The sequence below is a fragment of the Streptomyces sp. NBC_01092 genome (assembly GCF_045039535.1).
Lineage (GTDB): Bacteria > Actinomycetota > Actinomycetes > Streptomycetales > Streptomycetaceae > Streptomyces.
The window spans coordinates 1,997,783-2,053,530 of the sequence record NZ_CP108659.1; the positions used below are offsets into that span (position 1 = coordinate 1,997,783).

The 55,748-nt window shown below is 71.4% G+C and carries 53 protein-coding genes, 1 pseudogene and 1 riboswitch (2 of these 55 running past the window's edge); of the genes and pseudogenes, 22 read left to right on the forward strand and 32 right to left on the reverse strand.

Features of this window, described 5'->3' with window-relative positions:
* Together OG254_RS08765 and OG254_RS08770 are read right to left on the reverse strand one after the other, a co-directional pair.
* Positions 1–1,283, reverse strand: the 5' portion of a protein-coding gene (locus OG254_RS08765; protein WP_405579170.1) for a hypothetical protein. Its footprint begins 244 nt before the window's first position; 1,283 of the gene's 1,527 nt are visible here — the first part of the coding sequence; it begins with the start codon at positions 1,281–1,283; the stop codon falls past the left edge of the window.
* A 152-nt stretch (positions 1,284–1,435) separates the two neighbouring features.
* The gene (locus tag OG254_RS08770) at positions 1,436–2,131 is read right to left on the reverse strand and encodes a GntR family transcriptional regulator (RefSeq protein WP_405579172.1); all 696 of its coding nucleotides are present in this window, start codon (positions 2,129–2,131) and stop codon (positions 1,436–1,438) included.
* Between the two features lie 134 nt (positions 2,132–2,265).
* Between OG254_RS08770 and OG254_RS08775 the strand changes: the two genes are divergently transcribed.
* The 5 genes from OG254_RS08775 to OG254_RS08795 are packed head-to-tail and all read left to right on the forward strand — an operon-like array spanning position 2,266 to position 6,662.
* The gene (locus tag OG254_RS08775) at positions 2,266–3,558 is read left to right on the forward strand and encodes an MFS transporter (protein WP_351196433.1); all 1,293 of its coding nucleotides are present in this window, start codon (positions 2,266–2,268) and stop codon (positions 3,556–3,558) included.
* A 29-nt stretch (positions 3,559–3,587) separates the two neighbouring features.
* The gene (locus OG254_RS08780; RefSeq protein ID WP_405594905.1) at positions 3,588–4,403 is read left to right on the forward strand and encodes a putative hydro-lyase; all 816 of its coding nucleotides are present in this window, start codon (positions 3,588–3,590) and stop codon (positions 4,401–4,403) included.
* A 20-nt stretch (positions 4,404–4,423) separates the two neighbouring features.
* Entirely contained in the window at positions 4,424–5,182 is a 759-nt protein-coding gene (locus OG254_RS08785; protein WP_405579175.1) for a LamB/YcsF family protein, read from the forward strand.
* Positions 5,179–5,796: an allophanate hydrolase subunit 1 gene (locus OG254_RS08790; RefSeq protein ID WP_405579177.1), complete on the forward strand. Its 618-nt coding sequence runs from the start codon at positions 5,179–5,181 to the stop codon at positions 5,794–5,796. The genes OG254_RS08785 and OG254_RS08790 overlap by 4 nt, the downstream gene beginning before the upstream one ends.
* Positions 5,793–6,662 carry a biotin-dependent carboxyltransferase family protein gene (locus tag OG254_RS08795; RefSeq protein WP_405579180.1) on the forward strand — a complete coding sequence of 290 codons (870 nt, stop codon included), beginning with the start codon at positions 5,793–5,795 and terminating at the stop codon, positions 6,660–6,662. The genes OG254_RS08790 and OG254_RS08795 overlap by 4 nt, the downstream gene beginning before the upstream one ends.
* Before the next feature lie 348 nt (positions 6,663–7,010).
* Here OG254_RS08795 and OG254_RS08800 read toward each other — a convergent pair.
* The 3 genes and pseudogenes from OG254_RS08800 to OG254_RS08810 all read right to left on the reverse strand — a co-directional run.
* Positions 7,011–7,841, reverse strand: a pseudogene (locus tag OG254_RS08800) (SGNH/GDSL hydrolase family protein); the annotation flags it as partial.
* Complete coding sequence (locus OG254_RS08805) at positions 7,838–8,998, reverse strand: glycosyltransferase (RefSeq protein WP_147997247.1); 1,161 nt, start codon at positions 8,996–8,998, stop codon at positions 7,838–7,840. The pseudogene OG254_RS08800 and the gene OG254_RS08805, both read right to left, overlap by 4 nt.
* Positions 8,995–10,125 carry a glycosyltransferase family 1 protein gene (locus OG254_RS08810; protein WP_351196423.1) on the reverse strand — a complete coding sequence of 377 codons (1,131 nt, stop codon included), beginning with the start codon at positions 10,123–10,125 and terminating at the stop codon, positions 8,995–8,997. Before OG254_RS08810 ends, OG254_RS08805 begins: the two co-directional genes overlap by 4 nt.
* On the opposite strand from OG254_RS08810, the gene OG254_RS08815 reads away from it, so the two are divergent.
* The gene (locus OG254_RS08815) at positions 10,027–10,245 is read left to right on the forward strand and encodes a hypothetical protein (protein ID WP_405595669.1); all 219 of its coding nucleotides are present in this window, start codon (positions 10,027–10,029) and stop codon (positions 10,243–10,245) included. The genes OG254_RS08810 and OG254_RS08815 overlap by 99 nt on opposite strands.
* Positions 10,246–10,323: 78 nt before the next feature.
* Here OG254_RS08815 and OG254_RS08820 read toward each other — a convergent pair whose 3' ends face one another.
* Complete coding sequence (locus OG254_RS08820) at positions 10,324–11,742, reverse strand: HEAT repeat domain-containing protein (RefSeq protein WP_405579182.1); 1,419 nt, start codon at positions 11,740–11,742, stop codon at positions 10,324–10,326.
* A gap of 301 nt (positions 11,743–12,043) precedes the next feature.
* Positions 12,044–12,436, reverse strand: coding sequence for an ankyrin repeat domain-containing protein (locus OG254_RS08825; protein ID WP_405579185.1), 393 nt, complete (start codon positions 12,434–12,436; stop codon positions 12,044–12,046).
* 338 nt (positions 12,437–12,774) lie between these two features.
* Here OG254_RS08825 and OG254_RS08830 point away from each other — a divergent pair, with 338 nt between their 5' ends.
* Both OG254_RS08830 and OG254_RS08835 read left to right on the forward strand, forming a co-directional pair.
* Positions 12,775–12,969 (forward strand): hypothetical protein, encoded by a 195-nt coding sequence (locus OG254_RS08830; RefSeq protein WP_004002760.1) that lies wholly within the window; start codon positions 12,775–12,777, stop codon positions 12,967–12,969.
* 40 nt (positions 12,970–13,009) lie between these two features.
* A complete protein-coding gene (locus tag OG254_RS08835; protein WP_405579188.1) occupies positions 13,010–14,644 on the forward strand; it encodes an ATP-binding protein in 1,635 nt (544 codons plus the stop codon).
* 94 nt (positions 14,645–14,738) lie between these two features.
* Here the strand turns inward: OG254_RS08835 and OG254_RS08840 are convergent, their stop codons facing one another.
* Entirely contained in the window at positions 14,739–16,238 is a 1,500-nt protein-coding gene (locus OG254_RS08840; protein WP_405579190.1) for a PLP-dependent aminotransferase family protein, read from the reverse strand.
* Between the two features lie 101 nt (positions 16,239–16,339).
* On the opposite strand from OG254_RS08840, the gene OG254_RS08845 reads away from it, so the two are divergent.
* From OG254_RS08845 to OG254_RS08860, 4 genes are all read left to right on the forward strand, one after another.
* Positions 16,340–17,020 carry a YitT family protein gene (locus OG254_RS08845; RefSeq protein ID WP_405579192.1) on the forward strand — a complete coding sequence of 227 codons (681 nt, stop codon included), beginning with the start codon at positions 16,340–16,342 and terminating at the stop codon, positions 17,018–17,020.
* Positions 17,017–17,787, forward strand: coding sequence for a glycerophosphodiester phosphodiesterase (locus OG254_RS08850; RefSeq protein ID WP_405579194.1), 771 nt, complete (start codon positions 17,017–17,019; stop codon positions 17,785–17,787). Before OG254_RS08845 ends, OG254_RS08850 begins: the two co-directional genes overlap by 4 nt.
* Positions 17,788–17,840: 53 nt before the next feature.
* Complete coding sequence (locus OG254_RS08855; protein WP_405579196.1) at positions 17,841–19,199, forward strand: MFS transporter; 1,359 nt, start codon at positions 17,841–17,843, stop codon at positions 19,197–19,199.
* Between the two features lie 279 nt (positions 19,200–19,478).
* The gene (locus OG254_RS08860) at positions 19,479–19,853 is read left to right on the forward strand and encodes an RNA polymerase-binding protein RbpA (protein WP_109379407.1); all 375 of its coding nucleotides are present in this window, start codon (positions 19,479–19,481) and stop codon (positions 19,851–19,853) included.
* 191 nt (positions 19,854–20,044) lie between these two features.
* On the opposite strand, the gene fxsA is transcribed toward OG254_RS08860, so the two are convergent.
* From fxsA to OG254_RS08880, 4 genes are all read right to left on the reverse strand, one after another.
* Entirely contained in the window at positions 20,045–20,599 is a 555-nt protein-coding gene (fxsA, locus tag OG254_RS08865) for an FxsA family membrane protein (protein WP_405579198.1), read from the reverse strand.
* Positions 20,600–20,696: 97 nt separating this feature from the next.
* On the reverse strand, positions 20,697–21,518 hold the full coding sequence (locus OG254_RS08870) for a polyprenol monophosphomannose synthase (RefSeq protein WP_405579200.1): 822 nt from the start codon (positions 21,516–21,518) through the stop codon (positions 20,697–20,699).
* A gap of 555 nt (positions 21,519–22,073) precedes the next feature.
* Positions 22,074–23,678, reverse strand: a complete 1,605-nt coding sequence (locus OG254_RS08875) for an amidohydrolase (protein WP_405579202.1) — start codon at positions 23,676–23,678, stop codon at positions 22,074–22,076.
* Between the two features lie 59 nt (positions 23,679–23,737).
* Entirely contained in the window at positions 23,738–24,178 is a 441-nt protein-coding gene (locus OG254_RS08880) for an Lrp/AsnC family transcriptional regulator (protein ID WP_405579204.1), read from the reverse strand.
* Positions 24,179–24,446: 268 nt separating this feature from the next.
* Between OG254_RS08880 and OG254_RS08885 the strand changes: the two genes are divergently transcribed.
* Entirely contained in the window at positions 24,447–24,887 is a 441-nt protein-coding gene (locus OG254_RS08885; protein ID WP_405579207.1) for a hypothetical protein, read from the forward strand.
* A 25-nt stretch (positions 24,888–24,912) separates the two neighbouring features.
* On the opposite strand, the gene OG254_RS08890 is transcribed toward OG254_RS08885, so the two are convergent.
* The 3 genes from OG254_RS08890 to OG254_RS08900 all read right to left on the reverse strand — a co-directional run bounded on the left by OG254_RS08890 (position 24,913) and on the right by OG254_RS08900 (position 28,654).
* On the reverse strand, positions 24,913–26,010 hold the full coding sequence (locus OG254_RS08890; RefSeq protein WP_405579209.1) for a phosphotransferase family protein: 1,098 nt from the start codon (positions 26,008–26,010) through the stop codon (positions 24,913–24,915).
* Positions 26,011–26,023: 13 nt separating this feature from the next.
* Entirely contained in the window at positions 26,024–27,064 is a 1,041-nt protein-coding gene (locus OG254_RS08895; protein ID WP_405594907.1) for a hypothetical protein, read from the reverse strand.
* 417 nt (positions 27,065–27,481) lie between these two features.
* Complete coding sequence (locus OG254_RS08900) at positions 27,482–28,654, reverse strand: acyl-CoA dehydrogenase (protein ID WP_405579212.1); 1,173 nt, start codon at positions 28,652–28,654, stop codon at positions 27,482–27,484.
* Between the two features lie 334 nt (positions 28,655–28,988).
* Between OG254_RS08900 and OG254_RS08905 the strand changes: the two genes are divergently transcribed.
* On the forward strand, positions 28,989–30,227 hold the full coding sequence (locus OG254_RS08905) for a glycoside hydrolase family 18 protein (protein WP_405579215.1): 1,239 nt from the start codon (positions 28,989–28,991) through the stop codon (positions 30,225–30,227).
* A 64-nt stretch (positions 30,228–30,291) separates the two neighbouring features.
* Here the strand turns inward: OG254_RS08905 and OG254_RS08910 are convergent, their stop codons facing one another.
* The 5 genes from OG254_RS08910 to OG254_RS08930 all read right to left on the reverse strand — a co-directional run bounded on the left by OG254_RS08910 (position 30,292) and on the right by OG254_RS08930 (position 35,425).
* Positions 30,292–30,951, reverse strand: a complete 660-nt coding sequence (locus OG254_RS08910) for a TetR/AcrR family transcriptional regulator (RefSeq protein ID WP_405579218.1) — start codon at positions 30,949–30,951, stop codon at positions 30,292–30,294.
* A 146-nt stretch (positions 30,952–31,097) separates the two neighbouring features.
* Positions 31,098–31,238, reverse strand: coding sequence for an SCO1431 family membrane protein (locus OG254_RS08915; RefSeq protein ID WP_405579221.1), 141 nt, complete (start codon positions 31,236–31,238; stop codon positions 31,098–31,100).
* Between the two features lie 46 nt (positions 31,239–31,284).
* Positions 31,285–32,646 (reverse strand): peptidase C39 family protein, encoded by a 1,362-nt coding sequence (locus OG254_RS08920; RefSeq protein WP_405579223.1) that lies wholly within the window; start codon positions 32,644–32,646, stop codon positions 31,285–31,287.
* Between the two features lie 246 nt (positions 32,647–32,892).
* The gene (locus OG254_RS08925) at positions 32,893–34,347 is read right to left on the reverse strand and encodes an amino acid permease (RefSeq protein WP_405579225.1); all 1,455 of its coding nucleotides are present in this window, start codon (positions 34,345–34,347) and stop codon (positions 32,893–32,895) included.
* Positions 34,348–34,471: 124 nt separating this feature from the next.
* Positions 34,472–35,425: a hypothetical protein gene (locus tag OG254_RS08930; RefSeq protein ID WP_405579228.1), complete on the reverse strand. Its 954-nt coding sequence runs from the start codon at positions 35,423–35,425 to the stop codon at positions 34,472–34,474.
* A gap of 209 nt (positions 35,426–35,634) precedes the next feature.
* Between OG254_RS08930 and OG254_RS08935 the strand changes: the two genes are divergently transcribed.
* Both OG254_RS08935 and OG254_RS08940 read left to right on the forward strand, forming a co-directional pair.
* A complete protein-coding gene (locus OG254_RS08935; RefSeq protein ID WP_405579230.1) occupies positions 35,635–36,288 on the forward strand; it encodes a uridine kinase in 654 nt (217 codons plus the stop codon).
* A 429-nt stretch (positions 36,289–36,717) separates the two neighbouring features.
* Positions 36,718–38,574, forward strand: a complete 1,857-nt coding sequence (locus OG254_RS08940) for an AAA family ATPase (protein WP_351196378.1) — start codon at positions 36,718–36,720, stop codon at positions 38,572–38,574.
* A gap of 25 nt (positions 38,575–38,599) precedes the next feature.
* On the opposite strand, the gene OG254_RS08945 is transcribed toward OG254_RS08940, so the two are convergent.
* From OG254_RS08945 to OG254_RS08985, 9 genes are all read right to left on the reverse strand, one after another.
* Complete coding sequence (locus OG254_RS08945; RefSeq protein WP_351196376.1) at positions 38,600–39,688, reverse strand: hemolysin family protein; 1,089 nt, start codon at positions 39,686–39,688, stop codon at positions 38,600–38,602.
* Positions 39,685–41,010, reverse strand: coding sequence for a hemolysin family protein (locus tag OG254_RS08950; RefSeq protein ID WP_405579234.1), 1,326 nt, complete (start codon positions 41,008–41,010; stop codon positions 39,685–39,687). Before OG254_RS08950 ends, OG254_RS08945 begins: the two co-directional genes overlap by 4 nt.
* Before the next feature lie 203 nt (positions 41,011–41,213).
* The gene (locus OG254_RS08955; protein ID WP_405579236.1) at positions 41,214–41,669 is read right to left on the reverse strand and encodes a PH domain-containing protein; all 456 of its coding nucleotides are present in this window, start codon (positions 41,667–41,669) and stop codon (positions 41,214–41,216) included.
* An 11-nt stretch (positions 41,670–41,680) separates the two neighbouring features.
* Positions 41,681–42,532 (reverse strand): ATP phosphoribosyltransferase, encoded by an 852-nt coding sequence (gene hisG / locus OG254_RS08960; protein WP_405579238.1) that lies wholly within the window; start codon positions 42,530–42,532, stop codon positions 41,681–41,683.
* Between the two features lie 50 nt (positions 42,533–42,582).
* Positions 42,583–42,855 carry a phosphoribosyl-ATP diphosphatase gene (locus tag OG254_RS08965; protein WP_048458133.1) on the reverse strand — a complete coding sequence of 91 codons (273 nt, stop codon included), beginning with the start codon at positions 42,853–42,855 and terminating at the stop codon, positions 42,583–42,585.
* 34 nt (positions 42,856–42,889) lie between these two features.
* Entirely contained in the window at positions 42,890–43,375 is a 486-nt protein-coding gene (gene ribH / locus OG254_RS08970; protein ID WP_093908860.1) for a 6,7-dimethyl-8-ribityllumazine synthase, read from the reverse strand.
* A gap of 41 nt (positions 43,376–43,416) precedes the next feature.
* Complete coding sequence (locus tag OG254_RS08975; RefSeq protein WP_405579242.1) at positions 43,417–44,766, reverse strand: bifunctional 3,4-dihydroxy-2-butanone-4-phosphate synthase/GTP cyclohydrolase II; 1,350 nt, start codon at positions 44,764–44,766, stop codon at positions 43,417–43,419.
* The gene (locus OG254_RS08980; RefSeq protein WP_405579244.1) at positions 44,763–45,404 is read right to left on the reverse strand and encodes a nicotinamide riboside transporter PnuC; all 642 of its coding nucleotides are present in this window, start codon (positions 45,402–45,404) and stop codon (positions 44,763–44,765) included. The genes OG254_RS08975 and OG254_RS08980 overlap by 4 nt, the downstream gene beginning before the upstream one ends.
* On the reverse strand, positions 45,401–46,018 hold the full coding sequence (locus tag OG254_RS08985) for a riboflavin synthase (RefSeq protein ID WP_351196363.1): 618 nt from the start codon (positions 46,016–46,018) through the stop codon (positions 45,401–45,403). Before OG254_RS08985 ends, OG254_RS08980 begins: the two co-directional genes overlap by 4 nt.
* Positions 46,019–46,165: 147 nt before the next feature.
* Positions 46,166–46,296, reverse strand: a riboswitch (FMN riboswitch).
* 363 nt (positions 46,297–46,659) lie between these two features.
* Here OG254_RS08985 and OG254_RS08990 point away from each other — a divergent pair.
* From OG254_RS08990 to OG254_RS09005, 4 genes are all read left to right on the forward strand, one after another.
* A complete protein-coding gene (locus OG254_RS08990; protein ID WP_405579246.1) occupies positions 46,660–46,959 on the forward strand; it encodes a sigma factor in 300 nt (99 codons plus the stop codon).
* 50 nt (positions 46,960–47,009) lie between these two features.
* Positions 47,010–47,576 carry a sigma factor-like helix-turn-helix DNA-binding protein gene (locus OG254_RS08995; RefSeq protein ID WP_405579249.1) on the forward strand — a complete coding sequence of 189 codons (567 nt, stop codon included), beginning with the start codon at positions 47,010–47,012 and terminating at the stop codon, positions 47,574–47,576.
* Between the two features lie 77 nt (positions 47,577–47,653).
* A complete protein-coding gene (locus tag OG254_RS09000; protein WP_405579251.1) occupies positions 47,654–48,082 on the forward strand; it encodes a DUF5959 family protein in 429 nt (142 codons plus the stop codon).
* A gap of 152 nt (positions 48,083–48,234) precedes the next feature.
* Positions 48,235–48,981: a phosphotransferase family protein gene (locus tag OG254_RS09005; RefSeq protein WP_405579253.1), complete on the forward strand. Its 747-nt coding sequence runs from the start codon at positions 48,235–48,237 to the stop codon at positions 48,979–48,981.
* Positions 48,982–49,258: 277 nt separating this feature from the next.
* Here OG254_RS09005 and OG254_RS09010 read toward each other — a convergent pair whose 3' ends face one another.
* The 3 genes from OG254_RS09010 to OG254_RS09020 all read right to left on the reverse strand — a co-directional run bounded on the left by OG254_RS09010 (position 49,259) and on the right by OG254_RS09020 (position 53,144).
* Entirely contained in the window at positions 49,259–50,461 is a 1,203-nt protein-coding gene (locus OG254_RS09010) for a hypothetical protein (protein WP_405579255.1), read from the reverse strand.
* A complete protein-coding gene (locus tag OG254_RS09015) occupies positions 50,458–51,603 on the reverse strand; it encodes a hypothetical protein (RefSeq protein ID WP_405579257.1) in 1,146 nt (381 codons plus the stop codon). The genes OG254_RS09010 and OG254_RS09015 overlap by 4 nt, the downstream gene beginning before the upstream one ends.
* 278 nt (positions 51,604–51,881) lie before the next feature.
* Positions 51,882–53,144: an ROK family transcriptional regulator gene (locus OG254_RS09020; protein WP_405579260.1), complete on the reverse strand. Its 1,263-nt coding sequence runs from the start codon at positions 53,142–53,144 to the stop codon at positions 51,882–51,884.
* Between the two features lie 180 nt (positions 53,145–53,324).
* On the opposite strand from OG254_RS09020, the gene OG254_RS09025 reads away from it, so the two are divergent.
* Positions 53,325–54,527: an MFS transporter gene (locus OG254_RS09025; RefSeq protein WP_405579263.1), complete on the forward strand. Its 1,203-nt coding sequence runs from the start codon at positions 53,325–53,327 to the stop codon at positions 54,525–54,527.
* Between the two features lie 138 nt (positions 54,528–54,665).
* Positions 54,666–55,748 carry the 5' portion of a uracil-xanthine permease family protein gene (locus OG254_RS09030; protein WP_405579267.1) on the forward strand. It continues 327 nt past the right edge of the window, so 1,083 of the gene's 1,410 nt are visible here — the first part of the coding sequence; it begins with the start codon at positions 54,666–54,668; the stop codon falls past the right edge of the window.

Genomic DNA, 55,748 nt, shown 5'->3' on the forward strand with positions numbered 1-55,748 from the left:
GACAGCCGGCGCGGCGCGTCGGCCGGCAGGTCGAGCAGGACCATCGCCGCGGCCAGCTGCTCCTCGCTGAACCGGCTGTCGTCCGGCGTCGCGATGAGGTCGGGCTCGGGCATCTCCGCGCCCAGATGCTCCCGCTCCACGGGCGGCGTCAACAGTATGTCGACGAGATCACCCACCCGGACCGACACCGGCGTACGCAGTCCCGTCCCGCGCGCGAAGAAGGCGTCCGTGACCCGGACCGCCTGCTCCAGGGGCAACGGCAGGACGGGCGCGACGAGATGCCCGTACAGGTCGATCCCCGACGTCGTCATGGGCGTGGCGAAGGCCTGCCGGTCCTGCTCGGCGCGGAACAGCGGTCCGGCCTCCAGCAGGCGGGACTGCAGCTGGGTGTGCCGTCGGATGCAGTCCTTGACGATGTCGACGAGCTCGGCCGCGCGGCGCTTGTGCTCCGGGTCCTCGGACTCGTCGCGTGCCTTGCGGATGTTCGTGAGGATCGCGTTCTCGTGGCGGTAGCGGTCGGCGACGTGGTCCAGGGCCTCGGCGATCATGTCGGGGACGGAGTTCAGCCAGTCGACCGCCCGGACGTTGCGCCGGGTCGCGTCCAGGGCGCGGCGGAGCGTCTCGGAGTACTGCACGGTGCGGTAGCGGGCCTGCTCGGCGGCCAGCTGTGCGTCGGCGAGGCGGCCGCGGTTGATCAGCACCTCCAGCTTGACCTCGGCGGCGATCTGCGCGCTGGTCACGTCGGTGTCGAGGGCGCCGACGAGGACGTTGACCGCCTCGTCGGTCGTCCGCAGGTACACCGTGCCGCCCGGCCCCGGCACCTCTTCGATCAGCTTGAAGTCGTAGTCACGGCGGACATAGCTGCCGTCCGGCGCGAACGTGCCGTACACGGCCCGGAAGCCGCGGTCCACACTGCCGACGTTGATCAGGTTCTCCAGGACCCAGCGGGCCACCCGCTCGTGCTCGGCGACGGGGCGGCGCGGGGCCTGGGCGGCAATGCGCGGGATGAGGCGGGCGACTATCTGGTCGTGGTCGGCACCTGTGTCGAAGTCCATGTTGAGCGTGACGAGGTCGATGGCGGCGAGCGCCACCTCCGCCATGCCGTACACCGAGTACTCGCCCGCGAGGTTGGCCTTGCGCGTGTCGAGGTCGTGCAGCGGCGCGGTGCAGGCGAGCGCGCGCAGCCGCCGCGCCAGCCCCTCGTCGGCGGCCGGGCCCGGAGCCGGGCGCGGCCCCGCGCTGAGCTGGGGCGGAACACGGTCCGTCGATGCAGGCGAAGTCACGGTGCACAGACTAGGTCCTGGGTCTGACATCGACCCAAACGACGGTGCTCAGCTGGTCGAGCCGGAAAACCGGGTCGCGTTTCGTGTGCGGGTCGTCCGTGGTTGCTCGCGCCCACGCGGCGGAGCCGCATGTCGATACAGCCCCGCGTCCCTTACGGGGCGCTCGACACCCGGCGTCGGTAGACCTCCACGACCCGCTCCAGCGAGTCCTCCAGATAGACCGCGAGCAGCTTCTCCGCCTCGCCCTTCTCGCCCGTCTCCAGCGCCTGCAGGATCTGCCGGTTGCGCGCGAGATAGGGCTCGTGCAGTCGCTTCGGGTCGTCCACGACGTGGAAGGCGAGCCGCAGCTCGGCGAAGACGCTGCGCATCAGTTCGTCGGTGCGGGCGCTTCCCGCGAGGGCGACCAGTTCGCGGTGGAAGTGGATGTTGGCCGTACCCACACCTTTCCAGTCACCTTCGCGGGCCGCCCCCAGCCCCTCCTCGACCGCTGCGGCGAGCGCGTCCAGGCCGTACGGCGGCTCGCCGAGACCCCTTACGACGGCGCATTCGACGAGCCCGCGCGTGCGGTAGATGTCCTCGACGTCCTCCACGGTCAGGACCCGGACGAACACCCCCCGGTTCAGCTCGTGGACGAGCAGCCGTTCATGTGTGAGCAGTCGGAACGCCTCGCGCAGCGTGTTGCGGGAGACGCCGAGCGCACCGCCGATGCTGTCCTCGGACAGTCGGGTGCCGGGTGGGAAGAAGCCCTCGGCGATACGGCTGCGGAGGATGTCCGAGACCCGCTCCGCGGTGCTGGTGCGGCCCAGCAGGGCGCGGTCCTCGGCGAGTGGGTTCAGCTGCTCTGCCATGCCGGAATTCAATCGCAGACCACAAGAACGAACCAACATGGGTATTGAGGGATCGTTGAACAATCCTCTACGGTACTGCGCACCGGCACGGCTCACTCCCCACGCACCCTCCGTCCCCTCTCTGCGAGGTGCCCATGAGCACGACCCCTCCACCGCAGGCCCTGACCCACCCCACCACTGACGAACGCGCCGCCGATGACGGCGCGTTCGCCTGGCTGCGCGCCCTGGGTCCGCGCGGCCGCCGCGCCTTCGCGGGCGCTTTCGGCGGCTATGCCCTGGATTCGTACGACTACTTCACGCTGCCGCTGAGCATGGTCGCGCTGGCGGCGTACTTCGGCCTGGACAGCGGCCAGACCGGCCTCTTCACCACCGTCACGCTCGTCGTCTCCGCGATCGGCGGCGCCCTGGCCGGAGTGCTGGCCGACCGGATCGGCCGGGTCAAGGCGCTGATGATCACGGTGATCACCTACGCGGTCTTCACCGTCGCCTGCGGCTTCGCGCCCAACTACGAGACCCTGCTGGTCTTCCGCGCCCTCCAGGGCCTCGGCTTCGGCGGCGAGTGGGCGGTCGGCGCGATCCTCGTCGCCGAGTACGCGAGCGCCAAGCACCGCGGCCGCACCCTCGGCGCGATCCAGAGCTCGTGGGCCGTCGGCTGGGCCCTGGCCGCGATCATGTACACCGTGGTCTTCTCGGTCGCCGACGACGACCTGGCCTGGCGTGTGATGTTCTGGACCGGCGCGCTGCCCGCACTGCTCGTGATCTGGATGCGGCGCCGGGTGCACGACGCCCCCGAGGCCGTGGCCGTGCGTGAACAGAGCACCGAGAAGGGCAACTTCACCGCGATCTTCAAGCCCGGCCTGCTGCGGACGACGATCTTCGCAGGGCTGCTCTCCACCGGCGTCCAGGGCGGTTACTACACCCTCGCCACCTGGGTGCCGACCTACCTGAAGACCGAGCGCGAGCTGTCGGTCGTCGGCACCGGCGGCTATCTGACGTTCCTGATCTCGGGCGCCTTCCTCGGCTATCTGACCGGCGGTTACCTCACCGACCGGCTGGGGCGCCGGCGCAACATCTGGCTGTTCGCGCTGCTGTCGGCGGTCTGCATCCTGGCGTACGCGAACATCCCGAGCGGTGCCAACACCCTGCTGCTCGTGCTCGGTTTCCCGCTCGGGTTCTGCATGTCGGCGATCTTCAGCGGCTTCGGTTCGTACCTGAGCGAGCTGTACCCGACGGCCGTGCGCGGCACGGGACAGGGCTTCACGTACAACACCGGCCGCGCGGTGGGCGCGATCTTCCCCACCACGGTCGGTTTCCTGGCCGACAGCTGGGGTGTGGGCGGCGCGCTGGTCTTCGGCGCGATCGGCTACGGCATCGCGGCGCTGGCCCTGCTCGGACTGCCGGAGACGCGCGGGAAGGAGCTGGTGTGAACAGCACCGAGAACCGGCCACCGACCCTCATGGACGACCGCCCGCTCACCCTCGTCGACGAGCACGCGCACGCGTGGAGCCCGAAAGCCGCCCGCGACCGCTTCCGGGAGGGCCTGACGGGCCCCACGGCCGGCGTCGCGGCGGGCCACACCCAGGTCAACCTGATCTCGGTGCCCGCCGACTGGGCGTACGACATGCTGCTGTTCTGCCAGCGCAACCCCAAGCCCTGCCCGGTCCTGGACGTCACGGACGCCGGTTCCTGGACGACGCCGCTCGCCGAGGGCGCCGACCTTCGGACCGACCTGCCGCGCTACCGGGTATGGCGGGACGGCGAGTTGGTGGACGAGCCCACGGACGTGCGCGCCCATTGGCGGGACGACCTGGTGTCGTTCCTGATCGGGTGCAGCTTCACCTTCGAGTGGGCGCTGGCCGAGGCGGGCGTGCCGATCCGGCACATCGAACAGGGCCGGAACGTCCCGATGTACGTGACCAGCCGTCAGTGTCGTCCGGCGGGGCGGCTGCACGGACCGATGGTGGTGTCGATGCGCCCCGTGCCGCCCCAGCACGTGAGGGCGGCGCTCCGGGAGACAGGTCTGCTCCCGGCGGTGCACGGCAGCCCGGTGCACTGCGGCGATCCTTCGGCGCTCGGCATCGCCGACCTGGGCCGCCCCGACTTCGGCGATCCGGTGGACGCCGAGCCGGACGACATCCCGATGTTCTGGGCCTGTGGGGTGACCCCGCAGGCCGCGGTGATGGCCTCGCGCCCGCCGTTCGCCATCACCCACGCGCCGGGCCAGATGTTCCTGACCGACGCCCGCGACGAGCAGTACCGCATCGTCGCCTGACCGAGGAAACGACGGGACACATGACCTCCATCGATCTCAACGCCGACCTCGGCGAGGGCTTCGGCCGCTGGCAGCTCACCGACGACGAACGCCTGCTGTCCGTCGTCACCAGCGCCAACGTGGCCTGCGGCTTCCACGCCGGGGACGCGGCCACCATGCGGCGGGTGTGCGAGCAGGCGGCCGAACGCGGGGTACGGATCGGCGCCCAGGTCTCCTACAGAGATCTGGCGGGGTTCGGGCGGCGCGCGATGGACGTGCCGCCCGGCGAGCTGGCGGCCGAAGTGGCCTACCAGATCGGCGCCCTGGAGGTCTTCGCGCGGGCGGCGGGCACGCGCGTGTCGTACGTCAAACCGCACGGCGCGCTCTACAACCGCGTCGTGCACGACGAGGAGCAGGCCGGCGCGGTCGTCGACGGCGTGCTCCTGGCGGACGACACGCTTCCCGTGCTCGGCCTGCCCGGCTCGCGGTTGCTGGAGCTGGCCGCGAAGGCCGGACTTCCGGCCGTCACGGAGGCGTTCGCGGACCGCGCGTACACCGACCGGGGCACGCTCGTGCCGCGCGGCCAGGACGGCGCCGTGGTCACCGACCCGGAGGCCGTCGTGGAGCGCTCGGTGGGCCTGGCCCGCTCGGGCGTGGTCACCGCCCGCTCCGGGGCATGGGTCGAGGTACGCGCGCGTTCCCTGTGCCTGCACGGCGACACGCCGGGCGCCGTCGAGCTGGCCCGCAGGGTGCGGGCGCGGCTGGAGGAGTCGGGTGTCCGGGTGGAGGCCTTCGTATGAGGGTGCTGCCGGTCGGCGACGACGCCCTGCTCGTCGAGGTGTCCTCGGGCGAGGAGGCCCGGGCGCTGCACACGGAGCTGCTGCGGCGCCGCGCCGAGGGCGCGCTGTCGGTCCGCGAGATCGTCCCCGCGGCCCGGACGGTCCTGCTCGACGGGCTCGCCGACCCGGCCCGCCTCGCGTCCGAGCTGACCACCTCGCCGGTGCCTCCCGCTCCCCCACGCGCGCGTGACGTCGTCGAACTCCCGGTGCGCTACGACGGCCCGGACCTGGCCGACGTCGCCGCGCACTGGGGTGTGTCCGCGCGGGAGGTGGCCCGTATCCACGCGGGCACCGAGTTCAGCGTCGCCTTCTGCGGTTTCGCCCCCGGCTTCGGCTACCTCACCGGCCTGCCGCCGCGCTACGACGTGCCGCGCCGGGCCACCCCGCGCACGGCCGTCCCCGCGGGTGCGGTGGCGCTGGCGGGCCCGTACACGGGCGTGTACCCGCGCTCCTCGCCGGGCGGCTGGCAGCTGATCGGCACCACGGACACCGTGCTGTGGGACCACACGCGGGTGCCGGCCGCGCTGTTGTCGCCGGGCACGCGCGTGCGCTTCGCCCCGGTGGGGAGCTCATGACCGACCGTGCGCTGTCCGTCGTCCGCGCCGGAGCGCTCACCACCGTGCAGGATCTCGGCCGTCCCGGACACGCCCACCTCGGCGTGCCCCGCTCGGGCGCGCTCGACGGGCCCGCGGCGGCTCTCGTCAACCGGCTCGTCGGCAACGCCCCGGAGGCGGCCGTGCTGGAGACCACGCTCAACGGCTGCACGCTGCGGCCCCGTTCGGCCGTCACCGCGGCGATCGGCGGCGCGCCCTGCCGGGTCACGGTGGACGGACGTCCGGTCGCCTGGGGCGCCCCGGTGCACGTCCCCGCCGGCGCGGTCCTGGCCGTGGGAGCGGCCGTCTCAGGTGTACGGAGCTATGTGGGCGTTTCCGGCGGCATCGCCGTCGAGCCGGTCCTCGGCAGCCGCTCCACCGACCTGCTGTCCGGGCTCGGTCCACCGCCCCTCACCGACGGCGCGGTCCTTCTCCTGGGCCGGCCGACGCAGCGGCACGTACGCGTGGACGTCGCCCCGCAGCCGGCACCCCCCGCCGAACTCGTCCTGCGCGTGACGCCCGGCCCGCGCGACGACTGGTTCACGCCAGGGGCCCTGCGCGCCTTCACCTCCCGCGTGTACCGCGTCTCCCCGTCGAGCAATCGCATCGGGCTGCGCACCGAGGGCCCGGCCCTGGAACGGGCGCTCACCCGCGAACTCCCCAGCGAGGGCGTGGTCCTGGGCTCGGTCCAGGTACCGCCCGACGGCCGGCCGGTCGTGTTCCTCGCCGACCACCCGACGACGGGCGGCTACCCGGTGATCGCCGTCGTCCGCGCGGCCGACCTCCCGGCCGCCGCACAGGCGGTACCGGGCACGCCGGTCCGCTTCGTGGCCGTACGTCGCCGCTGACGCCCGCCACAACCCGCCACGCGCACGCGCTCCCCGCCACATCCCGCCACGCGCACGTGCGCCCCGCCACAACCCGTCACGCACGCGTGCGCCACGGCACTCCCGCCACGCACGCGTGCTCTACGCCGCCTCCGGTGCCGGCTCCTGGACCGGGCGCTGTCCCGGCACAGGCACCGACAACCCCTCCGGCAGCAACAGGTGCTCCGGCACGGACCGGTGCTCGGGGACCAGCCGATGTCCGGCCACCGGCCGATGCTCCGGCGGCGCCGACACATGCCCGGACGCCGACACATGCCCGGGCAGCACCACCGAATCGGGCGCCGCCCGATGCCCGGCCGCCCCCACGCCCTCCGGCATCGCCAACGCGGCCAGCGCCATGGAGACCGCCTGTGCCGCTCGCCGGTCGAGCCGGTCGCTGGTGCCCTTTGCTCGGTGCCGCATCTCGACGGTGGCGAGGCGCACCAGCTGGGGCAGCAGGTCGTTGCACCGCCGGATCACCCAGGCGGTACCCGCGGTGGCCAGCCACAGCAGGCTCGCCGACTTGGTGGGCGGCGCGAACTCGGGCTCGGGCGAGGGCGCCGTGTGCGTCGCGATGCCCCGGTGCGCCAGCATCGCGTGGAAACGCAGGGCGATCTGCCGGTGCCCGCGCTCCCCGGGATGCAGCCGGTCCGCGCTCCACATCGCACGGTCCATGATCCAGGGGTCGTCGACCGCGTGCAGATGCACGGCGCCGTACCGCTCGGACAGCGTGTGAACGACCGTGTTGACGGCCCGCTGCCGCCGGGCCAGCGGATGGCCCAGGACCGCCGGCAGTCCCAGCATCGTGCCCGGGTCGGGCAGGCAGGCCGTGAGGACGGCCGTGCCCTGGCGGGTGAACGACGCGTAGACCTTGTCGAGGCGTTCGGCGATCTTCTCGATGTCGAAGGTGCTGCGCAGTGTGTCGTTGACACCCACGAGGACGGACGCGACGTCGGGCCGCAGGTCCAGAGCGGCGGGCAGCTGGGTCTCCAGCACGTCCCGCGTCTGCGCCCCGCTCACCGCGAGGTTGGTGAACTCGGCGGACGGTTCGGACAGCCCGCCGGCGAGCAGCGCGGCCCAGCCGCGCCACCCGTTCCCCACGCGGTCGCCCACCCCCTCGCTCAGGGAGTCCCCGAGGGCGACGTAACGGAGCGATCTCATGCCGCGCCCTCCGCACGCACGAAGGGACGAGCCGGCAGAGCGGCGTCGTGCGCGGTGAGGAAGGCGTCCACCGCCGTGCCCCAGCCGAAGCACTCCGCACGCGCGCGTGCCGCCTCCCGGCGCTCACGCTCCGGACGGTCGAGGATCATCTCCACGGCGTCCGCGAAGGCGTCCCCGTTGTCCGCCGCGGTGGCACCGGCGGAACCGATCACCTCCGGCAGCGCGGAGGACGCGCTCGCCACCACGGGCGTGCCGCAGGCCATGGCCTCCAGTGCGGCGAGCCCGAACGTCTCGGCGGGCCCGGGAGCCAGGGCGACGTCGGCGGAGGCCTGGAGCGCGCCGAGCAGGCTGCGGTCGGCGACGTGCCCGAGGAAGGTCACCGGCAGGTCGCGCTCCTGGGCCCGCTTCTCCAGCCCCGCGCGCAGCGGGCCGTTCCCTGCCACCACGAGCACGGCGCGCACTCCACGCCGGCGCAGCGACTCCAGGGCGTCCAGCGCGGTGCCGGGCCGCTTCTCCACGGAGAGCCGGGAGCACATCACCAGCAGCGTTTCGTCGGCCCGCGCGTGGGTGGCGCGCAGGGCGGCGTCGCGCATGGTGGGACGGCGGTTCATCAGGTCGACGCCCAGCGGTGCCCGTACGACGTTGCGGGCGCCGATCCGCACGAACTCGCGCTCGGCGAACTCCGTGGTGCACACGACCCTGGAGTAGGTGTGTGCCGTACGGAGGTTGAGGGCGTCGGCGGCGCGCCGGGACAGGTTCTCCGACAGGCCCCAGGTGCGCAGTACGCCGTCGGCGGTCTCGTGGGAGACCATCACGGCGGGGACGCGGGCACGACGGGCCCACTTGCCGGTCCAGCGCAGCGTGGTGCGGTCGGAGACCTCCAGGCGGTCGGGGGCGAGCTCCTCCAGGAGGGACGCGACCCGGCGCTTGTCGATGAGCACGCGGTAGCCGCCGGTGCCGGGCAGCATCGGGCCGGGCAGGGTGATCACACGGCCCTGCTCGGTCTCGCAGTCGCTGTACCGCTCACCCGGCACGATCAGGACGGGATCGTGGCCCGCCAGTTTGAAGCCCTTGCCCAGCTCGCGCAGCGCGGTGCGCAGCCCCCCGGAGGCGGGCGCGACGAAGTTCGCGAGCCGGACGATCCGCAGGCCGGTCATGCCGCCACCACCGTCCGGCGCGCGGCGACGACGTCCTTGTAGTGCCCGATCAGCTGGTCGCCGATGGCCGCCCAGGTGCGGCCGTCGACGGTGGCGTGTCCGGCGGCACCGTACGCGGCCCGCAGCGCCGGGTCGGCGACCAGGGACTGCACGGCGTCGCGTACGGCGTCGGCGTCCCGCGGCGGCACCAGCAGGCCGGTGCGTCCGTGGTCGACCAGGTCGAGCGGACCGCCCGCGGCGGGCGCGACGACCGGCACACCGCTGGCCATGGCCTCCTGCACGGTCTGGCAGAAGGTCTCGAACGGGCCCGTGTGGGCGAAGATGTCGAACGAGGCGAAGATCCGGGCGAGGTCGTCCCCGCCGCGGCGGCCGAGGAAGACCGCTCCGGGCAGCGCCTCGGCGAGCGCGGGCTGGCTCGGCCCGTCGCCGACGATGACGACCTTCACGCCCGCCAGGCGGCACACGCCGGAGAGCAGCTCGATGTGCTTCTCCGGGGCGAGGCGCCCGACGTAGCCGACGATGACCTCGCCGTTCGGGGCGAGTTCGCGGCGCAGCTTCTCGTCGCGGAGCTCGGGGCGGAAGCGGGCGGTGTCCACGCCGCGTGCCCACAGCTTGAGCCGGGGCACCCCGTGGGCCTGCAGGTCGTTCATGGACGCGCTGGACGGGACGAGAGTGAGGTCGGCGGCGGAGTGGACGGACCGTATGCGCCGCCAGGCCGCGGCCTCGCCGGCACCCATGTAGGTGCGGGCGTATCCGGCCAGGTCGGTCTGGTAGACGGCGACGGCGGGGATACCGAGCCGGGCGGCGGCGGCCATGCCGCGCACGCCGAGGACGAAGGGGCTGGCCAGGTGCACGATGTCGGGCTGGTGCTGGATCAGCGCGGCGGCGAGGCGCCGGCTGGGGAGCGCGACCCGGACCTGGGGATAGCCGGGGAGCGGGAGGGAGGGGACATGGACGACGGGGCAGGGCGCCATGGAGGCGGCTGCCTTGTTCCCGGGAGCGGGAGCCGGTGCGACGACGAGGGGCGCGTGACCGCGATCGACGAGGTGTCGGGCGGTCTGGAGCGCGCAGTGGGCCACGCCGTTCACATCGGGGGGAAAGGATTCGGTCACGATGACGACACGCATACCCGTGTTGTCGCCGTGCTGGACGTGGCCGCGTCAAAGTGGATCTTTCCGAACGACAAACGTCCCATGAGCGTTCCGCTGCGCACCCGGGCGGGTCAGGTCGCGTCCATGCGCGCCTGACCCGCTGGTCATCCCGTGTTCACCCGGCGGGCGGATCTCCGCGAGTTTCACAGGGTGAACACATGTCCCGGGCGCCGGTCAGCCGGTGGTCGTGTCGGGTCCGATGCGGCTGCGTACGGCCGTCTGGACCTCGGCCTCCTCGGCCGGATCGGCGGCGAGCCGGCGCAGTCGCTCGACGACGCGCGCGTCCCCGGTCTCGGCGTGCCGGGCGGCGATCTCGCGGGTGGTCTCCTCGCAGTCCCAGAGGCACTCGACGGCGAATCCGGACGGGAAGGAGGGATCGGTGGCGGCGAGCGCACGGGCGGTGCGTCCGCGCAGGTGGGAGGAGGCGGTCTCGCGGTAGATGTGGCGCAGCACGGGGGCGGCGCAGGCGATGCCGAGCCGTCCGGTGCCGTCGACGAGGGTCCACAGGGTCGGGGCGTCGGGGCCCTCGCCCCGTACGGCCTCCCGCAGCGCGGCGAGGACGAGGTCCTTGTCCCCGGCGGCGCCCCGGCAGGCGAGCATGCGTCCGGCGGCGGCGCCCAGCGGATCGGGCCGTCGGGCCCAGCCGCGCGCACGGTCGACGGCGGCGACGCTGCGCATCCGCTCGAAGGCGTCCACAGCGGCCTCCACGACGGCCGACGAGCCGGTGACGACGGCCGCTTCGATCAGGTCGAGGGCCTCCGGGTCGTTGCTGTCGGCGAGGTAACGCAAGGCAGTACAGCGGGCTCCGTCGATGCCGTCCTTGGCGGCGGCGACGATCTCCGGCCGGTCCTCGGGGCCCGCGACGGCCATGAGGCACCGTGCGGCGGGCACATGGAGCGCGACACCGCGCTCGATGCCCTGTTGAGCCCACTCGAAGACCGCCTGCACGCTCCACCCCGGACGGGGCCCGGTAGGTCGCATCTGCCGCTGCCAGCGGTCGAAACAGCCGGCCTCCTGAGCGGCACGCACACGCGTGGCGATCGATTCGCGCGGATCATCGGCCCACAGCCGCCATGGCCGTGGCTCAAAAGCATCGCGTACGGCGACGGCCAGCTCGGCCTCGCCCTCGGGATCGCTGGAGAAGCGCGCGAGCACGGGCGCGGCGAGGGCGCGCAGCCCGGTGTCGTCGTCCCTGAGCGCGAGTTCGTCCAGCGCCCAGGCCCAGTTGGAGCCCGTGGCGGCGTACCTGCGCAGCAGTGCGAGGGCGTCCCGCCTGCCGTAGGAGGCGAGGTGGCCGAGGACGGCGAGGGTCAGCCCGGTGCGTGACTCCTCGGTGTCGAGGGCGTCCTCGACGTCGAAGAGGTGAGCCTCGATCTCGTCCAGCTCGCCGTTCAGATCGAGGTAGAGACGGGCGTAGTACAGGGAGCGGTTCTCCACCTGCCAGTCGTGGCGGGGGTCCCGCAGCACGCAGTGGTTCAGCGCCGCGAGCGCCTCGGCCCGCGGGGCGGTGAGCGCGTGCAGTGTGCCGTCGCCGCGGCCCCGCTGGAGCAGGCCGAGCAGCGTACCGCTGGGCGCTATGACCGGTTCGAACATGGGAAACAGCCTCACATCAAGCGTCGACGCAACCGGGGTTCTTGCTTCACCTGGCCGCGTGACAACACGTCGGGGCGCCCGCCGTTTCCTGCTTGCTGTAGACCATCTTCCTCTGCCTCTCGTAGGTGGCCCATGCGGACCGGATCACGGCCCGCGCGGTGCGGCAACACCTGCCCAGCCATCGCGTCCGTGAATCACGACGTCATGATGACTCGGCACTTCCATCTGCCGCGACCGAAATTTCGGCGGCCCTGTACCGCCTCCCCCGTTTTCTGTGTTTTCGCTGGTCGGAGCGTTCGGCTCAGTGAGCGCCGAACAGTTCGAGCAGTTTCGTCTTGGCGAACATGCGGGCGGTGTCGATGGCCGAGGGAGTGCCCGCGGCCGGGTCGGCGCCGCCTTCCAGAAGAGCCTTGATCACTTCCGTCTCACCCTTGAAGACCGCGCCGGCGAGTGGCGTCTGGCCTCGGTCGTTGACACGGCTGGCCTCGGCGCCCCGGGCGAGCAGGGCGCGCACCGCTTCGGCATGGCCGTGATAGGCGGCGAGCATCACCAGGGAGTCGCCGCGGTCGTTGGTGAGGTTGGCCGGAACGCCCGCGTCGACGTACTCCACAAGCGCCTCGGTCTGCCCCTGCCGGGCCAGATCGAAGATCTTGGTCGCCAGCTCCACGACCTCGGGGTCGGGGGCATCAGTCATCGGCCGGACCGCCTCTCACTACGAACACGGGGACTGCTGGGTACTGCCGGGCACTGCTGGTTCCTGCGGGGAGCAAGGGTACGGCCGGCGAGCGGTGCTCGGCCGTACGAGTGATTCGCCAGCGTACTGGCTAGCGCGGCACATGACCCGATACGCCCGAGGCAAAGATCATCGCAGACACAGCCGGACACGACACCCAAGCTCATCCGGTCAAGGACACTCCGCCACCTGGGGGAAATTTGCTGAATTTCACCCAGTTGCACCTTTTATCGTATGGATACATCCTGTGAGCCTGGAAGTACTCATGGTGACTGTCCCCACAATCCAGGAGCACTCACATGATCCTCTCCATCTCAGGCGTCGTTCTGCTCGGCATCGTCGTCTTCATCTTCTTCCGCAAGGACGGGCTGAAGGCGTCGCACGCCCTGATCTCGGCCCTGTTCGGCTTCTATCTGGCAAGCACGGCCATCGCCCCGAGCATCAAGGCCGGCGGCGAGAGTCTCGCGAGCCTCCTGGGCGGCATCCAGTTCTGACGCCGCTCCACCCGCCCGTACGCACCTGTAGGAGACAGCAGTGGCCCGCCGCCCCCTCCCCCGCATCCTGAGCACAGGCAGCGCGCAGATCGCCCGAAGCCGGGACATGGCCCGGGCACAGATCGCCCGAAGCCGGGAGCTGGCCCGGACGGCGAGCGACAGCGCCTCTGACGTCCTCCATCCACTGATCACGATCACCCGTGGTCTGCGCCGGCTGGCCTCGGCCGGGCGGCGCAGATGGGCCGAGACCCCCAAGGACAAGCGCGGTCCGCTGCTGTTCCTGGTGGCCTCGGTGATCCTGGTCGTGGCGCTCGTTCCGTACGGGCCGCTGCTCGCCGTCATCACCCTGATGGCGGCGGCAGCCTGGCAGGGCCGGGACCGGGGTCCGTCGACTCCCGAGGGCCCCGACGAGTCCCAGCTGGAGCGGCTGAGGGCGCTGTACGAGGCGCTGGTCCCGTACTTCTCCGCGGCCGAGGACCCGGCACCGCTGTACACCCACGGCGGCGAGTGGCAGAAGGCCTTCCCCGAGTACGACTTCGACGGCACGGGCCGGGTCAGCCGGCTCCTCGTCCGCTACCCCGCCTACTTCACCGACGGCGAGGCGCAGGCCCGCGCGCGGATCGAGCACCTGCTGACGACGAAGTCCGGCCGCGGCCGCGAGTACCACTTCGACTGGGACGAGGAGGGCAACGAGCTCATGGTCAGCGTCCTCGCTCCGCTGCCCACGGACATCGCCGCCCAGCGCTTCGTCACGGCCCCCGGCGAGACGGTCCTCGGCTTCACCGACCCGAGCCGGACGCAGCGCACGCTGCCCCTCACCCATGGTGTGGAGCAGCGCGACGTACCCCCGGTCGTCTGGCGCACCGGCATCCGCTCCACCGAGCCGCACCTGCTGGTCATGGGCCAGCCGGGCACCGGCACCTCGACCCTGATGCGCTCCATCGCGCTCCAGGCCCTCCAGTACGGCGACGTCGTCATCGTCGAGGGCGGCAGCACCGGCGAGTACGCCTGCCTGACCGGACGGGACGGCGTCCTGGCCGTCGAGTGCGGGCTGGCCGGGGCGATCGCCAGCATGGAGTGGGCGGCGACCGAGACGGAGCGGCGCCTGATCGCCGTGAACCGGGCCCGGCAGGCCGGCAACCCGCCGCCGGACGACACCAAGCGCCCGCTGTGGCTCCTGTTGGACCGCCCGACCGCGTTCTCCCACCTCGCCTCGACGGACGGCCGCCGGGACCCGCAATCGCTGCTCCAGGTGCCCCTCCGGCACGGCCGCGCGGCGAACGTCACGGTGGTCGTGGCCGAGCAGTGGGACGCCATGGACGCGCTGTCCGACGCGGTACGGCAGCACACACGCGCGCGTGTCGTGCTCGGCGCCGCGACGGCCCAGCAACTGGAGTCGGCCCTGGGCGCCCCTCCGCACACCACGCCGGTCGCCGACGTGCCGCCCGGCCGGGGCTACGCCCGCCTCGGCACCGGCGCCGTCCACCGCCTTCAGGTCCCGGCGACTCCGGACCCCTACGACGACGCGACGAGCGACGCCCACCGCCAGGCCGTACTGGAGCTACTGCCGGAGCGGACGACGCCGGTGGAGGTGGAGGCGCTGCCGAAGATGGCGAAGCCGCAGCAGCAGCCTGAGCCGGTACCGGCCGAGGCCGTCGTGGCCGAGACCTCATAGCACCCGTCGGAATAGCACCCGTCGGACCTCACAGCGCCGTTCGCAGCCCGCGCGGTCCGAGTGCCGTCCCGCAGGCCGGCGCCCCCGACGTCGTTCACGCCACGAACGGCCTCGCCGCGTCGCCACTCCCGGAAACCCCGCTCTCCACCAGCCGAGCCGCCGCGGCCAGCCGCACCGCGGCCTCCTCCGCCACGGCGCCCCCCACGGTGAACGGCAGCCGCACATACCCCTCGAAGGCCCCGTCCACCCCGAAGCGAGGCCCGGACGGCACCCGAACCCCCACCCGCTCCCCCGCTTCCGCGAGCCGCGAGCCCGACAGGCCGCCCGTGCGCACCCACAGCGTGAGCCCGCCCTGCGGCACCTCGAACTCCCACTCGGGCAGCTCCCGTCGGACGGCCGCCACGAGCGCGTCCCGGTTCTCGCGAGCCTGCGCACGCCGCAGCTCCACCGCCTGCTCCCAACCTCCCGTGCCGAACAGCCAGTTCACGGCCAGCTGCTCCAGCACGGGCGTGCCCAGGTCGGCGTAGGCGCGCGCCGCCACCAGACTGCGGATCACGTCGGGAGCCGCCCGCACCCAGCCGATCCGCATCCCCGCCCAGAAGGCCTTGCTGGCCGAGCCGACGGTGATCACGGTCGACCCGGCGGGGTCGAAGGCGCAGACGGTCCGCGGCATGTCCAGGTCCGGGTCGAGCCACAGCTCGCTCATCGTCTCGTCGGCGACCAGTACCGTCCCCGCCGACCGTGCCGCGTCGACCAGCTTGCGCCGCTGGTCCTCGTCGGCCAGCGCCCCGGTCGGGTTGTGGAAGTCGGCGACGACATAGGCGAGCCGGGGCGCGGCCTCCCGCAGCACCTGCCGCCAGCGGTCCACGTCCCAGCCGGCCAGCCCCCCGGCCATGGCGACGGGCACGAGCCGGGCGCCCGCCTCCCGCATCAGCTGGAGGATGTTGGCGTACGACGGCGACTCGACGGCGATCCGCTCCCCGCGCCCCGCGAACAGATGGCAGATCGCGTCCATGGCGCCCATCGCCCCGGTCGTCACCATGATCTGCTCGGGCATGGTCGGAATCCCGCGCTGCGTGTACCGGTCGGCGATCATCGACCGCAGCGCGGGCAGCCCGGCCGGATAGTCGCCGTGGGTGTGGGCGTACGGCGGCAGCTCCTCCAGGGCGCCCTGGACGGCACGGGTCAGCCACGGCTCGGGCGCGGGCAGCGCCGCGGTGCCCAGGTCGATGACCGAGCCGAGCGCCTCGGGCGGCAGCGGCTCAAGCCCGCGCGCGGGCAGGGGGTTCCCGGCCGGTACGGCGGTCCAGCTGCCGGCTCCCCGCCGCGACTCCAGGAACCCCTCACTGCGCAAGGCCTCGTAGGCCGCGGCCACCGTCGTACGGCTCACGGACAGCGACAGGGCCAGTTCCCGCTCGGCGGGCAGCCGCGCGGCGACCGGGACGCGGCCCTCCAGGACGAGCAGCCGGATGCCGTCGGCCAGCGCCCGGTACGCGGGCGGGCGTTTGCTGCCGGGCCCGGCGGGGCGATCCTGCTGAGAGGTGAGGAGCCGGGCGAGTTGCGCGGCCCCCACCGCGGAAGTCCACTGCGCCATGATTTCCAGTCCACCTTCTCCGAATTGGCCATGGATGGCATGGCAACCCAAGCCACAGGGTGTCATGCATCAGGCCACTACCACCACAGGGGGGGCACGTTTTGTCCACGCAGGGACGTCTCACACAGCGGCTCACGCAGGGGCATCTCCTACGACGGCTGGCACAGCTCTACCTCGGGCTCGCGCTGTACGGCGTGAGCTCGGCACTGCTCGTCGAGGCAGGCCTGGGCCTGGAGCCCTGGAACGTGCTGCACCAGGGCCTCGCCGAGCTCACCGGCCTCACGATCGGCGTCGTCTCGATCATCATCGGCGCGGCGGTGCTGCTCCTGTGGATCCCGTTGCGCCAGCGCCCGGGTCTCGGCACCGTCTCCAACGTCTTCGTGGTCGGCATCGCCCTGGACGGCGCCCTCGCCCTGCTCCCCGAGGCGCACTCCCTGGCCGTGCGGATCCCGCTGCTCGTGGCGGGAATCGTGCTCAACGGCGCGGCGACCGGCCTGTACATCGCCGCTCGCTTCGGCCCCGGGCCCCGGGACGGCCTGATGACCGGCCTGCACCAGCGCACCGGCCGCTCGATCCGCCTGATGCGTACGGCCGTCGAGATCGCGGTCGTGGCGACCGGCTTCGCCCTGGGCGGCACCGTCGGCGTGGGCACCCTCCTGTACGCGGTGTCGATCGGCCCGCTCGCCCAGCTCTTCCTGCGCGTGTTCGCCGTTCCCCCGGCATCGGACGGAAGCACGGTCGTTGCCACCGGGCAACCCCGGCGCGCGATACTGCGTCCGTGAGCACCACGCGGATACGCCACCCCTACCTCGACCACCCCGGCCCCATCCCCTTCGCCCACCGGGGCGGGGCGGCGGACGGCCTGGAGAACACCGCGCTGCAGTTCCGGCGGGCGGTCGAAACGGGCTACCGGTACATCGAGACCGACGTCCACACCACCCGCGACGGCAAGCTCGTCGCCTTCCACGACTCGACCCTGGACCGGGTGACGGACGGAGCGGGCCGGATCGCCGACCTGCCCTGGGACGACGTACGGCAGGCGCGCGTGGCCGGCAAGGAGCCGGTGCCCCTCTTCGAGGAGCTCCTGGAGACCTTCCCCGAGGTGCGCTGGAACGTCGACCTCAAGGCGGAGCCGGCCCTGCACCCGTTCCTGGAGCTGATCGAGCGTACGAACGCCTGGGACCGCATCTGCGTCGGCTCCTTCTCCGAGGCCCGTGTCATCCGCGCCCAGCGCCTGGCCGGCCCGCGTCTTGCGACGTCGTACGGCACCCGGGGCGTCCTCAACCTGCGGCTGCGCTCCTGGGGAGTGCCGGCCGCGCTGCGCCGTTCGGCGGTCGCCGCCCAGGTGCCCGAGGTCCAGTCCGGCATCCATGTGGTGGACCAGCGCTTCGTACGGGCCGCCCACGCGCGCGGGCTCCAGGTGCACGTGTGGACCATCAATGATCCCGATGCGATGCACCGGCTCCTGGACCTGGGCGTCGATGGCATCATGACCGATCACATCGACACGTTGCGCAAGGTCATGGAGGACCGGGGCGTCTGGGTCTGACCCGGTCTCCGGCGCCGCCCTCGCGCGGGATCACGGGGAAGCGAGGGCACGGGGTGGGGACCGATACCGTGCGAACCGACGCGGCCGACGAGGCCGCGGGACGGCGGCGCGAGCAGCGCGGCTGGTACTTCTACGACTGGGCGTGCTCCGTCTACTCGACGAGCGTGCTCACCGTGTTCCTGGGCCCGTATCTGACATCGGTCGCCGAGGAGGCTGCGGACGCGGACGGATTCGTCCACCCCTTGGGCATCCCGGTGCGTGCGGGCTCGTTCTTCGCGTACTCGGTGTCCCTGTCGGTCATCGTGGCCGTCCTGGTGATGCCCCTGGTGGGCGCCGCCGCCGACCGCACCGGCCGTAAGAAGCCCCTGCTCGCGATCGCCGCCTATGTGGGAGCGACCGCCACCACGGCCATGTTCTTCCTGGGCGGCGAGCGCTATCTGCTCGGTGGCGTCCTGCTGATCGTGGCCAACGCGGCCCAGTCGGTCGCGATGATGCTCTACAACTCCTACCTTCCGCAGATCGCCCCGCCCGAGGAGCGCGACGCGGTCTCCTCCCGGGGCTGGGCCTTCGGCTACGCGTCGGGCTCGCTGATGCTGATCGTGAACCTGGTCCTGTACCTGGCGCACGACTCCTTCGGCGTCTCGGAGAGCACCGCTGTGCGCATCTGTCTGGCGTCGGCGGGCCTGTGGTGGGGTGCGTTCGCGATCATCCCGCTCCGGCGGCTGCGCGACCGCCGGTCCACCGGCGAGCGGACCGGGAAGACGCCGGGCGCGATGGGCTTCAGGCAGCTCGCGGCGACCATCCGCGACATGCGCCGCCACCCGCTGACGCTCGCCTTCCTGCTCGCCTACCTGATCTACAACGACGGCATCCAGACTGTGATCTCCCAGGCGTCGATCTACGGCTCCGAGGAACTGGGCCTCGGGCAGTCCACGCTGATCGGCGCCGTGCTGCTGGTCCAGGTGCTGGCGGTGGCGGGCGCGCTGGGGATGGGGCGGCTGGCCCGGATCTACGGCGCCAAGCGGACGATCCTCGGCTCGCTGATCGCATGGACGGTGACGCTGGCGGCAGGGTACTTCCTGCCGGCCGGGGCGCCGGTCTGGTTCTTCGTGCTCGCGTCCGGCATCGGGCTGGTCCTGGGCGGCAGCCAGGCCCTGTCCCGGTCCCTGTTCTCGCACCTCGTCCCTCCGGGGAAGGAGGCGGAGTACTTCTCGGCGTACGAGCTCAGCGACCGCGGTATGAGCTGGCTGGGGCCCCTGCTGTTCGGGCTCACCTACCAGCTGACCGGAAGCTATCGGGACGCGATCATCTCCCTGGTGGCCTTCTTCATCATCGGATTCGCCCTGCTCGCGAGGGTTCCGGTGCGCCGGGCGATCAGCGACGCGGGGAACCCGGTGCCGACAACGATTTAGCGTTCCGAGTGAAAGGGCGGTAGTGTACGCGTTTGGCCTGCCAGGCGTACCGTTACTGCGCGTCAAAGATGCCGAAACGCTGGGTTACATCTGCTAGCAGATGTGACAAACCGGGCGCCGGTGGGTACGACATTGGTCAGCAAGGCTGAGGCTACAAACGGCGACACACGACCCGGAACGTGACACGGAACGGGAATCTTTACCGCCGACCGGACGTTGACCGGATGACGACGACAGCGACACCTGTCCTGTGGGCGACAAGCCCGGGAGGCACGATTCATGAGTGAGCGAGCTCTTCGCGGCACGCGCCTCGTGGTGACCAGCTACGAGACGGACCGCGGCATCGACTTGGCCCCGCGCCAGGCCGTGGAGTACGCATGCGAGAAGGGGCACCGGTTCGAGATGCCCTTCTCGGTCGAGGCGGAGATTCCGCCGGAGTGGGAGTGCAAGGTCTGCGGGGCCCAGGCACTCCTCGTGGACGGCGATGGCCCAGAAGAAAAGAAGGGCAAGCCCGCGCGTACACATTGGGACATGCTGATGGAGCGGCGTACCCGCGAGGAACTCGAAGAGGTCCTCGAGGAACGTCTTGCGGTACTGCGCTCCGGGGCGATGAACATCGCAGTTCACCCCCGGGACAGCCGCAAGTCCGCATAGTCCCAGCGCGGCTTGGGTGCACTTACCAGGTAACGCGTACAACCGCGGGCGCCGTACGTCATCACGACGTACGGCGCCCGCGGTTTCGTGTGCCCGGATCCGGGCGGGACCCGACCCGGCACTCGGCGTTTCCGGGCGGGACCCGGCACCCGGCGTTCGTGTGCGGGGCTCGGCCCGGCACGGAAGCGGGCTCAGCCCATCAGCGGCGGCCGCGGCTCCTGCGGTGCGTCCCCCGGCTCGTCCCGGATGACCTCACCCTGCACGACCTTGCCGTCGGGGCGGTGAATCCGAGCCTGCTGAAAGGCGTCGCCGAGCGAACCGGAGCCCGCCTCGCGGAGCTTGCGGTCGAAGGTCCGCTCGGCGTACCCGCTCAGGGCCTTCTGGACCGGCGGGATCAGCAGGAGCAGGCCCACCGCGTCCGAGATCAGGCCCGGCAGCATGATCAGCAGGCCGCCCAGCATCATCAGACCGTTGCCGCCGCCGCTCGACGGGGTGCCGCCGCGCTGCATCGCCTCGTTCAGCGCCTGGAAGGCCCGCCGGCCCGCTCGCTTGATCACCACGGAGCCGAGCACGAGACCGGCGAGAAGCAGCAGGAACACCGTGAGCCCGCCCACCGCGTCCGCGACGACGGTCAGCAGCCAGATCTCCAGCACCAGCCACGCGGCGATGCCCAGCGGCAGGAAGGTACGCAGCCGGGAACGCCGGGGTCGGGCGGGATACGTCGGGGTCGGTGCACCACTCGTCATGCGTCCAGTGTGCCTGGGCCCGGCTCAGAGCGGGATAAGCGGCCGGCCGACGCCTGAACCGCGCACGGGGGTCGGCGCCCGCCGTGCGGTCCCGGAGCTACTTCTGGGGCGGCGGCTGCGACGGTGAGGACTGCTTGGAGCGGCCCAGCAGCTTGCCCACCCGCTCCTGCGCCCCCCAGGTCGTGACCCGCCACAGCGCCTCGACCAGGATGTCGCGGCTCATCTTCGAGTCACCGAGCTCCCGCTCGACGAAGGTGATCGGCACCTCGACGACGTGGTAGCCGGCCTTGACCGCGCGGCGGGCGAGGTCGACCTGGAAGCAGTAGCCCTGGGAGGCGACGTCGTCGAGGCCGAGGCCCTCCAGGGTCTCGCGGCGGAAGGCGCGGTAGCCGCCGGTGATGTCGCGCAGGGGGAGGTCCAGGGCGACGCGCGAGTACAGGCTGCCGCCGCGGGAGATGAACTCCCGGGACTTGGGCCAGTTCACGACCCGGCCGCCGGGCACCCAGCGGGAGCCGAGGACGAGGTCGGCGCCCTTGAGGGCGGTCAGCAGGCGGGGCAGTTCCTCGGGCTGGTGGGAGCCGTCGGCGTCCATCTCGATCAGGACGCCGTAGTCGTGCTCGATGCCCCAGCGGAAGCCCGCGAGGTAGGCCGCGCCGAGGCCCTCCTTGCCCTTGCGGTGCAGGACCTGGACATGGTCGTCATCGGCGGCCAATTCGTCCGCGAGCTTGCCGGTGCCGTCGGGGCTGTTGTCGTCGGCCACCAGCACGTGGGCGTCCGGCACCGCCTTGCGGACCCGGCCGACGATGCTCTTGATGTTCTCCGCCTCGTTGTAGGTCGGAATGATCACCAACGCCGTGCCGAGCGGCCCGAACCGCCTCCCGCGGTCCTGTGCCCCGAGGGTCCCGTCGCCGTCGTTCACTGCTGCCCCTTCACTTCCGTACGCAGACGTCCACCATAGTGGGCGCGGCCTGCGCTGACGTGACAGCACGTTCGTATGCCGGTGTCGATTCCACAAGAGCGAAGCACGTGCAGGTTTTGCGTGACCGTACGCCGGCGCGGTCCTGCTGCGGATGGGGGCCCGGCGCCCTTCGGGCCGACCTGGGACCCGCTGGCTGCGGATCGACCGAAAGCCGTTGTCTACTGAGCGCCCGGGCCCCACCCGGGTCACACCTCCCCGACCGGCCGGAAAGTTCCGTCGTCGCCGCGCGAGCGCTGAGCCTGGCTCCCAGTGGCGGTGCCCGGTGCGGCACACCGTCCCTGACCCAGCGGCGTTGCGACGGGTTCCCGGAAGTTCCGCGGTTGTCCGGTCGGGCGTCCGGTGGTGGACTCGGCCGAACCTACCGGCCTCGGGCCTCCGCCTGTCAACAGCCGTTTGACCTGCGGTTTTTCTCCGCTTTCGCTGGTCAACGCAGAGGATGCGCAGGTCGCGCGACGGGGCGGCGCGCGATGATCGGGTTCGCGCCACCCCGGGAGATCACTCGCCCGGCCGTACGAAGACCGTTCGTCCGCCCACCACCGTGCGCAGGCAGACCGGCAGCTCGCGGCCCGGGGTCAGATCGGGCAGGCCGGGGGTGCCGGAGCGCGGGTCGGTGGACCAGCGCGCGACCCGGTCGTCGGGTGCCTGGACCACCAGCTCGTCGGTGCGCCACACGGCGTAGTCGGCGGGTGCGCCCGGCACGAGGACGCCCGCGTCGTCGCGCCCGATCGCCCGCCAGCCGCCGCGCGTGTGCGCCGTGAACGCGGCGCGCACCGACACCCGGTGCTCGGGCGTGTGGTGGAAGGCCGCCGCGCGGACGGTGCCCCAGGGGTCGAGGGGGGTGACCGGGCTGTCGGAGCCGAAGGCGAGCGGGACTCCCGCGCGCAGCAGGGCCGCGAAGGGGTTCAGTGAGCGGGCGCGTTCGGCGCCGAGGCGCGTCACGTACATCCCCTCCTCGCCGCCCCACAGCGCGTCGAAGGCGGGCTGCACGGAGGCGGTCAGGCCCAGCTCGGCGAAGGCCGCGACGGTGTCGGGGGAGAGCATCTCGGCGTGCTCGACCCGGTGCCGGGCGGCGCGGACCCGGGCGAGGCCGACCTTCTCGGCGGCGGCGCGCACGCCCTCCACGACGGCGGTCACGGCGGCGTCGCCGATCGCGTGGAAGCCCGCCTGGAGGCCGGCCTCGGTGCAGGCGGCGACATGGGCGGCGACGGCGCCCGCGTCCAGGTAGGCGGTGCCGGTGTGGGCGGCGTCGGCGTACGGCTGGTGCAGACAGGCGGTGTGCGAGCCCAGGGCGCCGTCGACGAAGAGGTCACCGGCCGCGCCGAGCGCGCCGAGCTCACGCGCCTTCGTCACGTCCTGCTCGGCCCAGTAACCGACGACCCGTGGCCCGGCCTCCTCGGCGGCGAGCCGGAGCAGCCCGGTGAAGTCGTCCTCGGAGGAGATGTCCGGCCCGCCGCACTCATGGACGGTGCCGATCCCGAGGGAGGCGGCGTGCGCCAGGGCGGCCCGCTGGCCCTCGACACGCTGGGCCGGGGTGATGGAGGCCAGCGCGGTCGCGCGCACCGCGTGGTGGGCGCCGGCGACGAGCGGGGCGTCCACGGCGCCGAGGTCGCCCGGCGTCATGTCGAGCAGGGCCGTGGTGACGACCGCCGAGTGGACGTCGATCCGGGACAGGTACAGCGGGCGGCCACCGGTGGCCTCGTCCAGCTCGGCGCGCGTCGGCGGGCGGCCGCCGGGCCAGCGGGAGGCGTCCCAGCCGTGCCCGAGCAGGACGCGGTCGTCCGGCCGGGCGGCGGCGAAGTCCCGTACGAGGGCGAGGGCCGTCTCCAGGGACGGGGCGCCGGACAGGTCGAGGCCGGCCAGGGCGAGGCCCGTGGCGGTGGTGTGCACATGGGCGTCGGTGAACGCGGGGGTGACCAGGGCACCGTCCAGATCGACGACCTCGTCCACACCGTCCGCGAAGGCGTCGGCGGCCCCCTCGGACCCGACCCAGGCGACCTGGCCGCGCTCCACGACCATCGCGGTGGCGAAGGGGTCGGCGGGGCTGTGGACTTCGCCCCGGCGCAGGAGGACGGTCTTCGGCTGGGCGGTGGACTCACTCATGGGGAACAGTCTCGCGCCTCCCCCGGGCGCCTCCCGACGGGGGTCCGCCGCGGTGGCGCTCAGACCTTGGGCGGCCGTGCCTCGTACGGTGTGGACAGCACCACCGTCGTCCGGGTGGAGACCCCCGCCAGCGAACGCACCCGGGCCAGCAGTTCCTCGAGTTCGTGCGGCGTGGCCACGCGCACCTTGAGGATGTAGTTCTCGTCACCGGCCACGCTGTGGCAGGCCTCGATCTCGGGCACGTCGGCGAGCCGGTCCGCGATGTCGTCGGGGGCGCTGGGGTCGAACGGTTTCACCGAGATGAAGGCCGTCATGGGCAGCCCCACGGACTCCGGATCGACGACCGCGGCATAGCCGCGGATGACGCCGCGCTGTTCCAGCCGGCGCACCCGCTGGTGCACGGCCGACGTGGACAGGCCGGTGGCCTTGCCCAGGTCGGTGTAACTCATCCGCCCGTCCTTGACGAGCAGCTGCACGATTTGTCGGTCCAGCTCCTCCATGGCGCAAGAACCTACAGTGCTGCTGATCTCATCGGATACCTCAGCAGCCCAGGTCATGCCCGGTTTGTGATGTGGCCGGCCGCCGGCTGTGTGCCGCCTGAGGGACAAACCGGCCGCCACGGGCACCTGCGAGCGGCATGTGACGAAGGCCACAGCCCCCGAACAGGCTCCGTGATGTACCCGTGATTAATGCCGAGGACAGGCGGGAAGTGCTTGCTGTGGTCGAGGCCGCAGTGCCGTCACGGCCCAGCCCGAGGGGGAGAATCCCATGCAGAGTCTTAAGCGCCCTGGTCGTACCACGCCCAAGCGGCCGCAACTGGTCGTCGAGCCCGCTCCGGAGGGCGTCGAACCCGACGCCCTGGAGGACGACGACGAACTCGACGCGTACGACACCTTCGAGATGTACCGGGTGATCTGCCCGGACTGCGCGCAGCCCATCGCCCTGCTGGCGGACGAGGAGGTCCTGCCGGAGCACGCGCTGTGCGCCTCGCCGTGGAACCCGTTCGGGCTCACGGTCTGCGCCGGTACGGGTCGCAGGGCCGCCGAGGCCCGCTCCGCCGACGAGTCGACGGAGCCCCAGGAGCAGGACACCGCCCTGCTGTTGACGCTCCCTCAGGGGCTCGACTGGCGGACCCAGCCCTTCTCGCACGTCGGCGGCCCGGGCTCACGCCCCATCAGGGTCCCGGTCATGCGGCGCGAGGCCGCCTGAGCTCAGGCCGCCCTTCGCGCGTCGCTCAATTCCAGTAGCTGCCCTGCACCATGGCTCGCAGGCTGCCGTGGTGCAGGATCAGTGTGTCCGGGTCCGCCGGTACGGCCACTTCGCCGAAGTGCGCCTGACGGTAGGCGATCCGGAGCATGACGACGGCGTGCCGCAGGGCGGCGTAGAGCGTGTAGAAGTCCATGTCGCGCGGGGTGTGCCCGGTGAGGTCGGCATAGCGGGCCTCGACGCGGTCGCGGCGGAGGAACTCCGGTAGTCCGCGCTGTCCGAAGGCGACCGTGAGGTCCTGGAAGAAGCGGTGCAGATAGACGGTCCAGCCCAGGTCGACCTCGCGCGGGGCCAGTGCCGCCATCTCCCAGTCCAGGACGGCCGCGGGGGCGAAGCCGTCGTAGACGATGTTTCCGATGCGTGCGTCGCCCCAGTTGAGCACGGGTGTGCCCGGATCGCGCGGCCAGAGGTCCTCCAGGCGGTCGAACGCGTCCTCGATCAGCGGTGAGCGGGCGAGTCCGTCAACCACCCATTCGTAGTACGCGCGTTGGGCCGTGACGTGCCGCCGCAGGGCGTCCCCCGCACCGGGCAGGGCGAGGAACTCGGCCTGCGGCGACGGAACTTGGTCGTGCAGCCGGGCAAGCAGCGCGATCGTCGCCGCCTCCAGCCGCTCGCGTTCCTCGTCGCTCGCCGCGTGCAGCCAGTTGCCCTCGTAGGTGTACGGCATGACATCCGGCGGCACGCGCCCCTCGACGCGCTCCATGACGAAGAAGGGCGCGCCCAGCGGACCGGGGTCCTCCTCCAGCCACAGCACCTTCGGCACGGGCAGATCCGTGTGCTCGGCCACGACACGCATGGTCCGGTACTGGCGCGGCATGTCGTACACCGGGAAGACGGTGTAGGCCGCCGGGTCGGCCGCGAGCCGCAACGCGCAGGCGCGCACCGGCTGTTCGGGGTGTTCGATGTCGAAGAGCAGGGTCTCGCTGGACAGGCCGTTCGACTCGGGGACGGTGACGCCGACCGCCTGCGCGCCGGGCAGCCTGGTGCGCAGCCAGGCGGTGAGGCGGCGGGTGATCTCCTGCGGGTCCCGGGTGCTGGTGCGCGGGCGCGGTGCCGTGGCTGCCATGACGCAAAACCCCCTAGGGTGCGACCGACTTGAAGTCCGCGAAGCCGCTCGGGTCGTGTCGCCCGAACGAGCCGTGCTCGAAGATGCCGTGGCCGATCCGCCCGTCCAGCCGGAAGCGCGCGGCGTGGTCGGTGACGCCGTACGCGGCCAGGGGGTGGGCCTCGGTGAGGTCGTAGGTGCGCCGGTCGGTCCAGCCGCGCCCGCGCCAGGTGCCGTGCTGCCAGTCGTCGGCGGGCGGGTAACCGGCGCCGACGGCGAGCGGGGAGGAGGTGAGGATCTCCACCTCCAGTTCCTGCGGCTTGCGGACGTCTCCGAGGTGGATGAGGGCGCGTTCGGGGTGGCGGGTGCCGGGGCGGTAGGTGATCTCGGCCTGGGGCCAGCCGAGTTGGCGGTCGCGCCGGCCCGGGTGGACCAGCGTCGCCTCGTTCAGCGAGCGGTGTCCGTCCGCGTCCTCCTGGACGATCACCATCAGGAACCGGTCCTCGAAACGGACCGGGCACCATATCCAGTGGAAGCCCTCGGTCGGATGCTCCTGGGCGACACGTCCGCCCTCCTCCCCCGGAATGGGGCGCACGCCCCAGCTGCGGTCCCTGGTGCCGGTCCACTCGGCGGCGGTGACCCGGAACTCCTCTCCGGCGGCGCGGATCACGCCCGTCACGCTCCCCGCCTGCACGAAGCGACGCCCTTCGAGGGTGAGCCGGTCGCCGCGGCGCTGGACGTGATGGGGTTCCCACAGGGCCGGGAACTCCGCGGTCCAGGAGAGGTCGTACGAGAGGGTGTCGTCGTCGCACACGAGGCGCAGCCGGCGCAGCGGCTCCTCCACCTCGATCCTCAGCGGCCCGACGGCGAGCCGCATCCGGTCGTCGCCGAGCGCGTCGGAGGCACGTACGGCGTGCAGGGTGTCCCCCACCCGCAGGGTCGCGTACGCGTCGATCACCCCGACGTTCGGATACACCCCGAGACCGAGGATGAGCAGTGCACGCCCCCGGTGGTCGAGCACGTGGAAGATGCAGCGGTCGTAGGCGTTCCGGTCGCTGGTCGCGACGTGCTTCATGGACAGGGGGACCTGGTGCACCGGGTACTCGTCGAGCGGTACCGGGCGGTCGTCGTCGGCCACGGCAAACCTCCCTGGACGCGGGCTGGGCTGACGGTACGTCAGACAGCCTCGGGTGACCAGAGTGGGAGCCGGACAAGGGTGAACTCACGCCCGAATCCGACGGGCGGTGACTTGTCCACCCACCTCCGCGTTGCCCTGATATGCCCCACACCTACCACGGGACCGGGCCCCAGCACCGCGTCTTCGTCCCCCGGCCCGCAGGAACGCTTCAGCCGCCGGCGCCCCCGCAGCCGCCGGATCCGCCGATCTACCGCGATCTGATGCGCATGTGGGCCGACCGCGGCCGCACCCTGCCCGGGCACCACGACCCGGAGTGGATCCGGCTCGCGGCGCCGCAGGTCAGGCACGGCCAGTTCAGCGGCCCTCGGGACCAGCTAGGTGACGGGCGATGACCATCCGCTGAATCTGGTTCGTGCCCTCGACGATCTGCAGGACCTTGGCCTCGCGCATGTAGCGCTCGGCCGGGAAGTCCGCGGTGTAGCCGTACCCGCCGAGGATCTGGACGGCGTCGGTGGTGACCTTCATCGCCGTGTCGGTGCAGTGCAGCTTGGCCATCGCCGCCTGCTTGGCGAAGGGCCGGCCGGCGTCGCGCAGCCGTGCCGCCGCCAGATACAGCGCGCGGCCCGCCTCGATCTGGGTCGCCATGTCGGCGAGCATGAAGCGCAGGCCCTGGAAATCGGCGATCGGCTTACCGAACTGCCGGCGCTCGGTCGCGTACTCGACCGCCTCGTCGAGCGCCGCCTGGGCGACGCCGATCGCGCAGGCCGCGATGCCGAGCCGGCCGGAGTCGAGCGCGGACAGGGCGATGGCGAAGCCCTGGCCCTCGTCGCCGAGGCGCCGCTCGTCGCCGACCCGGACGCCGTCGAAGTGGACCTGAGCCGTGGGCGACCCCTTCATGCCCATCTTCTTCTCGGGCACCGCCGCACTCAGACCGGCCGCGTCACCGGGCACGAGGAAGGCGCTGATCCCGCGTGGACCGTCCTCGCCGGTACGGGCCATGACGGTGTAGAAGTCGGCGATGCCGCCGTGCGTGATCCAGGCCTTGGTCCCGTTGATCACCCACCCGTCGCCCTCGCGCACCGCCTTCGTACGCAGCGAGGCCGCGTCCGAACCGGACGACGGCTCGGAGAGGCAGTACGCGCCGAGGAGCCCGCCGCCGAGCATCGCGGGGAGGTGCTCGACCTGCTGCTGCTTGCTGCCGTAGGTGGCCAGGGCATAGGAGGCCAGGGTGTGCACGCTGACCCCGAGGCCCACGGTGAGGCGGACCGCGGCGAGCTCTTCGAGGACCTGGAGGTAGACCTCGTAGGGCTGGTCGCCGCCGCCGTACTCGGAGTCGTACGGCAGGCCCAGCAGTCCGGACTCGGAGAGCAGGGTGAAGACCTCGCGCGGGAAGCGCCCCGCGTCCTCCTCCTCGGCCGCCTTCGGGGCGATCTCGCGCTGCGCGATGTCGCGGACGAGCGAGATCAGATCCCGGGCCTCGTCCGTGGGCAGTTGACGGTCCACCGGCTGCGGGGCGCGGTCGGGCATGTCGACGATCCTCCCTGTCGGGCACGTCGGCGGACGTACGCCTTGGGTGGGGCGGCTCCGCCGGGTCTCACTGGTGCCGGGCCGATGCTCGCATTCCCGGGTCTCGGAAGCTGCTGACCAGCGGCTGTGCGCTGTGAGTATGCCCGATCGGCGGCATCGAGTCACCAGTTAACGACCGCTCACTCAAAGAAGTGTCCAGCAAGTTATCCGCGACCCCGAAATTGGTCCGAACCATTGACGTACTGGTCTAGTCCTCCTACGGTGACGGATCAACGCATCAGCGCGTTCATGCCAATCGGAGCATGCTCCCCTCTCCCCCACGAGGAGACACCCGATGCACATCTCGCACCGCCCCCGCAACGGCTTCCGGGCGCTCGTGTCCGCCGCCTGTGCGGCCGTCCTCGGCGCCGGACTGCTCGCCGGCGCGGGCACCGCAACCGCCGAACCCGCCTCCTCCCCGAAGCTGGCCGCCGGCTCCAAGGTCGTCGGCTACTTCACCGAATGGGGGACCTACGACCGCAAGTACTACGTCAAGAACATCGAGACCTCGGGCTCGGCGGCCAAGCTGACCCACATCAACTACGCCTTCGGCAATGTCACCGGCGGCAAGTGCGCGATCGGCGACTCGTACGCCGCGACCGAGCGCACCTACACCGCCGCCGAGTCGGTGGACGGCGTCGCCGACACCTGGGACCAGCCGCTGCGCGGCACCTTCAACCAGCTGCGTGAGCTCAAGAAGAAGCACCCGGGCCTGAAGGTGCTGTGGTCCTTCGGCGGCTGGACCTGGTCGACCGGCTTCGGCGAAGCCGCGCGCAACCCGGCCGCGTTCGCCCAGTCCTGCTACGACCTGGTCGAGAACTCCAAGTGGGCGGATGTCTTCGACGGCATCGACATCGACTGGGAGTACCCGAACGCCTGCGGCGCCACCTGTGACACCAGCGGCCGTGAGGCCTTCAAGAACCTGATGTCGGCGGTGCGCGCCAAGTTCGGCTCCGGCAACCTGGTCACCGCGGCGATCACGGCCGACGCCACCAGCGGCGGCAAGATCGACGCGGCGAACTACGCGGGTGCGGCACAGTACGTCGACTGGTACAACCCGATGACGTACGACTTCTTCGGAGCCTGGGACGCGACCGGTCCGACGGCTCCGCACTCGGCGCTGAACTCCTACTCCGGCATCCCGAAGGCGGACTTCCACAGCTCGGCGACCATCGCCAAGCTCAAGGGCCTCGGCATCCCGTCGTCCAAACTGCTGCTCGGCATCGGCTTCTACGGCCGCGGCTGGACCGGCGTCACCCAGGCGGCGCCCGGCGGTACGGCGACCGGTGCGGCAGCCGGCACCTACGAGGCGGGCATCGAGGACTACAAGGTGCTCAAGACCAAGTGCCCGTCGACCGGGACGGTGGGCGGCACCGCGTACGCCAAGTGCGGGACCAACTGGTGGAGTTACGACACCCCCGCCACCATCGGCACGAAGATGGCGTACAAGAACCAGCAGTCGCTGGGCGGGACCTTCTTCTGGGAACTGAGCGGGGACACGGCGAACGGTGAGCTGATCAAGGCGATCAACTAGCCGGTCCCACGGGGGGCTTGGGGCGGAGGACCACGAGACCTCCGCCCCATGCGCACGCCCTGGGTCAGTCGTCCCGGCGGGCCGGCTCCGGGGCCCGGTAGGAGGGGTCGAGCTCCTCGATGGAACGCATGGCGCCGCCGAGCATCTTCACCAGCAGCTCGCGCATGGTGTCCCGGGGCAGCTCGGGGCGGTCTATCCAGTCGAGGGTGGCACCCTCCACGCTGCACACCCAGGCGAGCAGGCCCATGTGGGCCAGCGGGGCGATGTCGCTGCGGCCGTACGCCCCCTCGGCGAGGGTCGCGACGATCGCCTCGCGCACGCCGTCCCGGATGGCGTGCACCTCGGTGTCGAAGCCGACGCCGCCGCTGACGATGGTGCGGTAGGCGGCCTGGTTGTGCTCGGCGTAGCGCAGATAGCTGTCGATGGTGCGGTGGACCCGGTCCACCTCATCCAGTTCGATGCCGCTCGCCGCATAGGTGACCAGGTCGGCGACGGAGTCCTGGATGATCGCCAGGTAGTAGCCGCGCTTGGACTGGAAGTAGTAGTAGATGAGCCCCTTGGCGACATGGGCCTGGCGTGCGATGTCGTCCATGGAAAGCGCGTCGTACGACGTGTCGGCGAACAGCTTGCGCCCAATGGCGATGAGTTCGGCACGGCGCGCCACCGAACGTTCGGTGCCGCGCGCCCGGGGACGGGCCGCGTCGCGCTGTTGACTAATATTCAATTTAGACCCTGTTGTTCAACGGGGGGCGGGACATCCGCAGTATGTCAGACCTTCACCAGCCACCTGTTCGAGTCTGATCGGCTCTGACGGACCCGTCGACAACAGGGTCGGGATATGTCCGCACAAGGGCTTACGTGTGGGTCAGCTCACAGCAGACCGAGCTGCGTGACGAGCATCGCGACCACCACGACGAGGGTCCAGCCCATGGCGTGCTCGAAGATCTTCGGGCCGTCTTCCTTGGGGCCTCCGGTGCGGACCCGGTCGGCCATGGATGAGTGCGCGGTCATATGCCCACCTTGCCATCGGAGACGGCTTTTGCGGCGGAGACCTTGCTCACAGGACTCCCACGGCCGCGAGCGCGGCGCGCTGGCGCGGGGTCGGGCAGGCCGGGAAGTAGAGGTAGCAGATGCCGCCGGTGCCGGAGACCACCTTGCCGGTGGCGTTGTACCTCTTGGTCCGCAGCCAGATGTTCTCCCACTCGCGCCGCTTGTAGACCCGCCGCACCGCGTCGTTGCTCGATGAGTTCGGGTCGTTGGCGATCACGTCGCCGTCGGCGGTGAAGCCGATGACCGTCATCAGATGCCCGGCGGTGCCGTACCCCGCCCCGGTCAGCTCCTCCTTGAGGAAGGACTGGGACGTTATGGCCGGGATGCCGGCCGCGATCAGCGTCTCCAGGTCGGTGAGCGAGCCGAGCCGGGTGACGACACCCTGCATGTCCTCGAAGGTGGCCGCGTAGGCGGCGTTGAACGGCCAGTTCCCGCAGCCCTCGTACTGGTAGTCGAAGCAGAACCGGGCCGCGTGGCAGACCTGCGGGTCGGCGAACGCCGGGTCGACCCAGGCCAGCTGCTCCGGGGTGAGGCGGCTGCCCCAGTACTCGACGATCATCTGCGAGGAGGTGGGGCTGCACCAGGCCTCGCCGCCGTTGTCGTACTCGGGGTACTGGCCGACGTGGGTCTCCTGCGAGTAGCGCGGGACGGTCAGCTCCTGGGCGAGGCCGGGAGTGGAGGCCGGGACGGTGAAGCGGTCGGGGACGTCGGAGCCCATCGCGCCGGCCCGCCAGACCATGGGGGTGATCCCCGTGCCGGGCGTGCGGTACAGCGTCAGCCGCAGCCGGTACGCGGTCAGGCGCAGCCCGGTCGCCGGGTCGTCGATCGCGAACGTGTCCGTCCAGACGCTGCTCCTGCCGTCGCTCTGGTCGTCGACCGAGGTCCGCCGGATGTCCTGGTCACCGGCCGCCCAGCGGCCCAGGACGTACCAAGGGGTGGCGGCGCCGTCGGAGTACGTCCCCTCGAGTTCGATCTGGAGCCAGGTGCCGTCGGGAGTGTGCGCGTTCCAGGACGCGATCGCCTCGGTGGCGGGCACGCGGAGCCGGTGGACCGGGGAGGTCCAGGTCGCGTACTCCCAGCGCGCGGTCCGCCCGGTGTGGGGGTCCGTGTAGTCGATGGCGCCCGCGGGCGCGGCGATCACGATGCCGGGGCGGTGGCCCGCGACGGCTCGGGTGCCGTCGGCGGTCCCGCCCCGCCAGTCCGTGAACGTGGTCCAGGCACGGTTGTCGACCGTGGGGGCGACGGCCTCGCCAGGGGGCACGGGGTCGGCGGGGCTGTCGGCGGCGGCCGGGCCCGCGCCACCGGCGACGGCTGCGGCGACCGCGGCGGCGAGGACGGTTCTGCGGGACGGCTCTTCGGCTCTGCTCATGGGCGAATGACCCCCAGGTGTCCGAGTCGGGCGGATCCTGTGCACGGCTGTCCGCCAACTATGAACGCAAGGGGCAGCCTCTGCCAGCACTTCGGTCCCTGGCGTGGCTACGAATATTGGTGTCGACCACTGGCATCGACGGGAGGGGCCCGAGCACGCCAACCACCGTACGGACAGGGCGAGATGAAGGGATCGGCCCCGGTGCACACCGCCGTGACGGCATGCGCCGGGGCCGATGACGGGTCGTCAGACCAGATCCATCGCCGCGACCTCGTCGGGCCGGCCGTAGCTGACCGGGCCGTGGAAGCGGCGGCGGGCGGTGGTGAACCACCACACCGTGGCCACGGCCAGGACCACGCCCAGGGCGACCGGCGCGTAATTGAAGGAGTCGGCGGTGACCGGTGACGCCTGCGGCAGCATGAACAGGACACTGCTGAGCAGGATCCAGGTCACCGCGACGATCCCGACCGGCCGTCCCCAGCGGCCCAGATGCCAGGGCCCCGGCTGGAACTCGTCGCCGAGCCGCAGCCTCAGCAGGATCGGAACGGCGTAGGCGAGGAAGAGCCCGACGACGTTCACGCTGACGATGGCCGTGAACGCCGTGTGCGACCACCAGCCGGGTACCACCAGCGTCAGCGAGCAGCCGACCGCCAGCCACACCGCCTTGACGGGGGTGCGGGTGCGCGGCGACACCGAGTGCCACAAGCGCGAACCCGGCATCGCACCGTCCCGGGAGAAGGCGAAGATCTGCCGGGTGTTGCTGGTGAGATTGGCCAGGCCGCAGAAGAGCATCGCGCCGATCACGATCAGCAGCAGCGCCTTCGCCGTGCCCACTCCGAGCCCGTCGATGAGGATCTGCACGGGCGGTGCGTCGGCGCCCGCCACCCGGTCGTAGTCACGAATGCTGTAGACCAATGCGAGCATCAGCAGCAGTCCCGCGATTGCCGAGTAAGCGATCGCCCGCGTGATCCCCCGCGGGGCGTTGACCGTCGCCCGGACCGTTTCCTCGGACATGTGGAAGCTGCCGTCGAAGCCGGTGAAGGTCCAGCTGGTGACCAGCAGTCCGAGCATCCCTCCGTAAAGGCCGCTAGTGAAACCGGTGTTGTTCGCGAAATGCGTGACATACGAGGCCGACTGATGGTGATCGGGAATGACGGTCAGTGCGGTCACGATGACCACGAGTCCACTGAGCAGCCACCAGACGGAGATCCTGTTCAGTACGGCGACCAGCTGAACGGTGTAGGTGTTGGCGAGCCCCTGCAGGACGATGACCAGCGCCGTGATCAGCACCGTCCGGTGCCCGGTCGGCTCGTACGAGGGCCACTGGAGGGCGATGAAGGCCTGGATGAAGGTGGCCGCCGCGTACCCGGTGGCGGCTGTGCCACCCACCTGGCCCACGAAGTTCAGCCAGCCGGTGTACCAGGACCAGGCGCCCTTGTGGCGTTTGGCGAGTTTCCCGGCGGAGAAATACAGCGCGCCGCTCGTCGGATAGGCAGAGGCGACTTCCGCCATCGCTGCTCCCACGAAGAGCACCATGACGGAGACGCCGATCCAGCCGAAGACGAGAACGCTCGGGCCACCCGCGTTCAGACCGAAACCGAAGCCCGAGAAAATACCCGAGATGATGTTGATGATGGTGAAAGAGATGGCGAAATTGTCGAACGCCTGAAAGCGACGCGTGAGTTTTCTCGGATAACCCATCGCATGCAGTGTGGCGTCGTCGTCCAGTGCGGTCGGATCCACTCCCCCGCGTGCTCGGGCACGCGGTGCGGATATCCGGTGTGACACGGGCCGGACCTTTCTCTCGGTGGGGGGTTGCGGCACGTCAGGCGCCCGGCACCGGCAGCCCGCAGGCGCGGCGCGCCCGGGACAGCTGCTCGGCCGGGTCACCGAAGACGGACCAGGGCATGCGCGAGGCGAAGGGCCCCATCGCCGTGAACACGGCGCGGGCCTGCGCCTCGCACCCGCCCATGACCAGGGCATGCGCGAGGTAGGCCAGGTCGAGGACGGGAGTGAAGGGGTAGCCGGCCACCGCGGGCAGCCAGTTCTGGTGGATGTCCAGGGCGGTGGAGCGCCACTGCGGCTGCTCCCAGACGCGGTCGGCGAGCAATTGGGTGGGGTCGTAGCACTCGACCAGGGCGACGAGCGGGAGCAGGCGCAGCGGCGAGTCGGCGGGCGCCCGCTGGCCGAGGAAGGCGGCGACGTCCCAGGCGCCGGTCACCGAGCCGCCGTACCGGGGGAAGAAGGAGGCCAGAAATCGGTGGTGGGCCTCGCGGTGCCAGGGGTCGAGCGACAGGACGTGCGCGAACAGGCGCCACGGCCCGGGCGGTGCGGTGAGCAGCCCGCGCGGCGCCTGGTCGCGCAGCCGGTGCAGCCGGGCCATGGCCAGCTTCGCCACCCAGGGCGTGGGATCGCCGGGGTCCGCGGTCGTGGCCCGCTCGCAGGCGGCCAGCGCTATCCGCTCCAGCGCGTCGGTGCGCGGGTCACGGTCGTCGGCCGCGCGCAGCGCCCGCAGCACGGCGACCCGCGCCCACATCAGGGCGGCCTCCAGGCCGGGCTCCTCCGTCAGCCAGCGCTCGACGAGGTCGGAGTCGGCGGCCTCCGAGGCGAGTACGAGGGAGCGGTGGGCACGCAGCGGGAAGTCACCGCGGGTTTCGGCCAGGGCGTCGCGGGCGCTCAGATATCGCCCCGCCCGTACGTCGACGCATACGCTGGCCAGCACGCGGTCGTCGGCCGCCGGATGCCACACATACTGCCCTTCGAATAACCCCGCGGCCATGTGTCCCAGCCCATCCCCGTTACGTCACCTCACAGTTGTGCCTCTGGCACCTTACTCAGCGTGGGCCTCAACCGGAACGCGGATTCCACCCTGGTGGCCGGACTTTTTCGGCGGCATTGCGGACATCCGCCGGCTAGTTCAAAGCGACACCTTTTCTCATCCCGCCGCAGCATCCGCTTTCACCCACTACTAGAATGTTCCAACGAAATATGCCCACCCCCGCCGCACATTCAGGAAAAACGATTCACGACCTCGCCACGCGGCTGCGCCGCCTCCCCCCGTCCTGCGGCCCGGTCCGCCTCATCGGCGTCGACGGGCACGCCGGCTCCGGAAAGTCCACGTTCGCCGGGCAGTTGGCGCGGGAGCTGGACGACGCCCCGGTGCTGCACCTCGACGACATCGCCAGCCACGACGAGTTGTTCGAGTGGACCGAGCGGCTGCAGGCCCAGGTGATCTCGCCCCTCGCGCACGGCCGGACCGCCCACTACACCCCCTACGACTGGCGGGCCCGCCACTTCGGACCGCCGCTCGCGCTCCCGCCCGCCCCGGTGATCGTCGTCGAGGGCGTCGGCGCCGGCCGCCGAGCGCTGCGCCCGTATCTCGCCCGGCTGCTGTGGATGGAGCTGGCGCACGAGGAGTCGTGGACGCGGGGTCGCTCGCGGGACGGGGAGGAACAGCGGGAGTTCTGGGACGGGTGGGTCAGGGCGGAGCTCAGACACTTCGCCGACGACCCTTCGCGGCCGTTCGCCGACCTTCTGGTTCGGCAGTGCGGCAAGGGATATGAGGTGGTTCCTGGGCCTGCTGGGACTGCTGGACCGGACCAGGTCATCACAGACGGTGACGACCCATCGGCAGTGTGCTGAACTTGTGAAGAGCCGCCCCGGACAAGTTCCCGGAGTGCTTCAACTCGGCTTGACCCGGGGGCCGTACAGGACTTACGTTCTGAATGTGCGGTCATTCGAGACCGCCCGAAGACGCGAAGCCCCCGGTTGTTCCCCCGTGATCGGGGGCTTCGTTCTGCCCGGACTTCTCTTTTCGGGCGCCGAGAGGCGTGATTCGCTCACCCTCGGTCACCAATCGTGATTCCCCCGATCTGCTCCCACCTCGCCAAACGGCCGGTGCGGCACCCTGGGGCGGGCCATGCCCTCGCAGGTACGATGCCCTCGGTGCGACCTTCGTACGGCTGCTCTGCGCACCGTTGCAACTCCGGTCCGCGGTACGGCGGTTCGATCAAGGCGGCCGCCGGGCGCGCGGCCGGCCAACCGACGGGGGCACGGTTTGTGGGGGACGGGATGGACTTCGGCACGCAGGGCCCCGAGGCCCCGGCCGACCTCGCCTGGCTGCGAGGTGTGGATGCCTACACGATGGGGGCGTATCCGCAGGCGGAGGAGGAGTTCCGCACCGCGGTGAGGATCGATCCCGGGATGGCCGACGGCTGGCTCGGGCTGCACGCGCTGCGCGTCGACACGACGACCGCGCTGCTGCGGATGTACCGGCACCGGGACCGCTTCGGGGAACAGCGCGCCCGACATCGGCGCACGCTCAACTCCTGGTACTGGCTTGGCTGGTGGGTGCAGCCGGTCCTGGAGAGCCCCCGGGACCTGCTGCTGGCGCACGCCTCGCACTGGCTCGACGGCCGGCACGTCCCGGAGCTGGACCGGGCGCTCGCCGGGCTCCCGCCCGTGGACACCGACCACCAGGTCCGCTTCCTGCACGCCTGCCGCGCCTATCTGGTCAAGGACTGGGATCAGCTCGTCCGGCACACCGACCCGCTGCTCGACGATCCGATGCTCGGCATCGAGGCCGGCCTGTTCGGCGGCATGGCGCGGGTGCGGCTCGAGATGTACGGGCAGGCCGAGCCGCTGTTGTCGGCCGCGCTGATGCGGTGCCGCAGCGAGCAGCCGCAGCGCAAGGAGCTGCGCTACTGGCTGGCCCGGGCACACGAGGGCACGGGCCGCTCCGCTGCCGCCCTCCCGCTCTACCGGGCCGTGCACCGCGTCGACCCCGCCTTCATGGACACCTCGGCCCGGCTCGCGGCCATCGCCGAGGGCGACGGCTACGACGACCCCACCGACCTCGCGGCGATCACGCTCACCGGGTTCGGACAGGACATGGCCGACGGGCTCGACCCGCTCTTCGGTACCGAGGGCCGGGACCTGAAGCTGTCGGACCCCGACCTGCCACCGACGGGCCCGATTCCGTCGGTGGTGGATCCGGCGGTGCGCGAGAAGACGGCCGTGTCGTCGCAGCCGCTGCCCGCCGGGCCGACCGACCCCGCGTTACTCGAGGAGGCGCTCGCCGAGCTCGAGCGCATGGTGGGGCTTGAGCCCGTCAAGCGCCAGGTCAAGGCGCTGTCCGCCCAGCTGAACATGGCCCGGCTGCGCACCGGGCAGGGGCTGCCGGTGCAGCCGCCGAAACGGCACTTCGTCTTCTCCGGCCCCTCGGGCACCGGCAAGACCACGGTCGCCCGCATCCTGGGCCGCGTCTTCTACGCCCTCGGCCTGCTGGGCGGCGACCATCTCGTGGAGGCCCAGCGGGCCGATCTGGTCGGCGAGTATCTGGGCCAGACAGCCGTGAAGGCCAATGAGCTCATCGACTCCGCGCTCGGCGGGGTCCTGTTCGTGGACGAGGCGTACTCCCTGTCCAACACCGGCTACGGCAAGGGCGACGCCTACGGCGACGAGGCCCTGCAGGTCCTGCTGAAGCGGGCGGAGGACAACCGCGACCACCTGGTCGTGATCCTGGCCGGCTACCCCGAGGGCATGGACCGGCTGCTGGCCGCGAACCCCGGACTGTCGTCACGCTTCACGACCCGGGTCGACTTCCCCTCGTACCGCCCCCTGGAACTCACCTCGATCGGTGAGGTCCTCGCCGCGGAGAACGGCGACGCGTGGGACGAGGAGGCGCTGGAGGAGCTGCGGTCGATCGCCGGGCATGTGGTCGATCAGGGGTGGATCGACGAGCTGGGCAACGGGCGGTTCCTGCGGACGCTGTACGAGAAGAGCTGTGCGTACCGGGATCTGCGGTTGACGACCTACCCGGGTGCGCTGACGCGGGACGAGCTGTCGACGCTGCGGCTGCCGGATCTGATGCAGGCCTACGGCGAAGTGCTGTCGGGACGGGGCCCGCAGGATCCGTCGGCCATGTGACGGATCCCGCGGCCCGACTGCCCGGTCAGCCTGCCAGTGCCTGTTCCGGCTCCCCGCTGCTCACCCGCGGCGCCGTGACCCGCACCTCGGGCAGCTCCCGATGCGCCGGGTCCCGTACCTCGCCCACCAGGAGCTCCAGTACGTCCTCCAGCGCGACGAGGCCGAGGACCTTGCCGGAGGCGTCGGCCACCTGGGCGAGGTGGGTGGCGGCGCGGCGCATGACCGTCAGGGCGTCGTCCAGCGGCAGTTCCGAGCGCAGGGTCGTCATCGGATGCCACACCTGCTGCGGCACCGCACGCTCGGACTCCTCCAGGTCCAGTACGTCCTTCACGTGCAGATAGCCCATGAAGGCGCCGTTCTCCGCCGCGACCGGGAAGCGGGAGTACCCGGTGCGGGCAGTGAGCGCGACGATCTGGCCCGGGGTGACCGAGGGGCTGACGGTGACGAGGGACTCGCGCCCGAGGAGAACGTCCGTCACCGGGCGCGAGCCCAGTTCCAGCGCGTCCTCCAGACGCTCCTGCTCCTCGGGGTCGAGCAGGCCCGCCTGGCCGGAGTCCTCCACCAGCCGGTTGAGCTGCTCGCTGGTGAACACCGCCTCGACCTCGTCCTTCGGCTCGACGCGGAACAGCCGCAGGATGGCGTGGGCGACCGCGCCGAGCGCCACGGTGATCGGCTTGCAGAAGCGGGCGAACCAGACCAGGCCCGGGCTGAGCCAGAGCGCGACCTTCTCCGGCGCGGCCATCGCCAGGTTCTTCGGCAGCATCTCGCCGATGACCAGGTGGAAGAAGACCACCGCGGCGAGGGCGATGACGTAGGTGAGCGGGTGGATCAGGCCGTGCGGCATGTGGATCCACTCGAACACCGGCGTCAGCAGATGCGCCACGGTCGGCTCGGCGACCGCGCCGAGCGTCAGGGAGCAGACGGTGATGCCGAACTGGGCCGCCGCCATCATCTGCGGCAGCCGCTCCAGGCCGTACAGCACCTGCCGTGCGCGCGCGGTGCCCAGTGGTTCGATCTGGCTGCGGCGGACCGAGACGAGGGCGAACTCGGCGCCCACGAAGAATCCGTTGGCGAGCACGAGAAGCGCGGCGAAGACGAGTTGGAGGACGCTCATCGGGCGACCTCCACCATGGCGCCGGTCCGGACCAGCCGGACGCGCTCGGCGCGGTAGTGGCCGACCCGGCGCACCGACAGCCGCCAGCCCGGCAGTTCCGCCTTGTCGCCGACGGCCGGGATACGCCCGAGCAGGTCGGCGACCAGTCCGGCGACGGTCTCGTACGGCCCCTCGGGCACGTCGAGGCCTATGCGCTGGAGGATGTCGACCCGGCAGCTGCCGTCGGCGTCCCAGGCGGGGCGGCCGTCCTCCGGCGGGGCTGCGGCGAGTTCGGGCAGGTCCTGCCCGTCGTGCTCGTCGCGGACCTCGCCGACGATCTCCTCGACGATGTCCTCCAGCGTGACCACGCCTGCCGTGCCGCCGTACTCGTCGACGACGACGGCGATGGGCTGCTCGCTGCGCAGCTGGGCCAGCAGCGGCTGGACCGGCAGGGTCTCGGGGACGAGCAGCGCCGGGCGGGCGATACGGCCGACCGCGGTGCGCAGCCGGTCACCCGAACGGATCGCCAGGGCGTCCTTCAGATGGACCATGCCGACGATTTCGTCGATCCGCTCCCGGTAGACCGGGAAGCGGGACAGCCCGGTGGCGCGGGTGAGGTTGACCACGTCCTCGGCGGTCGCCGACGACTGCAGCGCGCTGACCTTCACGCGCGGGGTCATGACGTGCTGCGCGGTGAGCTCGGCGAGCGCCAGGGTCCGTACGAAGAGGTCCGCCGTGTCCTGTTCCAGGGCGCCGGCCTGGGCGGAGTGCCGGGCCAGGGAGACGAGTTCGCCGGGGGTGCGGGCCGAGGCCAGCTCCTCGGCGGGCTCGATGCCCAGCGCGCGCACGAGACGGTTGGCGACGGAGTTCAGCGCGGCGATCACCGGGCGGAACAGTCGCGCGAAGACGTGCTGCGGGCCGGCGACGAAGCGCGCGACCTGCATCGGCCGGGACACCGCCCAGTTCTTGGGCACGAGCTCGCCGATCACCATCTGCACGGCCGAGGCCATCAGCATGCCGACGACCACGGACACGCCGGACACCGCGCCCTCGGGGATACCGATCGCGGTGAAGGGCCCGCCCAGCAGCTCGGCGAGCGCCGGTTCGGCCAGCATGCCGACGACGAGGGACGTGATGGTGATGCCGAGCTGGGTGCCGGAGAGCTGGAACGACAGTTCCTTGAGCGACTCGACGACCCGGTGGGCCCTTCGGTCGCCCTCCGCGGCGGCCTTCTCGGCGTCCGTCGCCTCGACCGTGACCAGGCCGAACTCGGCGGCCACGAAGAAGCCGTTGGCGAGGATCAGGAGGAACGCGGCTGCCAGGAGCAGCAAGGGGGTGCTCATGATGCGGCCGCCCCGGTATGTCGGGAGGGGGCGGCGCCGGTACTACAGGACGATCCGTCCATCGCTGGAGGGAATCACTCCTCGGGTCGCAGGGGGGCCTCTGAGGACCGGTGGGAACATCAGTGGCGGAGGCGCCACGAAAACGCCTCCGCCAACAGATTAATCAAGACATCGCGATTTACGTCAGGGTGAACGCCGCCGAGTCAGTCCTCATGGTCCTCGGGCTCCCTGATGGAACGGGCCTCCGCGAGCGCCCGAAGGGTGCGTGCATCGGCGATGGCACGCTGCTTGGCGATGCCCGGCTGGATGCCGAGAGCAGGCAGGCTGGTGCCGTCGCTGAGGTTGAGGAACACCCAGGGGTCGCCCGGGCGGAGGTTCACCTGAAGGATCTCGGCCCAGTCGAGGCGGCGCCTGGTGGTGATGTTCACCACGGTGACGCCGGACTCGTCGGCGACGACCTTCACGCGCGCCAGCATCGCCAGCACGCCGAACATGAGCGCGCCGGTGAAGATGAAGCTGAGGCGCTCGCCGGGACCGAGCTTCTCCAGCAGCAGCGCGACGGCCGTGATGACGACGAAGATCGCGGCGCCGGCGGTGAGCAGGACGGCCCGGGTGCGGCCCGGCCGGAACGTGACGGGAAGAGCAGGCAGTTCGGACATCGGTGTGCTCACTACAGGCGGCAGGCGTGGATGGCCGTGGTCAGGATGGCCCGGGCGCCGATGTCGTACAGGTCGTCCATGATGCGCTGGGCTTCCTTGGAGGGGACCATCGCGCGGACGGCGACCCAGCCCTCGTTGTGCAGCGGCGACACGGTCGGCGACTCCAGGCCCGGAGTGAGGGCGACGGCCTTCTCCAGCTGCTCGACGCGGCAGTCGTAGTCCATCATCACGTAGGTCCGGGCGACCAGGACGCCCTGGAGGCGGCGCAGGAACTGCTGGACCTTGACCTCGTCGGCGTCCGCGCCGACGCGGCGGATGACGACGGCCTCGGACTTCATGATCGGCTCGCCGACGACCTCCAGACCGGCGTTGCGCAGCGAGGTGCCGGTCTCGACGACGTCCGCGATGACCTGGGCGACACCGAGCTGGATGGCGGTCTCGACGGCGCCGTCGAGGTGGACGACGGAGGCGTCGATGCCGTTGTCCGCGAGGTGCTTGGCGACGATGCCCTCGTAGGAGGTGGCGACCGTCTTGCCCTTCAGGTCCGCCAGGTCCTCGCCGACGGTGCCCGGCTTGGTGGCGAAGCGGAAGGTGGAGCGGGCGAAGCCGAGCGGCAGGATCTCCTCAGCGTCGGCGTCCGAGTCGATCAGCAGGTCACGGCCGGTGATGCCGATGTCGAGCTGGCCGGAGGCGACGTAGATGGCGATGTCGCGGGGGCGCAGGTAGAAGAACTCGACGTCGTTCTCGGGGTCGACGATCCGCAGTTCCTTGGACTCGCGCCGCTGCTGGTAACCGGCCTCATGCAGCATGTCCGCCGCAGGGCCGGACAGGGAACCCTTGTTGGGGACGGCGATGCGCAGCATGAGGTCGGCTTCCTTCGTTCGCTCTTACGGTGTGCTGGGTTGCTGGTGCTTCAGAGGTGGGCGTACACGTCGTCCAGGGAGATGCCGCGGGCGACCATCATCACCTGGACGTGGTACAGCAGCTGCGAGATCTCCTCGGCAGCCGCTTCCTTGCCCTCGTACTCGGCGGCCATCCAGACCTCGGCGGCCTCCTCGACGACCTTCTTGCCGATGGCGTGGACGCCCTTCTCGACGAGTTCGGCAGTGCGGGAAGTGGCGGGATCGCCGTGGGCGGCCTTGTGCTGGAGCTCGGTGAAGAGCTCCTCGAAAGTCTTCTTGGACATGGTGACGCTCAGCCTATGCCACATACGGCTTTCGTCAGCGCCAGGGTTCAGATACTGAGCGGAGGGTCGCCGCCGTGGCCACCGCGGCCGTCACCGCCTCGTGCCCCTTGTCCTCGTTGGAGCCCTCGATGCCCGCCCGGTCCAGGGCCTGCTCCTCGGTGTCGCAGGTCAGCACGCCGAAGCCGATCGGGACGCCGGTCTCGACCGAGACCTGGGTCAGGCCCTGGGTCACGCCCTGGCACACGAACTCGAAGTGGGGGGTGCCGCCGCGGATGACGACGCCGAGGGCCACGATCGCGTCGTAGCCGCGGCCCGCGAGGACCTTGGCGACGACCGGGAGCTCCCAGCTGCCGGGGACCCTGAGCAGGGTCGGCTCGTCGATCCCCAGGTCGTGCAGGGCGCGCAACGCGCCGTCCACCAGTCCGTCCATCACCTTCTCGTGCCACTGTGCCGCGATGACCGCGACCCGCAGGTCGCCCACATTGCGTACGGACAGCTCCGGTGCGCCCTTGCCGCTCACGTTCCTGACTCTCCTCGGTGTGCTCTTGCTGGGGTGTGCTCTTACTGGTTGGTGCAGGTGGACAGGGCGGGCTCGGGGGCCGCGTCCAGCCAGGGCAGATCGTGTCCCATCCGGTCCCGCTTGGTGCGCAGGTACGTCAGGTTGTGCTCGCCCGCCTGCACGGGCATCGGCTCGCGCTCGGTGACCTCGATGCCGTGGCCGCGCAGCGCGTCGGTCTTGTCGGGGTTGTTGGTCAGCAGCCGGACGCTGCGCACGCCGAGGTCGGCCAGGATCCGCGCGCCGACGCCGTAGTCGCGGGCGTCTGCGGGCAGGCCGAGTTCGAGGTTGGCGTCGAGTGTGTCGCGGCCGCGCTCCTGGAGTTCGTAGGCGCGCAGCTTGGACATCAGACCGATGCCCCGGCCCTCGTGTCCGCGCAGGTAGACGACGACTCCACGGCCCTCGGCCTGGATGCGCTCCAGGGCGGACTCCAGCTGGGGGCCGCAGTCGCAGCGCAGGGAGTGGAAGACGTCGCCGGTGAGGCACTCGGAGTGGACACGGACGACGACGTCCTCGCCGTCGCCGATCTCACCGTGCACGAGGGCGACATGCTCGACGCCGTCGACGGTGGAGCGGTAGCCGTACGCCGTGAAGGTGCCGTGGGCGGTGGGGAGATGGACCTCGGCCTCGCGGCGGACGGTGGACTCGGCCGCCAGCGGCCGCCGCTCGACCGGAGCGGGCTCCTGCTGGGGGCGCTCGGCGTCGCGGAGGTAGGTGATCAGGTCCTCGATGGAGATGATCGTCAGGCCGTGCTTGCGGGCGAACGGGATCAGCTCGGGCAGGCGCAGCATCTCGCCGTCCTCGCCGGCGATCTCGACGATGGCGCCGGCCGGGCGCAGGCCCGCGAGCCGGGCGAGGTCGACGGCGGCCTCGGTGTGGCCGTTACGCACGAGGACGCCGCCGGGCCTGGCGCGCAGCGGGAAGATGTGGCCGGGGCGGACGAGGTCCGACGGCTGCGCCTTGCCGCTCGCGAGGAGCTGGAGCGTGGTCGAGCGGTCGGAGGCCGAGATGCCGGTGGTCACGCCGTGGGCGCCCGAGGCGTCGACGGAGACCGTGAACGCGGTCTTCATCGACTCGGTGTTGTCCGCGACCATCTGCGGCAGCCCGAGCCGGTCCAGCTCCTCCGGCTCCATGGGCGCGCAGATCAGACCGCGGCACTCGCTCATCATGAAGGCGACGATCTCGGGGGTCGCGTGCTCGGCGGCGATGACGAGGTCGCCCTCGTTCTCCCGGTCCTCGTCGTCGACGACCACGATCGGGCGGCCGGCCGCGATGTCGGCGATGGCCTGCTCGACGGGGTCGAGCGACCAGTCCGCGCTGTTGTCCGTGCTGTACAGAACGGGTGCCGTGGTCATGCCGGCGCTCCTTCCAGGACGGGCCGCGCGTCCTCGCGGGAGCGCAGCCACCAGTCGCGCATGCCCCACAGGACGAGTGCGCCGTAGATGACGTAGACGAAGCCGGAGAAGGCGTAGCCGTTGGCGAAGTTCAGGGGGACGCCGACCAGGTCGACGAGCAGCCAGGCGAACCAGAACTCGACCATGCCGCGTGCCTGGGCGTACATGGCGACGATGGTGCCGACGAAGATGTAGGCGTCGGGCCAGGGGTCCCAGGACAGGGTCGGGTACGCCTTGAAGAGCAGCGCCACCGCGACGGTGCCGGCGGCGGCCGCGGCGGCCATCGCGCCGCGCTCGCGCCAGGTGGCGAACCGGACGCTGATGTGGCCGTCCTGGCTCTGCCCCTTGCCGCGCTGCCACTGCCACCAGCCGTACAGGGCGACGACCATGACGACCGCCTGCTTGCCCGCGCTGCCGGTCAGATGGCCGAAGAACGCCCCGAACAGGATCAGGCCGGCCAGGAACTGCACGGGCCAGGTCCATATGGAGCGCCGCCAGCCGAGGGCGAGGGCGGCGAGGCCGAAGAGGTTGCCGATCATGTCCGACCAGAGGATGTGCTGGCCGAACAGGACGAAGGCCTCGTAGTTCAGCGAGTTCACCGGCCCGCCGCCCCTTCGGAGGAGAGCCGGTCGCCCAGCATCCGCTCGACGTACTTGGCGATGACGTCGACCTCGAGGTTGACCGGGTCGCCGGGCTGCTTGAGGCCGAGCGTGGTCAGGGCGAGGGTGGTGGGGATGAGGCTGACGGTGAAGTAGTCGGGCCCGGCATCGACGACGGTGAGGCTGATGCCGTCGACGGTGATGGAGCCCTTCTCGACGACGTACCTGGTCAGGTCCGCGGGGAGGGAGATCTTCACGATCTCCCAGTTCTCGGAGGGCTTGCGCTCCAGTACCTCGCCGGTTCCGTCGACGTGGCCCTGCACGATGTGCCCGCCGAGGCGCGCGCCCACGGCGGTGGGGCGCTCCAGGTTGACGCGGGATCCGACGGTGAGGGCGCCCAGGCTGGAGCGGTTCAGGCTCTCGGCCATGACGTCGGCGGTGAACTCGTCGCCCTCGTGGTCGACGACCGTGAGGCACACGCCGTTGACGGCGATCGAGTCGCCGTGCTTTGCGCCGTCGGTGACGACGGGGCCGCGCAGTCGGAAGCGACAGGCGTCGTCAAGGGTCTCGACAGCGGTGATCTCGCCCAGCTCTTCGACGATTCCGGTGAACACTTCCCGGGTCCTCCTGCCACATCGGGGCACGGACTCCGGGGCTGTCGACGGACGACAGAATGAACGAGCAGGGACACCGAGGGCGACGCCGGACAGGGCTCGCCCCAAGGACGAACCGGTACGGCGGCGCGCACGAATGCCCGCCCGCCGCGCACTGCCTCCCATCCGGACTTTAACCGTCGGTCCAGGAATTTCACCTGGTCAACCGGCCGCTGGAGGCGACCGGGTCGCGGACTGTAACCGCCGGTTCGGACTTTCACCGACCCCGGAGTGCGCTGCTTCTGGTACAGAGCCAGTGTGCCACGCCCGATCGGTGTCCATACGGGCGGACGATGTGGGGTGGCTCACAAGCTCTGTCACTGGACTTCCCCGGCGGTTCGCGATGCTCCCAACTCCCTTGCGGCGAAACGGCCTTGGAATTGGTCCATACCTATTGACGCTGTGGTCTAGTCCTCTCTAGGGTGCGGGAACCCCTTCGTCCACTCGGGCCTCTTCCCGTGGAGCCACCTGTGACCGGGGTGTACGGCAGGACCTGGGAACTGCCGAGCCCCGCACAGACGGCCCGGCGGCGGTGACGACGGCCCTTGCCCGCCGCCGGGTCTCCCAACTCGCGCCCTCGGCGGCTCTGGCAGGGTGAGGGCATGACGACCGCCACCGCCGAGGTCGAGGCACACCGCGCACGGCTGTTCGGTCTGGCGTATCGCATGCTCGGCTCCGCGGAGGAGGCCGAGGACACCGTCCAGGACGCCTACCTGCGCTTCGACGGCGCCGGCCGGGACACCATCGAGTATCCGGCGGCCTGGCTCGCGAAGGTCGTCACCAACCTGTGCCTCAACCGGCTGACCTCGGCGCGGGCCCGGCGCGAGCGGTACGTCGGGCCCTGGCTGCCGGAACCGGTGGTCACCTCGGACGGCACGCTGGGGCCTCCCCCACTGCCTTAAGGGCGTGGGAGGTACCCCCAGAGTCCGCCGAACAGCGGGACGCCGTGTCCATGGCGATGCTGGTGCTGCTGGAGCGGCTGACCCCGACCGAGCGGGCCGTGTACGTGCTGAGGGAGGCGTTCGCCTACGGCCACCGGGAGATCGCCGAGGCGCTGGATCTGACCGAGGCGAACTGCCGTCAGGTCTACCGGCGGGCGGTGCGGCGGGTCGAGGAGCGGCGGGCGCGGTTCGAGTCGTCTCCCGAGCGGCAGGAAGAGCTGGTCAGGTCGTTCCTCACGGCGGCCCGCGACGGCGACCTCGGCGGGCTGGAGAAGCTGCTGGCGGCCGACGTCGTCTGGTCGAGTGACGGTGGCGGCAAGGTCACGGCGGCCCGGCGGCCGATCGAGGGCCGGGACAAGGTGTTCCGCTTCCTGGCTGGTGCGTCGCGGACGTTCCTGTCCGGCGTGGACCTCACGGCCGTCGAGATCAACGGTTCGACCGCGGTGGCCGCCTGGGCGGGCGACACGCTCACGTCCGTGGTGGCCTTCGAGCTGCGGGACGGGCTGGTCACGCACGCGTGGGCCGTGGTCAACCCGGACAAGCTGGAGTTCGTGGGGCGGCAGCTGGCGCGGGCTTAGAACCCCTGACAAAAGGGGTGGCGGATGCCTCCCGGCGTGGCGACGATCTCTCGGTATTCGCCGATGAAGGGGAAACCATGGGCGACATCGCTCCGAGGGAGCTCATCTCCCTCGCCGATGACGAGGGGAACAGCGTCACCGTCCACGTCCTGGGGCGCAACCCCACGTGGGCTGCCGGGCTCGATGCCGAGATTGTCGTCGGGACGCCCTTCGTGTCCGGCCGCCGTTACCTGGCGCTGTCCGTTTCGAAGCTGGAGAGCTGGTCCGACGCGCTGAACAGGCTGGACGCCGGCGAGGATGTCGCCTGGATGGAGATGAGCAGGGGGGCGTCCATCGTCATCCAACTCACTGGCGAGCGTGACTGTCCGGAAGTGGTCGTAGAGGACGAGTCAGGATCCATGGTCACCGTGCGCGTGCCGATCGCCCTGCCAAACGACTGGATCGCCGACCACCGACAGCGTCTGCACCAGTTGATGAAGCACTGGGTTCCGATGCTCTCCGCGTAGGGAGACAAGGCGCCGCCAGCAGATGAGCGCACATCGTTGGGGTTCTTAGGACTCCTGACAAAAGTGGTGGGCTTGACCTGGTGAGAGGTCGGTGTCGTCGCACGCGACAAACCCGGCGACGTCGGCGATCATCCCCGGGATACTGGTCGCCCATGGATGAGGTCAAAGTCGTCGTCGCCCATTCCGAGCGCGCGACTCTGCGCGTCGGTGACGTGTTCTTGAAGGTGGACGCCGATCAGGCGCGCATCGACGTCGAGGTCGAGGCGATGTCCCTCGCGCCGGTCCCGACCCCGGAGGTCCTGTGGCGCAAGCCGCCCGCGCTCGCGATCGCCGCACTCCCGGGGACGACGCTTGGGCGCCTCGGCGGGCCGTCGACCGGGTCGCCGGCGGCGTGGGCCGCGGCGGGCGCCGCCATCCGGAAGCTGCACGAAGCGCCCCTGCCGCCCCGGCCCGGCCGGGCCGGCCGGAGCATCGTCGCGCTGACGGCGGAACTCGACGACGAGTGCCAGTTGCTCGTGACGAACGGCCTCCTGCCCGCTGACCTGGTCACCCGCAACCGCCAGGTCGCCGAGGCCGCGCTCCGGCCGTGGACACCGGCGTTCACACACGGCGACCTGCAGATCGCGCACGTCTTCGTCGACGGCGACGAGGTCACCGGCATCATCGACTGGTCCGAGGCGGGCCAGGGTGATGCCCTGTACGACCTCGCCACCTTCACGCTCGGACACGAGGAGCACCTCGACGACGTCGTCGCCGGCTATGGCACCGACATCGACCTCGACGTGATCCACGCGTGGTGGTCGTTGCGAAGCCTGCTGGCAGTTCGCTGGCTGATCGAGCACGGCTTCGACCCGTTCGCGCCGGGCTGTGAGGTCGACGTGCTGAGATCCCGGATGTGAGGCTGCGCGGGCCGGTGCCGCGCCGGGCGAGGCGCGGGGTGATCTGGAACCGGCGGACCTTGTCCCGGTAGACCTCGCGGTCATAGCCGCGGTCGGCGGCCAGATACCCGGGGCGGCGCAGTGGCCGGCTGCGCTTACCGCGGTTCGGCGGGACCGCCTGGATCAGCGGCCCGCCCTTCAGCGCATCCCGGTATTCAGCACGAACAGGATCCCGCACAGCAGCCGGCAGAAGCCTCCTTCTGTCAGGAGTCGTTGCGGCACGGCGGCCGGGCGGGAGTCAGCGGCTCCCGCCCGGTCGTGGCAGTGTCAGCTTCAACGGGCCGCAGCCGAGGCGGGCGGCCTCGGCCTCGACGTAGCGGGGGAAGAGGGTGCGCAGGTCCGCGCCCATCCCGCCCTCGTTGGCCTGTACGAGGAACACCGTCGGGCCCGCCTGGCAACGAGCCCGGAAGACGCCGAGGTTGGGGCCCAGGCCGCCGTATCCGGTGGCGGAGCGCACCCGTTCGCCCTCGTCCAGCGTCATCCCCATGAAGATCGCGGCCAGCCGCGGGTCCTCCACGGTCATCAGGCGCTGCTCCCACTGCGAGCCGGTGATGCCCCGGTCGCAGGTGCGCACCGGGCCGTGCCCGTCGGTGATCATGGGGTACTTGTCCGGCTTACCCTTCTTGCGCAGGGTCAGCCCCTTGATGCCGCAGAGCGCGTCCGGCTTCTCCGTGCGGGTGTAGCGGGCGGCCTCCGGCAGGCGTTCGACCGGGTCGGCGATCGTGCCGGCGCAGCCCAGGTCCGCGCTGACCTTGTTGACGAGCTTCACGACCATGCGGGCCATCCCGTCCCGCTCCTTGGTACGCGGCTCCATGTCGCTGATCCAGCTGCCCAGGGCGATGTCCACGACGGTCGGCCCGTCCAAGTCGCCGGGGCGGCCCAGGCAGCCGTCCGGGATGGCGAGCCAGGCGCGGTTGTCCGAGGCCATGCCCAGGAGGCCGCCGCCGAGCGGGGTGAGTCGGGCGGAGAGGAACTCATCAGCCCACTTGCCGTCGTCGCCGGCCCGGTCGTCGAGGCGGTGGACCCGGGCGGTGAACGCCCATTCGTCGCCGTCGCTGTTCGTCAACTGGCAGCTGCCGGTGGGGCCGTCCATGGAGCGCGCACCGTGCAGAACGGGCGCCTCGACCGCCTTGACGTTCTCCGGCTCGCGGAACGTCGTGGCGAGGTCATCGCGGGACAGCGCGCCCCAGCACACCTCGTCCGGCGCGAACGGCCCGGCCTGCGTCTGCCAGGCCGTGCCGCCGACGCCGAGCAGCATCCCGGCGAGACCTGCGGCCATCAGCGGCCGGACCCTGCCGCGCAGCAGTTTGCGCCAGTGCCAACGCTGGCGCCGTCGGCGCCACCGCTCCCGGCGCAGGCGCCGATACCGCTCGCTGAGCAGCTCCCGATCGGCGGGCAGGGGCTGGTCGTAGCGGTTCGGCTCGTCCTGCGTGCTGCTCATCGGACGGCTCCCTCGGGGGCGATGGGGGCGCAGCCCAGGCGGGCGGCGGCCGCGTTGGCGAAGGCGGCGAGGTGGCCGGGATCGGTGGAGGCGCCCATCAGGAAGGTTGTGGGCCGGCCGGCACAGTCGGCTCTTACGATCGCATGCTTGTCGCCGATGGTGCCCGTGCCGCGCCAGCCGCGGGCCGCGGGGCCTTCACCCGCGATGCCGTCGAACACCGCGGCCAGCCGGGGGTGCGCGACCATCGCCACGTCCAGGTACGGCACGCCGCTCCGATCGCCACGGACGCTGCACGTCTGCAGGTCGCGGGTGACCGCGCCGGTCTGGTCCTCGATGTCGTCCGTGTCGAGGTGCAGGCCGCGGATGCCGCAGACGTCGTCAGAGTCGCTGAAGAGGCGCTCCTGCCTGCCCGGCAGGTCGTAGAGCGGCGAGCTGACCTTCAGCGGCTCGTCCGGCGCGCAACCGGCCGCCGCCATCCCACGGTTGGCCGCCGCGACGAGCAGCACCGCGGCCTCCCGGGCGCCGCCCAGATCGGGCGGATCGTTCTGGGTGTACGAGGGGCCGCTGGTGTACGTGCCGGACGCTTCCATGGTGACGACGGTCGGCCGGCCGTCCTGCGTATCGCAGGACTTCGGGAGCACCAACAGGCCACCGCGCCCGTTCACCGTGCCCGGCAGGCCGTCCGGGAGCGGGACCATGTCGCCGCCCAGGAAACCGTCCTGGACCATGGCGAGCCGGGCCTCCGCGGCCTTGGGGACCGCGCCGTACTCGACGGTCACCTGCTGGTCGGTGGTGACCTTGTCGCCGTCGTAACTGCTCTTGTAGTCGCTGGCGATGGCGACCTCGCACCTGCCGGTCGGGCGCTCGCGGGTGGGCGCCGTCTCCTTGCCGGTGCGTGAGCCGTCGTCATCGTCGCCGAAAGCCTCGTCGCCGAGGAAGTCCGGGCCGCTGTCCTGCTCCCATGCGCCCCAGCAGTAGCGGTCCTTCGGCCACGGCCAGGTGTCCGCCGCCCACGTGCCGAGCCCGGTGCCCGCAAGGGCGAGCACCAGCGCGGATATCAGCAACAACCGGCCGCGCCTGCTGTGCGGCAGCGCCCGGCGCAGCCGACCGGGCGCCGCGGGCGCCTCGTCTGTCTCACTCACCCCGTGATCCCCCTCCGGCGCAGGAAGGGGTCGCGAATCGGTCCCCCACGTGCGCCGTTCCCGTAACCACACACTCACCCGCGGGCACACCAAACAGCGCATGTCCTGCACGTCGGAGTGGGCGCCTGCGGATCTTGACCAGCAGTGTATTCATCTGTTGACAGCGGCAAAGGCGGCGCCCGCTCGGACATGACGCCTCGTCAATCCCTCCGACCACATCCTCAGGAGAACTCGGAAGGAGAACTCGGAGTGGTTCAGCCGAAGGGGAGGCACCCCGGTCAGCGGTCCGGTGGGGCGAAGAGTTCGTCCTGTGCCGCGTCGCGCGCGGTGAGCAGTGCTCCGCGCAGGACGGCGCCGCCGCCCAGGCCGCTGGGGCGTACCACGGTCGCGAGGGGCGACATCTGGCGGATCCGCTTCTCCACCCGCGCGGCGAGCGCCTCTCCCCCGGCCTGTCCGACCTCCCCGCCGAGGACCACACAGCCGGGGTCGAGGACGGCGACGACGGAGGCGACGCCGATGGCGAGGCGGTCGGCGAGGGCGTCGAGGAAGCGGTCGGCCGAGGCGGCGTCGCCGAGGCCGGCCGTCGGTCCGTCGTGCCCCGAACGGCCGTCCCCGGCCTCCGCGTTGCCGACCCGGGCCGCCAGCGTCACGGCCTCCCTCACCACCCCCGCGGCGTGCGGCTCGGGCGCGGACGGGTCCTCGACGGTCAGCCCGTACTCCCCGGCCAGGCTCACGATCGCCGCCGACCCCGCGAGCGAGTGGAACCCTCCCTCGCAGTCCACCGCCGACGGCAGCCCCGTCGTCCCCGGCACCGGCAGGAACCCGATCTCGCCCGTGCCGCCGGAGGCCCCGCGCCGCAACGCCCCGTCGAGGACGACCGCCGCGCCGGTGCCATGGCCGAGCCACAGCAGGACGAAGGTGTCCCGGTCGGCGGCCACCCCGTCGCGCTGTTCGGCGAGGGCGGCGAGGTTGGTCTCGTTCTCGACGCTGACGCGGGCCTCGGGGAGCCGTTCCTGGAGGGTCGCCACCAGCCGGCGGTGCCATTCGGGCAGGCCGGAGGAGTCACGCAGCTCGCCGCTCGCCGGGTCGATCAGGCCAGGGGCGCCTATGCCCACGGTGTGCAGCCGGTCCGCGCCGGCCTCCTTCACGACCCGCTCCACCAGCGCCACCGCCTGCTCCACGGCGGGCCCCGTCCCGGTGTCGCCGCCGATCGGCACCGACGCGTCGGCGAGCACGGTCCCGACCAGGTCGGACACGACCACCGAGACGCCTTCGGTGCGGACATCGAGGGCCGCCAGATGGGCGCGGCCGGCGACGATGCCGTACAGCTTGGCGTTCGGGCCGCGCCGCTGCTCGCCGGCCTCGCCGACGACCGATATCAGGCCTGCGTCGGTGAGGCGCTCGACGAGGTCGGCGACGGTCGGCCGGGACAGTCCGGTCAGCTGCTTCAGCTGCATGGCCGTCAACGAGCCCTCCCGCTGGAGCAGTCGGAGGGCGAGCCGGTCGTTGATGGCCCGGGCGGTGCTCGGGGATGCGGGCATGCCGGGATCCTTCCAGATCGCGAACCGTGCGGCGGACGGCAGACAGCCGGCGGCGGTGAGCCGCCGAGCACGGCGGCTTCGAGCGGCCGGTATCTCACCTATCTATCAGGCAGGGTTCCTGATAGTTTACGCCCGAACCGAGCACAAGCGAAGACCGGGAGGGGTCACACAATGGGTGGGATGGTCTACGACCTGCGCGAAGTGAGGCGCGCCCGGTACGCCGTGGCCGCCGTCTTCGCCGTGCACGGCGCCGTCACCGGCTCGTTCGCGACGCGCGTGCCGTGGATCCAGGACCATGCGGACGTCAGCGCCGGCCAGCTCGGCATCGCCCTCGCCTTCCCCGCGCTCGGCGCCTCCGTCGCGATGCCGCTGGCGGGCAGCATCACCCACCGCTTCGGCGCGCGGAACGCCCTGCGCGGGCTGATCGCCCTGTGGACACTCGCCCTCACCCTGCCCGCCCTCGCCCCCAACCTGCTGACCCTGTGTCTGGCGCTGTTCGTCTACGGCGCCACGGCGGGCATGTCGGACGTGGCGATGAACGCGCTCGGCGTCGAGGTGGAGACCCGGCTCGGCCGGTCGATCATGTCGGGCCTGCACGGCATGTGGAGCGCGGGCGCCCTGGTCGGCTCGGCCGCCGGCACGCTCGCGGCGCACCTGGGCTCGGACGCCCGCCTGCACCACGCGTTCGCGGCGGCGACCCTCACCCTCCTCGGTGTGGCGGCCTGTCAGTGGGTGCTCGACCTCCAGCCCGCCGAGGACGAGGAGCCGCCGCCCCGGTTCGCGCTGCCGCCCAAGTCGGCGCTGCTCATCGGCGCGGTCGGGTTCTGCGCGGTCTTCGCGGAGGGCGCGAGCCTGGACTGGTCGGCGGTCTATCTGCGGGACCAGCTCGGCACCTCGGCGGGGCTCGCGGCGGCGTGCACGACCGGTTTCACGCTCACCATGGCTCTCGCGCGGATCGCCGGCGACAAGGTGGTGGACCGCTACGGCTCCGTGCGCACGGTCCGGTTCGGCGGTGTCCTCGCCACCCTGGGCGGACTGCTCATCGTCGTGTCGGACCTGCCGGCCGTGGCGATGGCCGGGTTCGCGCTGCTGGGTCTGGGCATAGCGGTGGTCGTGCCGCTGTGCTTCGCGGCGGCGGGCCGCAACGGGCCGAACCCCTCGCTGGCCATCGCGGGCGTCGCGACGATCACCTACACCTCGGGCCTCATCGCCCCGAGCGCGATCGGCGGGATCGCTCAGGCCACCAGCCTGATGGTGTCCTTCTGCCTGGTCACCGTGTTGTCGTCCGGGCTCATCCTGTTCGCGCGGGTCCTGCGCGCCGGCGACCGCGAGCGCCCGAAGGTCAGCCGGCCGGACGCGGCGGTTCCCGACCCGCGGCCCTGAAGCCCTCGCTCCACGGCGCCGACCGCGAAGCGCCCCGGCGGACGCTCAGCATCCCTGATCGGCCCTGGTCGGCGCCGCCTTGGGTGTCCCTGACAATGGTCCGGACACCCACCCGCACGACGAAAGCGAAACCGCACCATGGATCTCGGCGTCCGCTGGAAACTGCACGGCGACGGACGCACCCCGGCGCCCGGAGCGGTGGTCCGGCCCGACGAACGGCTCTCCTGGCCCCGCACTGTCGGGCTCGGCGCCCAGCATGTGGTGGCGATGTTCGGCGCCTCGTTCGTGGCGCCGGTCCTGATGGGGCTCGACCCCAACCTGGCGATCATGATGTCGGGCGTCGCGACGGTCATCTTCCTGCTGGCCACGCGCGGGCGGGTGCCCAGCTATCTCGGCTGCTCGCTCTCCTTCGTCGGCGTCGCCGCGGTCATCCGGGCCGACGGCGGTTCGAGCGCCACCGTGACCGGCGCGGTCCTCGTCGTGGGCGCCGTGCTGTTCCTGGTGGGGCTCGCCGTACAGCGCTTCGGGGCGCGCATCATCCACGCCACGATGCCGCCGATCGTCACCGGCGCGGTGGTCATGCTCATCGGCTTCAACCTCGCCCCGGTGACGGCGTCGACGTACTGGCCGCAGGACCAGTGGACGGCCCTGCTGGTGATGCTGTTCACCGGTCTGGCGGTGGTCTGTCTGCGCGGATTCTGGTCCCGGATCGCGATCTTCCTGGGCCTGCTCCTCGGCTACGGCATCTCCTGGGCCTTCGACCGCATCTTCGGCCGGATCCACTCGGTCGACGCGAGCGGCAAGCTCACCGACCACTGGCGGCTCGACCTCTCCGGCGTCGGCAAGGCCGACTGGATCGGTCTGCCGGATCTGCACGGCCCGTCCTTCCAGTGGTCGGCGATCCTGGTGGCGCTGCCCGTCGTGATCGCCCTGGTCGCCGAGAACGCCGGGCACGTCAAGGCGGTCGGTGAGATGACCGGCGACAACCTGGACGACAAGCTGGGCACCGCGATCTCCGCGGACGGCGCCGCCTCGGTACTCTCCACGGCGGTGGGCGGCCCGCCCAACACCACGTACTCCGAGAACATCGGCGTGATGGCGGCGACCCGCGTCTACTCCACCGCCGCCTACTGGGCCGCCGCCGGCTTCGCGCTGCTCTTCGGCATCTGCCCCAAGTTCGGCGCGATCGTGGCCGCGATCCCGGGCGGCGTCCTCGGCGGC

Bases quoted from the DNA above. Each gene is read 5' to 3' on its own strand.
- OG254_RS08770 (WP_405579172.1), bottom strand. From the start codon at position 2,131: ATGGCAGAGCAGCTGAACCCACTCGCCGAGGACCGCGCCCTGCTGGGC.
- OG254_RS08775 (WP_351196433.1), top strand. From the start codon at position 2,266: ATGAGCACGACCCCTCCACCGCAGGCCCTGACCCACCCCACCACTGAC.
- OG254_RS08780 (WP_405594905.1), top strand. From the start codon at position 3,588: ATGGACGACCGCCCGCTCACCCTCGTCGACGAGCACGCGCACGCGTGG.
- OG254_RS08785 (WP_405579175.1), top strand. From the start codon at position 4,424: ATGACCTCCATCGATCTCAACGCCGACCTCGGCGAGGGCTTCGGCCGC.
- OG254_RS08790 (WP_405579177.1), top strand. From the start codon at position 5,179: ATGAGGGTGCTGCCGGTCGGCGACGACGCCCTGCTCGTCGAGGTGTCC.
- OG254_RS08795 (WP_405579180.1), top strand. From the start codon at position 5,793: ATGACCGACCGTGCGCTGTCCGTCGTCCGCGCCGGAGCGCTCACCACC.
- OG254_RS08805 (WP_147997247.1), bottom strand. From the start codon at position 8,998: ATGACCGGCCTGCGGATCGTCCGGCTCGCGAACTTCGTCGCGCCCGCC.
- OG254_RS08810 (WP_351196423.1), bottom strand. From the start codon at position 10,125: ATGCGTGTCGTCATCGTGACCGAATCCTTTCCCCCCGATGTGAACGGC.
- OG254_RS08820 (WP_405579182.1), bottom strand. From the start codon at position 11,742: ATGTTCGAACCGGTCATAGCGCCCAGCGGTACGCTGCTCGGCCTGCTC.
- OG254_RS08825 (WP_405579185.1), bottom strand. From the start codon at position 12,436: ATGACTGATGCCCCCGACCCCGAGGTCGTGGAGCTGGCGACCAAGATC.
- OG254_RS08830 (WP_004002760.1), top strand. From the start codon at position 12,775: ATGATCCTCTCCATCTCAGGCGTCGTTCTGCTCGGCATCGTCGTCTTC.
- OG254_RS08840 (WP_405579190.1), bottom strand. From the start codon at position 16,238: ATGGCGCAGTGGACTTCCGCGGTGGGGGCCGCGCAACTCGCCCGGCTC.
- OG254_RS08860 (WP_109379407.1), top strand. From the start codon at position 19,479: ATGAGTGAGCGAGCTCTTCGCGGCACGCGCCTCGTGGTGACCAGCTAC.
- fxsA (WP_405579198.1), bottom strand. From the start codon at position 20,599: ATGACGAGTGGTGCACCGACCCCGACGTATCCCGCCCGACCCCGGCGT.
- OG254_RS08875 (WP_405579202.1), bottom strand. From the start codon at position 23,678: ATGAGTGAGTCCACCGCCCAGCCGAAGACCGTCCTCCTGCGCCGGGGC.
- OG254_RS08880 (WP_405579204.1), bottom strand. From the start codon at position 24,178: ATGGAGGAGCTGGACCGACAAATCGTGCAGCTGCTCGTCAAGGACGGG.
- OG254_RS08885 (WP_405579207.1), top strand. From the start codon at position 24,447: ATGCAGAGTCTTAAGCGCCCTGGTCGTACCACGCCCAAGCGGCCGCAA.
- OG254_RS08890 (WP_405579209.1), bottom strand. From the start codon at position 26,010: ATGGCAGCCACGGCACCGCGCCCGCGCACCAGCACCCGGGACCCGCAG.
- OG254_RS08895 (WP_405594907.1), bottom strand. From the start codon at position 27,064: ATGAAGCACGTCGCGACCAGCGACCGGAACGCCTACGACCGCTGCATC.
- OG254_RS08900 (WP_405579212.1), bottom strand. From the start codon at position 28,654: ATGCCCGACCGCGCCCCGCAGCCGGTGGACCGTCAACTGCCCACGGAC.
- OG254_RS08905 (WP_405579215.1), top strand. From the start codon at position 28,989: ATGCACATCTCGCACCGCCCCCGCAACGGCTTCCGGGCGCTCGTGTCC.
- OG254_RS08915 (WP_405579221.1), bottom strand. From the start codon at position 31,238: ATGACCGCGCACTCATCCATGGCCGACCGGGTCCGCACCGGAGGCCCC.
- OG254_RS08920 (WP_405579223.1), bottom strand. From the start codon at position 32,646: ATGAGCAGAGCCGAAGAGCCGTCCCGCAGAACCGTCCTCGCCGCCGCG.
- OG254_RS08925 (WP_405579225.1), bottom strand. From the start codon at position 34,347: ATGGGTTATCCGAGAAAACTCACGCGTCGCTTTCAGGCGTTCGACAAT.
- OG254_RS08930 (WP_405579228.1), bottom strand. From the start codon at position 35,425: ATGGCCGCGGGGTTATTCGAAGGGCAGTATGTGTGGCATCCGGCGGCC.
- OG254_RS08935 (WP_405579230.1), top strand. From the start codon at position 35,635: ATGCCCACCCCCGCCGCACATTCAGGAAAAACGATTCACGACCTCGCC.
- OG254_RS08940 (WP_351196378.1), top strand. From the start codon at position 36,718: ATGGACTTCGGCACGCAGGGCCCCGAGGCCCCGGCCGACCTCGCCTGG.
- OG254_RS08945 (WP_351196376.1), bottom strand. From the start codon at position 39,688: ATGAGCGTCCTCCAACTCGTCTTCGCCGCGCTTCTCGTGCTCGCCAAC.
- OG254_RS08950 (WP_405579234.1), bottom strand. From the start codon at position 41,010: ATGAGCACCCCCTTGCTGCTCCTGGCAGCCGCGTTCCTCCTGATCCTC.
- OG254_RS08955 (WP_405579236.1), bottom strand. From the start codon at position 41,669: ATGTCCGAACTGCCTGCTCTTCCCGTCACGTTCCGGCCGGGCCGCACC.
- hisG (WP_405579238.1), bottom strand. From the start codon at position 42,532: ATGCTGCGCATCGCCGTCCCCAACAAGGGTTCCCTGTCCGGCCCTGCG.
- OG254_RS08965 (WP_048458133.1), bottom strand. From the start codon at position 42,855: ATGTCCAAGAAGACTTTCGAGGAGCTCTTCACCGAGCTCCAGCACAAG.
- OG254_RS08975 (WP_405579242.1), bottom strand. From the start codon at position 44,766: ATGACCACGGCACCCGTTCTGTACAGCACGGACAACAGCGCGGACTGG.
- OG254_RS08990 (WP_405579246.1), top strand. From the start codon at position 46,660: ATGACGACCGCCACCGCCGAGGTCGAGGCACACCGCGCACGGCTGTTC.
- OG254_RS08995 (WP_405579249.1), top strand. From the start codon at position 47,010: ATGGCGATGCTGGTGCTGCTGGAGCGGCTGACCCCGACCGAGCGGGCC.
- OG254_RS09000 (WP_405579251.1), top strand. From the start codon at position 47,654: ATGGGCGACATCGCTCCGAGGGAGCTCATCTCCCTCGCCGATGACGAG.
- OG254_RS09005 (WP_405579253.1), top strand. From the start codon at position 48,235: ATGGATGAGGTCAAAGTCGTCGTCGCCCATTCCGAGCGCGCGACTCTG.
- OG254_RS09010 (WP_405579255.1), bottom strand. From the start codon at position 50,461: ATGAGCAGCACGCAGGACGAGCCGAACCGCTACGACCAGCCCCTGCCC.
- OG254_RS09020 (WP_405579260.1), bottom strand. From the start codon at position 53,144: ATGCCCGCATCCCCGAGCACCGCCCGGGCCATCAACGACCGGCTCGCC.
- OG254_RS09025 (WP_405579263.1), top strand. From the start codon at position 53,325: ATGGTCTACGACCTGCGCGAAGTGAGGCGCGCCCGGTACGCCGTGGCC.